Raw genomic sequence first — 57,671 nt, 5'->3', positions numbered from 1 at the left:
CAGCAGTCCGATGCGATCCGGGTCGACGCCGAAGCGTCGAACCGGCCCGAGTGCCCTGGTGACGGTATCGAGCATGTCGGTCACCCGGGTGGTGAGGGTGACGAGAGCTGCCAGAGCCACGGAGATCACCAGCACCCCGCAGACCACCACGGCGCGCTGCCAGGTGGTGATGATCACCTGGAACACGCCGATGATCAGCAACATCCACAGCACCGGACGCAGTTGCGCCAGTGCAACTTTCGCCGGGATGCGGGCCACCGCGAACAATGCTGCCACGAGCAGCGCAACCAGGGCGACCTCGATGGGAGTACGCGCAAAGATGACCGTCGCCAGGATCGCAACGATAAGCGACAGCAATTTCGACCCCGGGCTCATCCGGTGGAGCAGCGACGTACCGGGGCGGTAGAGACCGATCACCCGATCAGCTCCCGATACGCCGGAACCGCTGCGGCGGGGGTGCCGTCGAACGCGACGCGGCCGTCGTCGATGACGATGACGCGCTCGAAGCTGTCCAGCAATGCGAGTTGGTGAGTCACGACGATGACCTGCTGGTCCATGGAATCCAGGGCCTGTGCGACGACGCGTCCGTTGCGCAGATCGAGCAACGTGGTCGGTTCGTCGGCGACTACCACCTCCGGTCGCCTGATCAACACGGCACCGATCGCCAGCAGTTGCTTCTGCCCACCGGAGAGCAGGTGCGCCGGATGGTCGCGATGCTGATCGAGACGGAAGCGCACCAAGATCTCGTCGACGCGGGCTGCCACCTGCTGCTTGCTCAACCCGGACCTGCGCAGGGAGAACGCGAGGTCCTCTGCCACCGTGGGCATCACGATCTGCGAATCGGGATCGGTGAACACGAAGCCGACCTTCTTGCGAACCTGCGCCCCCTTCTTCGCGGCGTCGACGCCGTCGACCGTGACGCGCCCGGTATCGGGCTTGATCAATCCGTTGATCATCCTGGCCAGCGTCGACTTGCCCGAGCCGTTGGATCCGATGATGCCGATCCGGCGCTCGTCGAATTCGAGGTCGATGCTGCGCAGCACCTGCCGTTCCCCGAACGAGTGCGAGATGTTCTCGAACCTGATGCTGCTCATGTCACCCTGCTCATGTCACTCGTTCCACCAACATCGCTATTCCCTGCCCGCCGCCGATGGCGCAGGCCGCCAGTCCCAGTGCCGGTCCACTCGGCTCTAGCATTCGAGACATCAACCGTACCAATAGAATTGCGCCCGACGCGCCCCACGGATGGCCCATTGCGATGGCACCGCCGTCCGGGCAGATGCGGTCTTCGTTCATCCCCACCGCATCCGAGACCGCGAGCACCACCGACGCGAACGCCTCGGTGATCTCGATGACGCCGACGTCGTCGAGTGAGACGCCGGTGCGGGCCAGTAGCTTCTCGATCGCCGGTACCGGACCCAGGCCCGGAAGGGCCGGATCGGATCCGGCCACCGCACTGCCGACAATGCGCAGAGCCGGCATCCCGGCTGCCCGATCGGCTGTGGTGATCGCGAGAACCGCTGCGCCGTCGGATATTCCACACGAGTTGCCCGCGGTGACCGTGCCGTCGGTGGTGAACGTGGGACGCAGCCTGCCGAGCCGCTGGGCGGTCATGTTGGGGCGGATGCGTTCATCGGTTGCGACGTCGTTCACAGTGACGATCTCGGCCGAGAAGTCGTGTGCAGCTGCTCGCGCGAACGAGCGTGCTGCGTACTCGTCCTGTCTCTGCCGGTCGATTCCACGGCTGCGCGCGAGGTCATCCGCGGCAACGCCCATGTCCGGGTCTTCGAAACCGTTGGGCGCGAACGGAGCTCGGGTGTAGCGGACGGGTTCTGCCCCCTCGACCGGCGGCCAGAATCGCCACGGGCTGGTGCTGGCCGATTCGACGCCACCGGCCAGAATCAGCACCTCCTCGCCGCTGCGGATGCGCGACGCGGCCTGCATGACGGCGTCGAGCCCGGATCCGCACTGCCGATCGACGGTGACTCCGGGAACGCCGACGCCGAGGCCGGCCAGCAGCGCCGAGACACGCGCGACGTCGCCGCCGGGACCGAGGCAGTTGCCGAGGATCACGTCGTCGATCGGGATATCGAGTGAGCTGACCTCTGCTGCAACGGCTTTCAGTACCGAAGCAGCCAGCTCGGGGGCGGTGACATCGGCGAAGCCATGCCCGGCGATACCGATTGCGGTACGTTTTGCCGCAACGATGACGGGGACGTTCACCGCAGGAGAGTTCACTGCAGGGCCTTCCGAGCGATCTTGCCGCTCGCGGTGCGGGGCAACTGCGGCACGACCGTCCAGCGTCGCGGCAGCGCCTCCTTGGCCATGATTGCGCGGGCGTCGGCGCGGACCAGGTCGAGATCGCGAGATCCATCGAGTTCGACGACGGCAGAGACTGTTTCACCCAGCACTGCATGGGGAGTGCCGATGGCAGCCGCAGCTCGGACGCCGTCTAGTGTGGTCAGGATGCGCTCGACGTCCTCGGCGATGACGGTGGTGCCGCCCACGTTGATCGCTGCATCCCCGCGGCCGTGGACGAGGAGTTCGCGGCCTTTCAGTTCTGCCAGATCGCCGACACCGAACCAGCCGGTGACACCGAGTGCGGAGTACGGCGAGCGAACTTCCAGATAGCCGTCCTCGATGCGCGCCTCGACATCACGGAGTAGCCGCAACGACGTGTGCTCACCCGTCACCCTCGCCGCAACCAACGACATTTCCGCCGAGCCGTAGTACTCGACCAGCCTGATCTTCTGCGCCGAGATCGTCTGCGCAGCAGCGTCATCGAGCCCTGCCCCGGCCGCGACGGCAATCCGCGCACGAGGCATTCGGTGCAGGACGTCCCGAAGTACTGCCGGAACCGCGTGAACAGCAGTGGCCTGCGAGGGGTCGTCCGTGATGCATGCCCCGAGCCACAGCGCATGAAGTGCGGCGAACAAATGCATCGTGGCGTGCAGTGGTCCGGTGATCAGCACGGTGTCGGTCGGTCGGATACCGGTGATCTCGGTGAACTCGGGGAAGCTGTCTATCCAGGATGCGGCAGTGCGCTCGAGCGGTTTGGGGCGTCCGGTGGAGCCGGAGGTCGCCACCAACAAGAACGCGTCGGGACTGGGCTCGTCCGTGCGATCGGGCCTGATGGCCGGGTCTTCCACTCGCACCGCGCTCCCCTGCCGCGCCGCGGCGAAAACGCAGATCAGCGCCTCGGGTAAATCGAGAGCTGAGGCGTCGTGGGATCGAACGCCGTGCGCCGGGAGGTGAGGCCATTGCTCGACAGCGGCGTCGAGGTCGGCATAGGTGAGTGTGCGACCACGCCAGATGATGGCGGTGCTGCCGTCGCCGCTGCCTCGACCTCCCAGCTCGAGAGTCACGCCTTGATCAGGCCCGGGTATGCGCGGTGCACGCTCTTGGCGACGACCGTGGCGACGACAACTTTCGCGATGTCGCCCGGAAGGAACGGTCCGTTGGACGTGATCGCGGCCCAGAATCCCACGTCGGTGCGCAGGATCAGACCGGCTATGCCGAAAACGTAGATCACCACGATGCCGCCGACTGCGTTGATCAGCAGGCCGAGTGCGATCGAGTACTTGGGCAGAATTCGCGCGGTGAGCCAGCCGATGAGCAGAGCAGCCGGTATCCAGCCGATCAAGTAGCCGACGGTGGGGCCGGCCATCGCTGCCAGACCGGTACGCCCACCCGCGAGCAGCGGCAGGCCGATCATCGTCAGGGCGAGGAACACCAGGACCGCGGCCGTACCTTTTCGGGCACCGAGGATCGCTCCGGACATGATGATGCCAAGGGTTTGCAGGGTGATGGGAACACCGGAGAAGCCGACCGTGATCGATCCCGGCAGGCCGAGCGCGGCGATGAGCGCTGCGAACACCGCGATCTGCGCTATGTCGCGGGCAGAGACGTTCATTCGGCTGACCTTACGGCTCGGCTGGCGAGTGTTGCTGTCGACATCTGACACGGGTGGCTCCTCGAGGAGTGGGGCAGTGAACTGCCCCAAAGACTTGAACGGCGTTCAAGGTAGCAGGCCGCCGGCCTGTGCCACACCGTTGAGGGTGTTCGTTCAGAAGGGAGGAGGGTCGTATCTGGTGCGGTCGTATCGGACGCGTGCATGAACGACCCGACAGTGTTCGAGGTAAGCCCGCCGCTTTTCCGCCAACTTCCGTCGGGCACTATCCGTTGCTGCAGCGCGAAAGTCATCGAGAGTCGGCGGTGCACCTCCGCTGTATTCGAGCTCCCAGCGGGTCGGTTCGAGCGGCGATGGCACCACCCCCGACGATCGCTTTCGCCGTCGTCGGGATGCGCGCGGGGTCACGATCGAGAACTCCGGCAACGTGACCGCGCGCAGACCGAGCGAGTTCGACCACAAGATCGGCCCGCCGGCGAGAAACACTGCCGACCACGCCTTCGAGGTCTTGGCCTGATGATGAAATAGGCACACCGGCTGAAGATTGGTCACAATCGTCCAACCGCCTCGCCTCGGGTCGTCCTGATCGAACGGCACAAGATGGTCGATCTGGCACCGGGCGGACGGCACGTCGCAGTTCGGGAACGTACACGTGCGATACGCAGCCCGAACGAAGGCAGCGACGCGGGCACTCGGCCGATACGTCACCGCCGACTGCGACGGAGTGGACTCGCCGCCATGACCGTCGGGGAAAATGCCGAGAGCACGTTCGGGCCGCTCGGCAACCCATGCAAGCCACCGCGCGACGAGCCCGTCGCGGACAGACTCCTCCCCCAGCATCGGGAACACCGGCGGAGGACTGTCGACGCAGCTACCGCGAATCGACGGCAGCACGGCGGCACCACGAACCCGGCCTATACCCACCACCCGGCGTAGCAACAGCCCTGATGGAGACGGGCCGACTCGCGCAGAATCACCGTGGACTGAGCCGTCGAAACCGCCGTGATCGGTCGGACCATCATCGGGAACATCGCGATCCTTGCTGTCCGGACCCTTGCTGCCGGAATATTTGCCGTCGGGGTCTCTGGCCTTCGACCCGCCCTCATTCGTCTGGCCGCAAGCACCCACCCCGATTGGACCGTCGTCGTTATCCGGGCCGCCGTCGTCGGATGGGCCGCCGCCGACCGGACCCTTATCGTCGGGACCCTTATCGTCAGGACCCTTGCCGTCGGGGCCGCCGTCGTCCGGATCGTCATCGTCCGGATCGTCATCGTCCGGATCGTCATCGTCCGGATCGTCATCGTCCGGATCGTCATCGTCCGGACCCTCGTCATCGGAGTGACTGCCGTCATTGTTGTCCGGGCCAGCGGAGGCCATATCTCCGCGATTCGCACCATCGTCCGGGTCACCCTCGTGCGGACCGTTCTGCTCCGGTTTGAGCATGTCGACCAACTCGGTCAGCATTGCCTGCCACTTCGCATCCGTGGCAACGATGCGCGCCACTTCGGGATCGATGGGCGTGCCGTCGGCGAGGGTCGCAGGCTCCGAGGACAGTCCCAGCAGAGTCTCCACCGCCACCACGATCTGCAGGAGATGACCACGCCTCGGCGGAATATCGTCGACAGCGCCGGCAACCGGGCATTCGTCGCCGAGGTCGCACTGACACGCCAATGAATGCTCGCCGTGCATCAACGCCATCAGTCCCGCCGCCCGCAGCATTCCCGTCGACCGCGGGTCGTCCTTGCACACCGTTCCGACCATCTCGACTATCAGCGCATCCGCCTCTGCCGCTTCCAGATCGGTGATCTTCGCGATGAGCGACGAGATACCCCCAGGGCCGCCGCGGTCGATACGCACGCCGACTTCCTCGGACTTCGCAGTCTCACGGGCCGCCGAAGCACCCTCCGGATCGGCCTTCATCCACAACCGCCAGATGCGGTTTCGCAATGCCTGCGGGCGCATTCGACTACCTGCCGAGCAAACCTCGTATTCGATGGTCGAGATCGTCTCGTCGCTGGCTCGGTGCAGCACCGAGGTAATGGTCACCACCGTCGACCAGTCGAAGCTGCCGGTCACGAATCGCAATGCTGTCAACGGCATTCGATGCAGACGCTCCGCGACATCGTGCATCACCGATGCGTCGCGACGCGTCCCGGTCATCGTCACGGCCAAGTCGCACAATGCGCCGCGGACGGTTTCTCCCGGATCCCCGTCCGCAGCCTCCGCGGCCTCCAGCCGCATTTCGAGCACGTCGCAGTACGCGAGCAAGGTTGCCGCCCGAGCCAGATTCTCATCGACACGGCTGAGCGCGATGACGTCGAGAAATCCCGCAATACAGTCATCGACCGGCGGCGTCTCCGCCGCTCCCCACCCCCCGGTATCGAACATGTATTCGATACTACGAGAGGGGTACGACAAGAAAAATCCCACGCGTTTTCGCCGTCAGGATTGGTACAACTACAACGTGAGCAACTACTCGATCCGCGACGTCCGACCGGGTGATGCGGAACAGCTCGGCGCAGCTCACGTGGCCATCTGGAAGTCGACGTACGCGGGAATGATCGACGGTGCCAAGTTGGACGGGTTAAGACCTGCGCACCGCATCGGGCGGTGGGAGCAGATCATCGCGGGTATCGACGACGCGTCCGCGCGGGGCGTGAGAACCCGATGTGCCGTCTACGTTCCCGACTCACCAATCGCCGACTCACCAGTCGCCGACTCACACATGGCCGACTCACACATTGTCGGCTTCGCCACCGGCGGCTCACCGCGGGACGAGGACCCTCCCGCGAGAACCGAGCTGTGGTCGCTGAACGTTCTGCCCGAACATCACGGCACCGGGGTCGCGAACGACCTCATGGTCGATGTCATCGGCCACCGAGACGCTTCTGCGTATCTGTGGGTGGCAGCAGCCAATGATCGCGCGATCGCGTTCTACCGGAAGCATCGGTTCGAGCTGGACGGCACCGAGAAGTTCGACTCGGAATGGGAGTGCCTCGAGGCCCGCATGGTCAGGGCTTGACCGGCGGCTCGCGTCTGGACTCGTCGGGATCGAGCTTCCCGGGATCGAGTTTCTCGGGGTTCAGTACGACTTCGGCCACCATCGGAGTCGTCTCGACGGTCGCATCGCCGTACCGAACGGCCACCGTATTCGGCAGAAATGCCTCCAGGGCACGCGGGGTGAGCCACCACAGCAATGCCGAGAACAGGATCAGAATGTTGACCCACTGCAGAACGGTCGCAGCATTCTCGGACGGAATGACGCGATCGAACACCTGGATGTTCATCACCAATCCGTGGATGGCGATCAACACCCAGAGCCGCCGGTAACGGTAGAACACCCAGACCGCCGCGGCGCCCCAGCACAGCGCCCAGAGAAAACCGCCGCCGCCGAAATACAGATACAGAAGGCCTCGCATCGTCGCCGACAACGCCATGATGGCCCAGATCGGCAACCTACCCACGAGCAGCAATACCGGCAGCGCCACCAGGATCGGCTCCTCGCGTAGACCCACGGCCAGCGCAGAAACCACTGCAAGCCAACCGGATTCGACCGAAGCGGGAACCGAGAAGCTGAAGCGCAGCACATCCATCCGAGACAGCACGAGCAGGAAGGCCGACGCGGCACCGATGGCTGCGCACCAGGTGATCCCCGCCTCGAGTGCTGTGCCGCGGCGTACCGGCCACACCGCCGGGAACGTGCGGCGCCGAGCGAAGTACACCGCGGCGATTGCCGCGGCCCCCACCACCACCTGCCCCAGACCGACCGCAAGGTCCAGCCATTGATCGGACAGCGTGAGTACGGGCGCAGGCGCATTCGGCTCGCGGAAACGCCACAGAGCACCAACCAGACCGATGAAGTACACGACGCCCCACGCGGCCACCAGACCCAGGACCATCACGGCGGTACCGGCAGCGGTCAGACCACCCTGCGTCGAGCGAGCAGTGGGCTCCGCGTGGATACCGCTCGTCACCAGGTCACCACCAATCACGTACAGTACCGCATCGCCTGTTACGAACAGCTGTCGACCCCCGGACTTGTCTATCACGCGCGGACCGAGAATTCAGGACTGTCGCGGCGATGTGAGTCACGGCCGACTATTGCGATCCGGTCTGTCGGGGTGATCCTGGAAGCCTGCGTGGCTACCTGGAGACGCAGCTGTAGGCCGTTGTCGCAGCGACGACCGGACCGGCCGCATCCGTTACTCGAGGTAACGTCGATGGGATGCATGTGTCCGACCGCCTCACCGACCACGTTCCCCAGCGCTGGCTCGAGCCTCTCGTCAAGCACGCCGAGGCCCTCAAGTTCCTCATCGTCGGAGCAATCACCTTCGTCGTCACCGTCGTCCTGTTCTTCGGCCTGAAGTGGACGATCCTGCAGGACAAGCCGGTTACCGCGAACGTTTTGGCGGTACTGATCGCAACCATCGTGTCCTACATCCTCAACCGCGAATGGTCGTTCACAGCGCGCGGCGGACGACGTCGCCACCACGAGGCAGCACTGTTCTTCGCCGTCGCCGGAACCGGCCTGGCAATCAACCAGCTACCCCTGTGGGTGTCGAGTTACATGCTGGATCTGCGCTCGCCGAACGTGTCGTTCCTCACCGAGAACATCGCCGACTTCGTCAGCGGCTCCATCATCGGCACCTTGCTCGCAACGGCCTTCCGATGGTGGGCGATGCGCAAGTTCGTCTTCCCCGAGGCCGCAGACGTCATACCCGACCCCGTCGCCCTCACCGTTTACGGTGGACGGCATGGCGACCACTAGGACCCTCGTGCTCATGCGGCACGGCAAATCCGGCTACCCCGAGGGCACACCGGATCACGAACGACCATTGGCCGCACGGGGCCAACGCGAGGCCGGCCTCGCCGGAGCCTGGATCGCTGAGCACGTCGGCCGTGTCGATGCAGTTCTGTGCTCGACGGCTCTGCGCACCCGCGAAACCCTGGCCGCTACCGGCCTGGGCGACACTCCAACCCGCTTCGAGCGGGACATCTACGGCGGATCCGCCGACGAGATCATCGACGAAATCCGACTGGCCGACACCTACTTCGACGACGTGAACGTATCCACCCTGCTGGTCGTCGGACATGAGCCCGGAATCCCTTGGACCGCACTCGAACTGGCGGCCGACGACGACACCGACATCGCACGCGAGGTGCGACACCGCTTCCCCACCTCGGCAATAGCAGTGCTGACCACCCACAAGTCATGGGCAGACGTGACGGCAAGCTCGGCAACCATCACCGAGTTCTGCATCCCGCGCGCCGATCAGTGATCAGCGGTTATCAGTAATCAGCGGTTATCGGTAATCAGCGATTCTTGAGGTACAGGTAGCCGGCACCGCCTGCTGCGATCAGCAGGATCAGCGCTGCGGGGAATCCGAGCAGCCACCACACCACCGCCAGCACCACCAAAGCGGGTGCCGCGGCGATCAATGCGATACCGGGGTTCTCACGAACCGTCTCCAGCGCGGACTGTGCGTGGACTCTGTCGATCTTCTTGCCTGCCATGGCGGACTCCCGGGTTCGTATGTCCTGAATGCGTACTTCCACTGTAGGTGCACAGGCTCGGAGCTACTACCGGTCAACCACGGCAATCGTGGCTCGGGACGTATACACCAGCCCATCGCCGGCCTGCTCCACCCGCGAACCGAGGTACGGATCGGTTCCGAAAGGGTCGGGCGTCGGCTCGATCTTCACCTGCCGACGCGTCGAACCGTCCTCCAACGCAATCGATTCCACGGTGCCGCCCGCAGTGGAGTACGCGAGACCGTCGGCGTATGCGGTGATCGGATAGTAATCCCCTGGGTCGTTCTCCCACCGAACCGAACCGGTTCGCAGATCCAGTGCCGTCACATGGGCGGTTCCGGGAGCACGCGCGATCACCAGATCCCCGACGACGGCCACACCGTTGGTCGACGCCAACACGGGATTCGACCAGGCAAGCGCTCCGGTCGAACGATCGAACGCGGTATCGCCGACGATCATCGGCAGCGATAGGTCAGCAGGAGCGTCGATCTCGGGATAGGGATAGATCGGCGTCGATGACCTGGCCAGAACTCGACCATCGGAAGTGACAGCGGCGGTGCCGGTGAATGCCTCCGACCACGAGCACACCAACTCGGTCATGATCACCAGCGCCGGTTTCACCCGGTACGGCTGCTGGACGCAACTGTCGGGATAGCCCCGATACCACGTGATCGCTCCGGTGACCGAGTCGAATCCTATTGCTGTCGAACCGAATCGACCCAGGCCGTATGTACCGTCGAAGGTGATCGCCGAGCTCGGCGAACCTGCGTAGATGGCCACGCCGGGAAACTCGCTGACCCAATCGCGGCCGACATCGTCGAGGGTGCCCTTCTTGATCTGCGGAGTTCCCTCGTAGCCCTGCGGTGTCGCGGTCGAATTGACCGTATACAGCGAGGATCCGTCGGTGCCGACCGCAAGGATTCGCTGCGGTGCAGCAACAGAGCGCTCTTCACCTGTCATGGCGTTCACCAGGACGATCGTCGAATCCGGGTTCTCCGATTCACTGGTGGACACGCACACGAGATTTCCGGACAGAAGCTGGTCCGCGCAGGAGTCGACCCGGAAGTCGTCACGCCGCCACACAGTGGATCCATCCGTCGCATCGAGTCCCACCAGCGCGGGGGCGTCGAAGTTGCCGGTAGAGGGATCGGGTAGGCCGACGGAGGCGACATACACCTCGCCTGCATCGATGAACGACGCTGCGCTGGGAGAGTCCTGGCTTCCCGCGCCCGGATCACTGAACTGCGGGAATTCGCGGCCGTAGACATCTTCTGCAGATCTAGACCACTGGACCTCCGGCGCACGCGGAACCGTCGGCGGGGCTGCGGTCGTCGGCGGGGCTGCGGTCGTCGCTGCGGGTGCGGTCGCGACCACCGGAGGGTCATCCTCGGCGACGACGATCACCGCAGCAACCACAGTCACCAGTGCCGCGGCCCCCGCCACCCACACCGGCCACCGGTCGGTCACAGATCCAACCCTGGTGCTGTCGCGATGGACTCGAGATTGCCGACGGTGACGAGCTCGCCCGCCGACGTCGACGAGACACGGATACGGGTTCCGGACGGCCGAGTGACGGTCACGGTGCGGGCCCCGAACCTCGAGCGTTCGGAGATGGATCCGTCGGGCAAACGAACTGTATCGACCGAGCGTTCAGCGGCCGGATCGTACTTGTCGGGAATCTCGGGGAGCGGCTGTCCACCCGTGATCGATACCGTCACAACACCTTCCGAACCCGGCGTCACGATCCGTCCGGCTGTGCACAACGCGTCGTCGGCAAACGCGACCCGCTGCATCGGTGCCAGAGGCTGCGCGAAAGCAATCACGGCCCGAAGCGATCGGATGCGAGCGTGCTCCAGCGCGTGACCGATACGGTCTGCGTCGGCGTGAGTCACCGCGGGTCCATCCTGCGATCCACCGCGCGCGTCACACGGTAGAGGCGAGGGCCGGGTGCCCTCGGGGATCGGTGCGCCGATTCGCACATCGCTCGACTTCACCAGGGAGATCAGCTCGTCCATGGCCATCACTTCATCCGGAGACTCGAACTGAGTTGTGCTGGCCTGCAGGGTCGTTCCATCGGACGCGTACGCAGTCGCGGTCCTCGACACCACCGTTCTGTCACCGTCTTCGCTGGTGGAGTCCTTGATGTCCACGACCGTACCGTCGGCCGATACCTCCCTGCGATCGAGACTGCCGGCGAAACAGGGCGGTACACCCCCAGTCGACTTCGAAATCGTCACGGTCAGGTCGGCGCCCCGTCCGCCCCTGATCAGCAATCCGGCTGCAGTGGAACCAGCGAAGAGTGACGGGTCGTCCAACGAACTGTCGGACGAAGGCCCCTGAACGGGACCGAACCGAAGCGCCGACTCCGTGCCGAACGCAGACGTACCTGGCGTTGCGAACTCGATGGCGGTGTCTGCAGGCAAGGCCGATACAAGCGCGTCGGACAGCGCTGTCGCCTTCCGCCCGGAGAACCACGGATAGCGAGGATCGTCGTAGCTACCTCCGTCGAGCTGAAAGATCACTCCGACGGAATCCCCGGAGCCTGGAAGGACGACGGAATCACACCCCGGAATCGTTGTCGACGTATCACCCGGGTCGTAGTTCAACGAGCTGAACCCGCTCGACGCGGGCGTTTCCGGCAACGCGAGGTCCGCGGGGCCGGATCCACGCGACTCCACGACGATCACTCCCGCGGCAACGGCCGTAACAGCAACGAAGACCCACAAGATCTTCGGTTGACGCCCGAGCGCCCCGAGGTCGATCACGGCGACGAGCCTAGTCTGCTGATCGCGTGGCTCTACGACATTCGGTGGAGCTACGACTTTCGGTGGAGCTACGACTTTCGGTGGAGCTCAGCGTCGTACCTTTGGCCGAACCACCAGGTACGACGCCTCCGCGGGGGTATCGCGCGCAGGTCGGCGGCGGTGAGAATCGGGCCCATGGACAATCCAATTCTGCTCACCATCGCGATCTGTGAGGTCGGCTTCTGGGTACTGGTGATCGGTGGCCTGTGCCTGCGTTACCTTGCACGCCTGCGACGAGCGAGCACCATCGTGCTCGCCCTGCTCCCGGTTCTCGATCTCGTCCTCGTCGCCGCGGTGGCTGTGGATCTACACCGAGGCGGAGAGGTCGAATTCGCGCACCGGCTCGCCGGCATCTACCTCGGCTGGACCGTCGTGTTCGCGCACTCGACGGTGGCCTGGCTCGACGTGCGCTTCGCCCATCGCTTCGCCGGCGGCCCCGCACCGGTGAAGCCTCCCAGGACCGGACCGCAGGCCTACCGCAACGAGATCCGAGGGTTCGTCAAGTGGCTGTGCGCCGCAGCGATCGCTCTGGTGATCACCTACGGACTCGCCTACACCGTGGCAGACTCGGCGCAGGCAGCAGCGTTGAAGACCGTGATCCAGCCACTCGGCATCATCACGTTCTTCTGGTTCGTCACCGGACCGCTGTGGGTAGCCGGCAAGAGGAAATCGAGCTCGAAAGCTGCGGCAGGAGAACGGAGTCGACTCTGATGCTGGGTTTGCACCGACTGCCGCGTACGTTTCGCCCCGCGTGGCGGCCGCGAAATCCCGTCGTTCTGCCGATCGAAATGCTGATTGCCACCATCGTCTACGCCGGGTTCCAGCTCTCGACGGGCATGGTCGGCGACACCAGAGACGAACTCGTCGGCAGCCCGGCACTGATCGCAGTGAGTGTTCTTGCCCTGATCGCGATGACTGCGGCGACTTGCGTACGCCGGCCGTATCCCGTCGCGTCGTATCTGACCGTGGTGGCGATCAGTGTCGCACTGATTCTGGTGCTGCCCGAGCGAACCCTCGGGTTCACCCCGCTGTACTGGTTCGCCATCGCGGCGTTGGCGATTCGGGTAACCGGACCACGCCTGTTCATACCCCTCGCGCTCGGGTTGATCCTCGAAATCCTGGTCAGCGTCGATACCCGCCTGTCGTTCCCCGATGCCGCAGCAGGCCCCGGCGGCACGATCGGTGTCGTCGCCGAACAGGTGGCGAACCTGGCGATCAACTACACGGTGCTCGTCGCTCTCGGGAAGTACATCGCACGCGGCCGAGCCCAGGAACTGGAAAGCGAAGCGGCACTGGAACGTGCCGAGCACGAACACCGACAGCGCCTGAACGAGGCCCTGGACAGCGAGAGACGCACCATGGCGCGAGAGTTGCACGACGTCGCGGCGCACCACCTGACCGGGATGCTCATCCAAGCCAAAGCGTCGAAGACACTCATCACGAGCAACCCCGACCAGTCGCGCGAACTACTCACCGGCGCAATCGGACACGGTCAGCGCACACTCGACAGCCTCCGCCAGATCGTCGGGATCCTACGCCCGAGTACACCCAACCAGAACGCTCCGCAGCCGACGATCGCAGACCTTCCCGAACTGATCGAGCAATCACGAACGTCGTTCGGGCACATCGAGACGAACATTGCTGCAGACAGCAACAACACCGACAGCAACACCACCGACAGCAACAACACAGACAGCGCCGTGCAGTTGACGTGCTACCGCATAGTGCAGGAAGCGTTGTCCAATGCCCGACGTCACGCGCCGAACTGCGATGTCTGCGTCGAGGTATCCGATCGTTCGTCGACCATCGAGGTGACCGTCACCAACACGACCACCTCTGCACCTTCCGACCCGCGAGCGTCCGCCGGCCAGGGATTCGGCATACCCGGAATGAGGGAGCGAGCGGAGCTGCTCGGAGGAACCTTCGACGCCGGATCGTCCTCCGACGGCGCGACATGGTCGGTACATGCTCGGCTGCCCGTCGACGGGCACATCTCTCGACCACTGGAGGTACCGACATGATCACCGTTCTGATCGTGGACGACCAGCCCGTCGTTCGGCAGGGATTCGAGCTGTTCCTGGCCGGCCATCCAGACATCGAGGTGGTCGGGCACGCCCGCTCGGGAAAGCATGCCGTGCAACAAGTCTCGATGCTTTAACCCGACGTCGTACTGATGGACATCAGGATGCCCGACGGCGACGGCCTGACGGCCACGCGGGAAATTCTGGCGCAATTCCAGAACGTACGCGTGATCGTCGTGACCACGTTCGACCTGGACGAGTACGTCTTCGCGGCGCTGGACAGCGGTGCATCCGGCTTCCTGCTCAAGGACACCGATCCCGACGAACTCGCCGATGCGGTGGTCACCGTCGCGGGCGGCGGAGCGGCGCTCTCACCCAGCCTGACCCCACGCTTGATGGCGGAGTTCGCGCGACGAGGGGCACCGCAGCGATCGGCGAGAAGCGCTGCACCGCAACACGACCTGAGTCTGCGTGAGATGGAAGTTGTGCAACTGTTGGCGCAGGGCCTGGGCAACAACGGCATCGCCCGGGCACTGCACCTCGAACAGAGCACGGTCAAGACCCACATCGGCAACATCTGCCGCAAACTCGACGTGGACACCAGAGTGCACGTGGTGATCTGGGCCTACCGCAACGGGTTGGTGACCAGCTAGGCGGCCTTACGCTCGTCCTCGTCCGACGTCTTGCTGGTAAGCGTGTCCATCGACGCAGAGTGGTCGGTGTACTGGAAGTGCGGTCGCTTGTCGCCGATGTACGACGTCATCCACGACACCACCGCGACATAGCGGTTCCGGAACCCGGCCAGGTACAGCAGGTGCACCGCGAGCCACATGAGCCAGGCGATCGGCCCCGACATGTCGACCTTTCCGAACAGCCGTGCCACAGCACTGAATCGGCCGACGATAGACATGCTGCCCTTGTCGGTGTACTCGAAAGCCGTCCCGGCGTCGACCTTCCCGATGATCATCTTGGCAACGTGCCTGCCCTGCTGCATCGCCACCGGAGACTGGCCGGGGAGCTTGTTCAACGACGTCACGTCGCCGATCGCGTAGATGTCCTTCGCCGTACCGACCGTCAGGTCGTCGTGCACGAGAAGGCGTCCGGCACGGTCGGTTTCGCAGCCGGTGCGCTCGGCTACGGTCGACGCCAGATCACTGGCCTGCACCCCCGCCGACCAGATGACCGTCTTGGCGGGATACGTCCGTGAGGTCTTGGTATCGACGTCCTGCACGGTGACAACGTCGTCGGCGATATCGGTGACCATGGCTCCGGTGACGACGTCGACGCCCGACTTCTCGAGCTTCGTACGGGCGTACGCGCTGAGCTTGCCACCGAATGCCGGCAGTACTTCCTTGACTCCGTCGACGAGGGTCACCGTGACGTCGTCGGGCTCGATGTCCGGGAACGATCCGGCGAAGTAGCGGTGCGCGAGATCCCTGATCTGACCGGCCAGCTCGACACCCGTCGCACCGGCACCGACGACGACGAAACTCAGCAATTCCTTGCGAGCATCGGGATCGGTTGTCAGGTGCGCAGTCTCGTAGCAGCTCAGAATCTGCTCACGCAGCGCGATCGCGTCGTCCACCGTCTTGAGCGCGAACGTACGGTCCTTGAACTCGTCGCGGCCGAAGTAGGCCTGGGTGGCACCCGTCGCGACGATGAGGCGACCGAATCCGATGGTGTGGCTCTGCCCGGCACCGATGTAGGTGACCTGGTGAGCCTCGGGGTCGACATCGACGACGCGTCCCAGACGGACGTCGGCGGAGTCGTACTGCGCGAGGATGCGCCGGATCGGCGGGGCGATCTCACCCGTCGATAACATTCCGGTGGCAGCCTGGTACAGCAATGGCTGGAAGAGGTGCTCGGTGGTGCTGGAGATGAGCGAGAACGTCACACCGGCCTTGCCCAGAGACTTGGCGGCTGCCAATGCTCCGAATCCCGATCCCACGATGACGACGTCGTACGTTCGCACAGCACTTTCCTTTTCGGCTAGAAGTCTTTCCCTCTACGAAGAACTACCTCCATGAAACTCCGACCTCGGTGGTCTATCAACGCGGAAGTTGAAATAGCATCCATGAGTAGAACTCATGATTGGACGTCGATATGGAACTGCGTCAGCTCAAGTACTTTCTCGCGGTCGGGGAAGAGCTGAACTTCTCTCGCGCTGCCGAGCGCTGCTACGTCTCGCAATCGGCGATCAGCCTGCAGATCTCGAAGCTGGAGCGTGAGATCGGTGAGCCCCTGTTCGAGAGGACCTCGCGTACCGTCCGATTGACCGTTGTCGGAGCACAATTGGTCTCCATCGCCCGGCACATGGTGGAACTCGAGCAGGCCGCCCTGGCACTGACCACGCGCAGGCGGAATCAACTGCGCCTTACCGGGAACATGACCTTTGCCGCCAACGCCATCTCCGCCATCGTCGCGGTCCGCGAACGCCATCCCGACGCCGAGATCGACTTCGTCCTGAAACGATTCGCAGAACAAATCGAAGCGGTGACGTCGGGCGACTGCCAGGTGGCGCTGATCCGCGGCAGCGTCGAACGCTCCGGTCTGCACGTGACCGAGCTGTGGACCGAGGACCTCGTCGTCGTCTTCGCCGAGGGCCATCCACTGGCCGGGGAGGACAACCCGAGCCTGAGCCAACTGGCCGACTACCCGCTGCTCCTGCCCAAACGCAGCGAACAAATTTTGCTGCATCGCGTCATCGAGCGCGAGATGAAGCGCAGCGGGCTACCGCTGACGTTCGGTCCGCCCGTGGCGTCCGATCACACCGCCAGTGCCGAACTCCTCAAGAACCCCCAGTGCTGGTCCATCCTGTACGCCAGCACCGCCGACAGCACCCCCAAGACCGGCCTGGTCTTCCGCACCGAGGCCGACCGCAGGCTGCGACTACCGGTATCGGCCGTCGTCGACGCGACCGTGCCCGCCACCGACATCCAGCGCGACCTCGTGGCGGCCCTGGCAGCAACGGCACCGATTCAGCCTGCTACTGCTGTTCGACCAACTACACCGGCGAGCTGAGCGAACGCGGCATCCGCGTCGAACAATTCGGCGCGATCGTACGTGGACGTGGAGGCCATGATCTCGTTCGCGCCGGTGCGCTCGACCAGCTCCTCCAGCCTCGCGCGCACCTGCTCGGCGGTACCGAGAATGCTCGACGCCAGCGACGCCTCGATTCGATCCCTCGTCCGCGGCGTCCACCGAGATTCATCGATCGCAGCGGCTGGCTCCAGGGCCGGGAACTCGCCCTCGCGACGCGACCTGGCCGTCGCCCACGCCTCCGGCAGCGCGAGCCTGCGGGCATCGGCGGAGTCCGCTGCAATCGTCACATCGAGCGAGACGATCACATACAATTCGGGATTCGATGACGTAGCCCGAAAGTGCTTGCGATACAGAGCTAATGGATCAATGTTCTGCAGAACCGGTCCGCCCACGACCACCGGAAGCCCGGCGCGAGCGGCGACCTCGAGGCCGGCACCGGTTGCGAGGACGAACATCGGCGGAGGCGGGGTTGCGGGCCGCGCCGTCACCGACCCCGAACCGTCGAGATACGAACGCAATTCGGCAATATCGGCATCGAACGTGTCGGCGTGCTCACTGCGCAATGCTGCCCGGACCGGTTCGGTGAACCCGAGCGAACGGCCGACACCCAGGTCGATCCGGCGGGGAAACAGCGACTCCAACATCAGGAATTGTTCGGCCACGATCAGCGGCTGGTGGTTGGGTAACATCACCCCGCCCGATCCGACGCGAATACGCGAGGTTCGCGACGCCACCGCCGCCGCGAGAACAGCAGGCGCGCCCGACGCGATGCCAGGGACGGCGTGATGCTCGGCCACCCAGAACCGGTGCAGCCCGATCTTCTCCGCGTGGATCGCCCGTTCGACGGTATGACGAAGCGCCGAGGCGTCGTCCATTCCGGATCGAGTGCGGGATCTATCGAGAAGAGAAAGCAACACAGTCAGGACAACCGCCGGGGCGTCGGGCATATTTCTGGTCATGAGTTGGTGGGTGTTGACGCACGTCGAATCCGAGGGTCCTGCGCTGATCGGGACGATCATGACCGAGCGCGGAATCGACTACACGGTGGCCGCGATGGGGAGTGGGGATCCGTTGCCCACAGCCGATGCGATCTCGGGGTTGGTCGTATTGGGCGGGCCGATGGACGCGTGGGGCGACGTCGCACCCTGGTATTCGGGCCGAACGTGAATTGATTGCCGAGTGTCTCGCGCGTGGAATTCCTGTGCTCGGGGTGTGTCTCGGTGCTCAATTGCTCGCGGCCTCGCAGGGATGTGCGGTGTATCGCGGTCCGATTGCCGAATTGGGCTCCGGCGAGGTGACTGCGACCGACGCCGGCGCGTCAGTGTTCGGAACGGATCGAATCCAGGTCGTGCACTGGCACACCGATACGTTCGACCTGCCCGTCGACGCGGTGGTCCTGGCCAGCTCGAATCTCTACCGGAATCAGGCGTTCCGCTTCGGCAGCGGTCTCGGTCTGCAGTTCCACGTCGAGCTCACACCTGCGCAGAAACCGATGCTCGACGCGCATATGCCTGCGGGAACAGCGCCGAGCACCCAGGTACTGACTCGAGTCGCCGAGGACGGGCGAAGAATTATCGAAACGTTCTTCGACGAGGCTTCATAGCGGACCAAATGTGTCCGCATTGACGCTCATCATTGGTGCATCAACCTCACCATAAGGATCGAACTCGTCACCCTGGCCGTCACCGATGTGGACCGCGCCAAGGACTTCTACACCTCGATCGGATTCAACGCCGATCACGACGCCCGCCCCTGGGACGGGATCCGGTACGTGCAGCTCACTCCCCCGGGCTCGGCATGCTCCATAGCCATCGGCGAGGGCATCACCGACGCCGAACCCGGCAAGGGAGCCGGAATTCTGATGGTCGTGGACGACGTCCAGGCAGCATATGAGCACCTCACCGCAGCCGGTCTGACCATCGAGACACCCAAGGACGAGGGCTGGGGCACGTTCGTGTACTTCGCCGACCCCGACGGCAACAAGTGGTCGGTGCAGCAGCTGCCCGCACAGTCCTGACAACCGCTAACTGGGATCGAAAGCCAATCGAGCCAGGATGCCACGGTGGTCGGAGCCGGGAATCGTCACGGCTTCGACCGAACGCACCGCCATGCCGGCCACCAGCACGTGGTCGATGGCTATGACCGGCGGATGCCAGGTGTGCGCCGGGTACGTCCTGAGCATGCCGGCACCGGTGGCCACGGCAGCATCGACGAACCGGCCGTCCTGCATATCTCGGTACCGCCGATGGTCCTGCGTCGCATTGAAATCGCCCGCCACCACCACGGGACCGTCCTCGACGGGGATCTTGGCCAGTAGTTGACGCAGCAGCCCCAGCTCACGAACCCAACCGGACGGCTCCCGCGGCCAGGGCGGCACGGGATGCACCGCGAACACCAGCGGTCGGCCCGGCATCTCCACCCGCGCCGAGAGCAATTCCGTCACGAAGCCGTCGTGCCGCTGCTCGTCGACGAGCGGGAAGCGGCTGTAGATCCCGGTCCCCGCTCCGCCTGCGGCAGCACTGACGTACGCATACGGCAGCAGCTCGGAGAGTCCAGGGCGAAGACCCGCGTCGGCCTCGGGCGTCAACTCGACGAGGGTGAGCGCGTCGGGACGGTGTTTTTCGACGAGGGCGATCACTGCATCCTGATCGGCGAGCCCCAGCCAAATATTGGCATGCAACACCGTCAGAGTCGGACCGTCGGTGGTATCTCGGGAGTTGCTCTTCCGGGGGCCATTCTTGCGGGGGCCGTTCTTGCGGGGGCCGTGTATCCCAGAGACGTGTAGAGAAATTTGCGTTGCTGCGGCACTCGCCAGCACAGCTGCTCCGGCCGCCAGCCCCCACCACCCGAACGCCGCGGTCGCGAGAACAGTGCCGGGCACGGCGGCGAGCATGAGGACATGTGCCAATGCAGCGGCCACGAGCATTCCCTGTCCCCGCGAGTCGAGCAGGTGCGCCGCAATGCCCACCACCGCCACGACAAGCAGAAACAGAGCCACCGCAGCCGAAACCATGACCGGGAGTCTGACAGGCAAACCTGAGGCCGAGCTGGGAGGCGTCCTCGAGACCGACCGAACTGTTCGCTTTCTTGCCGCAAACACGACACAATCGACGATGCTGTCCGTGTAGCAAGTAGGGGGACCCGTGAACCGAAGGCAACTGCTGCGGTTGGCCGCTGCCGGAATGCTCGGCGCTGCCGCCGCTCCGGTCCTGAACTCCGCCGGCATGCCGGGTGCTGCCCCCGCAGGCGCGCTGCCGATCGGCGCGGACCGCATCCGGTCCCTGGTACCCGAGCTGTTCGCTGACCCTCCCCGCCCACCGGACCACTCGTCCGTCATCGTGGTCGGCTCCGGATTCGGTGCCAGTGCTGCGGCTCTGCGCATGGCACAGGCGGGCACTCAGGTCACCGTGCTCGAGCGCGGACTGCGATGGCCACGAGACCCCTGGCGCGAGATCTTCACCGCCGACATGACCGCCGACGGCCGTGGACTGTGGCAGCAGAGCTCGTTCACCAACATCACCGGACTCCCGGTGGGACCGGTCGATCTCTTCGGCGGCGTCCTCGACACCACCCGCTACGAGAACCTCTCGGTGTGGCGCGGCGCGGCCGTGGGCGGCGGCTCGATCGTCTACACCGGCGTGACCATCGCACCGGACAAGAAGTTCTTCGACCTCTCGTTGGGCGGACGCCTGAACTACGACGAGATGGCCGCCACCTGGTACCCCAAGGCCCGCTCGATGCTCCGGCCGTCGGCGATGCCCGAGGACGTGTACAACAGCCCGAACTTCGCGCACTCGCGTACCTGGGACGACCATGCCCGGCGGGCAGGCTTCACCCCTCAGGCAGTGGATGGCAACTGGAACTGGAACGTCGTGCGAGACGAGATCGGCGGCCGGTCCCGCCCGTCCGCGACCGTCGGGGCAAGCACGTTCGGCAACTCCAACGGTGCCAAGCACGACCTGACCCAGAACTACATCCCCCAAGCCGAGGCGACGGGCCGCGCAGCCGTGTGCCACAGCCACCGCGTCGCGGCGATAGGCAGTGAATCCGGCGGCCGCTACCGCGTAGAGATCGAACGCCTCGACCCGTTCGGCAACGTCGTCGAGACTCGCACCATCACTTGCGACACCCTCGTCCTCGGAGCCGGATCCATCGGAACCACCGAACTGCTGATGCGCGCCCGCACCACCGGAGCGCTGGCGAACCTCAACGAATTCGTCGGCACCGGCTGGGGAACCAACGGCGATGCCTCGATGACGCGGTCGCTCGGCCCGATGTCCGCCGGACCGCAGGGAGCACCCTGCGCATCCCGCATCGTCGACGACTCGGGCCTGCCGCTGACCGTCGAGAACTGGTACGTGCCAGGCGTTCCGATGAACCTGGGCTTCATCGGCTCACTCGGTATGACCATCGACCCACTACGCGGAAACTTCGGATTCGATTCGGCCACGAACAGATTGACGCTGAACTGGCCCAAGGGCGGCAGCCGCGACACCGTCGAAGCCCTCCGCGCAGTACAGAATCGGATGGCCCAGGCCGGCGGAACCGTCGTCGCGGCCGAGCCGTTCACCCGCGACGTCGACGACACCTTCACCGCCCACCCCCTCGGCGGCGCGGTACTGGGCGACGCCACCGACGGCTACGGCCGCGTGAAGGGCCACCCCGGGCTCTACGTCGTCGACGGTGCGCTGATCCCGGGCAGCACCGGTGCCGCCAACCCGTCGCTGACCATCACCGCGCTCGCCGAGCGCAACGTCGCACAGATCATCGCCGACGGGCGCTGACCGCTCGACGTGGGTAGACCCGACTCGAACGGGTAGTCGACAGGCATGCCCACCGACGAATCGAGAGAACCCGACGAACGGACCATCGCCGACCGCGACGTGGAGAAACGCTGGAGAGACCCCGCTGCCTTTCGCCGAGCGGCGATCTACTGCGCCGGCGTGGTGGCGTTGGCCGCGGCACTGACCGCAGTGTTCCTCCTCGTCGACCGCACGAATCCACTACTGGCTGCTTCGGTGCCCGCGGTGTGCTTCCTCGGCGGCATCGGAGCTCTGACGTTGGGTTACAAGTCCTACCGCTCCGGTGGTACCTGGCCGATCTGGCAGGGCGCGGCATGGTTCCTGTTCACCGTCATGCTGCTCGGATTGGCGATGCCGATGTTCGCAATTCGCCAGTGAGTGTCGTCAGCCGAGCTGTATCTCGGGGCGGCCTTCGGGGACGGTGACGGTTGCTGCGGTGCGCACCGAGGCCCCACGCGTCGAGACCCGATCGAGAACTCTTACCTCCGAACGCCATTCGGTGTTCGTCAGCGTGCTGCGAAGATAGCCGCGACGAGCGTTGCCGTACTTCACATGCGGAGAACCGTCGGCGATGGCGGCTCCGGTGGAATCGACATCGGCACCGTCCTTGCCCGACGCGATGGACGTGGTCGCAATCTCGACTCCCTGGATCGGCGACACCTGATCCTGGTAGTCCCGTCGCAACTCCGAGACGATCGTGCGGTGAATGTCGCCGACGATCGACGCCACGTTCTTCGTGCCGCGATCCCTCGCCCCGTCCAGAATTCTGTGCCGAGACGCCTCGTACCCGCTCCACGGATCCATCCCGACCTTGCGATCGCTGCCCTGGCCGCGTGCGAGATCGGCGATCACCGTCTGGTGCGCCAGGAAATTCCACCTCGACGGTGACGCGAAACCGTCGAGGATCCACTGTTCCTGTGCCGCACCGGTGATGGTGCGTGACGGATCGGCCGTCTCGGCGTCCTGCGCATGCTCGCCGTCCCCGTGTGCCTGATCGCTGCGGTACTGCCGGGTATCGAGCACCGAGAAGTCCACCAGATCACCGAACGAGAACCAGCGATACACCTTCATATCCGGACCGACGGGCTTCAGATTTGCACGAACCGGAGTGTTCTCCCACCATGCCTTGAACGCATCGGCCCTACGCAACAGGAACTCTCGCGGATCGTCGTCATCTTGGCTGATCTGCGAAGCCCAGTTGTTGTCCACCTCGTGATCGTCGAACGTCGAGACGAACGGCGCGGATGCATGTGCGGCGGCCAGGTTCTCGTCTGCCTTGTACAGTGCGTATCGATCGCGATAGTCGCTGAGCACCATAGTTTCTCGGGTTGCCGACTCAGTACGCGGCTCACCTTTCCTGGCACCCTCGTCCTTGATCGCGTACTCGTAGATGTAATCGCCCAGGAAGAACACCACATCCAGATTCGACGCCGCCAGGTCCTGGTACGCGCCGAAGTAACCGTCCTCCCACTTCTGACACGACGCCCACGCGAAATCGAGCTTGCTCAGCGACTGACCCACTGCGGGTGCGGTTTTGGTGCGGCCCACCGGACTGGCATGCGGCCCCACGAGGAACCGATAGAAGTATTCGCGAGCGGGCTCGAGGCCTCGGACATCGACGTGGATCGACCAGCCGTCGAACTCGGTGGCGAGCTCGATGCCTTCGCGACTGATCCGCCCGAAGTTCTCGTCGGCCGCAATCTGCCACCGCACCGGCACCACGCCGGGATTCATACTGCCCAGCGGAGCGAACGGATCGGTAGCGAGCCTGGTCCACAACACCACCGAATCGGGCAGTGGGTCGCCGGAGGCCACGCCGAGACGGAAGGGGTAGTCGGGTGTCACCACCGACTGTGCGTGCGCGGCAGTTCCCGCCAGTTCTGGAGTGAACGCAAGCGCCCCCACCAACGCACTCCACGTCAGGAACTGTCGACGCGTGGGCCCCGCCCGCAGGGACATGTCCCGCCCGATCCGAATCTCATTACCCCGTCTCACCATCATTCGAGGCTGTCGTGCCGGGACGAACTCTGCCCGTCATCGACTCGACGAAAAGATGAACTCCACGGGTCCTTTCGATTCGGTCAGCTGCTGCCGAACATCGGAGGTAGAGCGGGAATCACCGGGACAGGATAGGCGGCTACATTCATGATGACGGTGCCGTCGCAGTAGCCGCCGTAGATCGTGGTCTCCCAGACGCCCTCGAAGCTACCGTCGGGCTGCGGGGTGTAATACGCCACCGAGCGGGCATCGTTGTAGTCCTTGGGAACGCCTTCGCCCCGGTAGCAATCCCACACCCAGTCGTAGGTATGCACCCAACTCGTGCCGTCCCAGATGTAGTCGATCGGACGGTTCTGGAGAGACTCGTTCGCCGGCGGTGGACCGGCAACAACAGAAGCGACGCACTCTCCGTCGGCGCAGCCGGAGGCGAAGGTGTAGACGTTGGAGAAGTCCGGTTCGCGCTGTGACGCCGCTGCGCTCGTGCCGGTCTTGCTCGCCGCGAACCGCATCAAGGAGTAATCCCCGGACCACGACGGCTCAGCACCGGGTGCAGCACCGGCCGGGAGGGCACCCGCGAGAATCCACGCCATGACCATCGCAACAACGAGCACAGTCTTTCGCATCGGCCAACGATAGCGGGCGATCCACCCCACCGAGCCCGGACGACGAAATTGGTAGACCGGTTGGTTCTTTCGGATGAGCCGTACTGGTCTTGCTGCGGGTACGAGTTCGAGGAATGCATTCCATTCAGGACCGAACGCGTCCGCAATGTGGGGAATGGTCGAAGGCATGACGAACATCGACCGCACAGGATCCCAGATCGACCATCTCAAGATCGGCGTCGGCGACCTCGCCGCCAGCGCCGAATTCTACGGCGCTGCTTTGGCACCGCTCGGTATCACCGAGATCATGCGGGTGCCGCACACGCCCGAGGCACACCAGCTCGCCATGATCGCCTTCGGTTGGGCGGAGACGAAGCCCTACTTCTGGATCGTCGACGCACCGGGTTCGGCCATCGGCCCCCATACACATCTCGCCTTCAGTGCCCCGGACCGCGCCGCGGTCGACGCCTTCCACGCCGCAGCACTGTCGGCAGGAGCTGTCGAACTCCGGGCACCGGGACTACAGCCGGAATACCACTCGACGTACTACGGATCTTTCGTGCGGGACCTGAACGGCATCGACCTCGAGGCCGTTTGTCACCACGGTTGAACCACCTCGAGTGATCCGAGGGGGAGGTAGGTCACTGCGGCCTCGGCAGAGTTCCGTTCGCTCTCACATGGTCACGCAGCCGAGTGAGAATGGATTCGAGAGCGGAGATATCCTCGGGGACAAGCCCATCGAAGAACAATCGGCGCACCACGTCGACGTGACCTGCCGCCGACTCCTCCAGTGCCGCCCGGCCCGCGTCGGTGAGTACAGCATCCGTGGCGCGCCCGTCGCTGGTCGAGACCGCGCGATCGGTGAGGCCACGAGCGCACATCCGAGCAAGGTGGTGAGATGCCCTGCTCCGCTCCCATCCGATCTCGGCTGCCAGGTCGGTCACCCGGCGACGCCCGTCGGGACTGTCCGCCAACGCGACGAGCACCGAGTAGTCGGCCAGGGAAAGACCATGATCCTCGGTCAACTGCCGATTCATCTCGAACGTCATCTGCAGTGACAAACCCATGTAGGCCCGCCAGGCCGATTCCTGGGCGGGCGTCAACCACGGGCCGCCTTCGGGCTTATTAGGTGACATGTCACGTACTTTCTGCGATGATCGGCGTCGGGCGTGTGCGCACCGAGCCCCGCCCACCAACCTTAGGGGCACACCATGGAACGCATCTCTCACGCAGAGTTGGTACGTCGCAACGTCGTCGAGGTCTTCAATGCCACCGACGCCGATCGACGACGCGAACTCATCGAAGCCATGTATCACCCGGACGCGGTGTTCTACGACGCCGAAAACACCGCGACCGGCCGCGAAGCCGTGATAAACGCAATCGCCGCCCTCCTTGCGGACTCTGCCGGACTCACCTTCTCGGTCTCCGTCGAACCCGCCGTGCTGGGGGACGTCGCGCGCATCTCCTGGGCACTCTCACCGCCCGACGCCCCAGCCGTCGTCACCGGTCAGGACTTCGCCGTCGTCAAGGACGGCACGATCGCCGAGCTGTACACGTTCGTCGATCGGAAATAGCCCGGCCGATCCGTCAGGCTTGCACCACCCATACCGAATTTCCGTCGGGATCACGCAGCGCGAACATGGGCGGCGCACCGTCCTCCGTCCCGGAAATTGCGTCCATGTCGACACCGCCGATGGCGGCCAATCGCGCATGTTCTGCTGCAACGTCGGCCGTCTCGACGCCGATGGAGCCCCCGCCGGGAGCACCACCCATCGGTGGATTGAGGGCGAGCCGCGCCGTCGAACCGGGCGGTGCCACCTCGACCCACCGATACTCGCCCTCGGGGCCGAAACGAGTGTCGTCTCGTACCTCGAAGCCGAGTACACGCGAATAGAACTCGACAGCCGCGTCCTGGTCCGCGACGGAGAACATGGCCACGCCGATGTTCACGATGGTGCTGGGTGTTTGGTTGCTCATACCGGTAGGACTCGGGCGACGCGGGAAACTCACCGCGCCTCTGCAGAGACGGACAAAGCCCCGCACCGACCGAAGTCGATGCGGGGCTTTGTTGGTCACGCCCTGTCGTCGTGCGCGGAAATTCGTAGTGGACTACGAGTTTCTGTGCACGTGCGACGAAGTCGCTCTAGCGGTATTCGTTGGAGAAACCGTAGTCGTCGAGCGGCACTGCAGCGCCGGTTCCCTGGCCGAAGCCGTCCGGGCTGTAGTACTGATCGTCGTAGGACGGCACCGCGTATGCCGCGGCGCGCGCCTCCTCGGTCGGCTGCACCGTGATGTTCCGGTACCGGTTGATGCCGGTACCAGCCGGGATGAGCTTACCGATGATGACGTTCTCCTTGAGACCTATGAGCTTGTCCGAGCGGCAGTTGATCGCCGCGTCGGTGAGCACACGAGTGGTCTCCTGGAAGGACGCTGCCGACAGCCACGAGTCGGTGGCCAGCGACGCCTTCGTGATACCCATCAGGACCGGACGTCCGGCTGCGGGCTCGCCGCCCTCGGAGACGACGCGACGGTTGCTCGACTCGAATTCGCTGCGCTCGGTGAGTGAACCGGGCAGGAATTCGGTGGAGCCGCTGTCGATGATCGTCACGCGACGGAGCATCTGGCGCACGATCGTCTCGATGTGCTTGTCGTGAATCGACACACCCTGCGACCGGTACACCTCCTGGACCTCGTTGACCAAGTGAATCTGCACCTGGCGAGGACCCATCACGCGCAGCACCTCGTGCGGATCGGCAGCACCTTCCATGAGCTGCTGGCCGACCTCGACGTGGTCACCGTCCGCCAACAGGCGCTCGGTGCCGTCGTCGTGCTTGAAGACGCGCAGACGCTGACGCTTGGAGAGCTTGTCGTAGACAACCTCTTCGCCGCCGTCGTCCGGGACGATGGTGATCTTGTAGAAACGATCGCCGTCCTCGAGCTGGATGCGTCCCGACACGTCCGCGATCGGAGCCTTGCCCTTCGGCACACGTGCCTCGAACAGCTCCTGCACGCGAGGCAGACCACCGGTGATGTCATCTCCGGCGACACCACCCTGGTGGAAGGTACGCATGGTCAACTGGGTACCGGGCTCACCGATGGACTGTGCGGCAACGATACCGACGGCCTCACCGATGTCGACCAGCTTGCCGGTGGCCATCGAGCGGCCGTAGCAGGTGGCGCAGACGCCGGTGCCGGTGGTGCAGGTGAGCACCGAGCGAACCTTGACCGACGTGATGCCCGCAGCGAGCAGCGCGTCGATGGCCGGGTCACCGAGATCGTGTCCGCGAGCGACGATGACCGTGCCGTTCTCGTCGACAGCGTCGTTCGCCAACGTGCGGGCGTACGTGCTGGTCTCGACGTGAGCGTCGCGGATCATCTTGCCGTCGGCGGTCTTCTCGGCGATCGTCGTGACGATGCCGCGCTCGGTGCCACAGTCGGTTTCCCGAACGATGACATCCTGCGAGACGTCGACCAGACGACGCGTCAGGTAGCCCGAGTCGGCGGTACGAAGCGCCGTGTCGGCCAGACCCTTACGAGCACCGTGCGTGTTGATGAAGTACTCGAGGACCGTCAGGCCTTCCTTGAAGGAAGACTTGATCGGACGCGGGATGAACTCACCCTTCGGGTTCGTCACCAAGCCCTTCATGCCGGCGAGCGAGCGAACCTGAGTCATGTTTCCGGCTGCGCCGGACTTCACGATCATCGGGATCGGGTTGTCGTCGGGGAAGTGGGCCTCCATGGCCTTACCGACCTGCTCGGTCGCGTCCTGCCAGATCTTGACCAGTGCGGAGTTGCGCTCGACCTTGTCGAGTGCGCCACGCTGGTACTTCTTCTCGATCTGATCGGCCTGAGCCTCGAAGGTCTCCATGATCTGCGGCTTCTCCGGCGGCACGAGGACGTCGGAGATCGAGATCGTGACACCCGAACGCGTGGCCCAGTAAAAGCCTGCGTCCTTGAGCTTGTCGACGGTCTGCGCGACGACGATCATCGGGTAACGCTCGGCGAGATCGTTGATGATGGTCGACTGACGCTTCTTCGGCATCTGCTCGTTGACGAACGGGTAGTCCGCCGGGAGCAGCTCGTTGAAGAGCACGCGTCCCAGAGTGGTCTCCGCGGTCCATGCATCGCCGCGGTTCCAGCCCTCGGGGAACAGCTCGTTCTCGATGTCACGCGGCGGGCGCTGCGTGGTGAGACGAACCCGAATCTGCGACTGCACGGTGAGCGATCCACGATCGACGGCCATCTGAGCCTCGGCCGGGGAGGAGTACGCCCCGAACTCGGCCTGATCGGTCGATGCGTCGACGCGCTCGCCGACAGCACCGGCATCGAGACGTGTCAGGTGGTACAGACCCGTCACCATGTCCAGACGCGGCATGGCGAGCGGACGGCCCGATGCCGGCGAGAGGATGTTGTTCGAGGACAGCATCAGCACGCGTGCCTCGGCCTGAGCCTCGGCGGACAGCGGGAGGTGGACAGCCATCTGGTCACCGTCGAAGTCGGCGTTGAACGCCTCACACACGAGCGGGTGCAGCTGGATGGCCTTGCCCTCGACGAGCTGAGGCTCGAACGCCTGGATGCCCAACCGGTGCAGGGTGGGTGCACGGTTCAGCAGCACGGGGTGCTCGGCGATGACCTCTTCGAGAACGTCCCACACCTGCGGACGCTGACGCTCGACCATGCGCTTGGCCGACTTGATGTTCTGCGCGTGGTTCAGATCCACCAGGCGCTTCATCACGAACGGCTTGAACAGCTCGAGAGCCATCAGCTTGGGCAGACCACACTGGTGCAGCTTGAGCTGCGGGCCGACGACGATGACCGAACGGCCCGAGTAGTCGACGCGCTTGCCGAGGAGGTTCTGACGGAATCGTCCCTGCTTGCCCTTGAGCAAGTCGGACAGCGACTTCAGCGGGCGATTACCCGGTCCGGTGACCGGACGTCCACGACGGCCGTTGTCGAACAGGGCGTCGACCGACTCCTGCAGCATCCGCTTCTCGTTGTTGACGATGATCTCGGGAGCACCGAGATCGATCAGACGCTTGAGGCGGTTGTTGCGGTTGATGACGCGGCGGTACAGGTCGTTGAGGTCGGACGTCGCGAAACGGCCACCGTCGAGCTGCACCATCGGACGAAGCTCCGGTGGGATGACCGGGACAGCGTCCAGGACCATGCCCATCGGCGAGTTACGGCCGGCCTGGAATGCAGCGACGACCTTCAGACGCTTGAGCGCGCGCAGCTTCTTCTGACCCTTGCCACTGCGGATGGTCTCGCGAAGAGACTCCGCCTCGGCATCGATGTCGAAGGTCTGCATGAGCTTCTGGATCGACTCGGCACCCATGGCACCGGTGAAGTACTCGCCGTACCGGTCGATGAGCTCGCGGTAGATGAGCTCGTCGACGATGAGCTGCTTGGGAGCAAGCTTGGTGAACGTGGTCCAGATCTCTTCGAGACGATCGAGCTCACGCTGCGCGCGGTCACGGAGCTGACGCATCTCGCGCTCGCCGCCGTCCTTGACCTTGCGGCGCACGTCGGACTTGGCACCCTCGGCTTCGAGCTCGGCGATATCCGCTTCGAGCTTCTGCGCACGAGCCTCGAGATCGGCGTCGCGCTGATCTGCGACGGCCTTCTTCTCGACCTCCATCTCGGCCTCGAGCGTCGAGAGCTCGTTGTGACGAAGCTCGTCGTCGACCGTGGTGATGACGTAGGCGGCGAAGTAGATGATCTTCTCGAGATCCTTCGGAGCCAGGTCGAGCAGGTAGCCCAGACGTGACGGCACACCCTTGAAGTACCAGATGTGCGTGACCGGAGCGGCCAGTTCGATGTGACCCATGCGCTCACGACGCACCTTGGCGCGAGTGACCTCGACGCCACAACGCTCACAGATGATGCCCTTGAAGCGGACGCGCTTGTACTTGCCGCAGTAGCACTCCCAGTCCCGAGTGGGGCCGAAGATCTTCTCGCAGAAGAGGCCGTCCTTCTCGGGCTTGAGCGTGCGGTAGTTGATGGTCTCCGGCTTCTTGACCTCGCCGTAGGACCACTGACGGATGTCGTCTGCAGTGGCAAGGCCAATGCGGAGTTCATCGAAGAAGTTGACGTCGAGCACGTAACTTCCTTTCCCCGTTATGGGTGTTGTGCTGGAAGAGCAAATGAGAAGAACGCCTCCGGGCCTGCAATGACACAGGCCCGGAGACCACTGAACTACTGAGCTAGGTCGTCGACCGTTGCAGCTTCGTTGCGGGAGAGGTTGATTCCCAGGTTGGCTGCGGCACGCTCGAGGTCTTCGTCGTCACCGTCGGCCATCGTGATGGCTGCGCCGTCCGAGGACAGCACCTCCACGTTGAGGCACAGCGACTGGAGCTCCTTGAGGAGCACCTTGAAGGACTCGGGGATACCGGGCTCGGGAATGTTCTCGCCCTTGACGATCGCCTCGTACACCTTCACGCGGCCGACAACGTCGTCCGACTTGATGGTGAGAAGCTCCTGCAGCGTGTACGCCGCACCGTAGGCCTGCATGGCCCAGCACTCCATTTCACCGAAGCGCTGTCCACCGAACTGGGCCTTACCACCGAGGGGCTGCTGCGTGATCATCGAGTACGGCCCGGTCGAACGAGCGTGGATCTTGTCGTCGACCAAGTGGTGCAGCTTGATGATGTACATGTAGCCCACCGACACCGGGTACGGGAACGGCTCGCCGGAGCGGCCGTCGAACAACGTGGCCTTTCCGTCGGAGCCGACCATCTGCTCGCCGTCGCGGTTGGGAATCGTGCTCTCCAGCAGGCCGGCGAGCTGATTCTCCTTGGCACCGTCGAACACCGGGGTGGCGATGTTGCTGTCGGCCGGAGCCGCCAGCATCTCCTCGGGCAGGCGTTCGGCCCAATCGGGCTTGCTGCCGTCCGCGGCGATCTGCACGTTCCAACCGGTCTTGCCGATCCAACCCAGGTGGGTTTCGAGGACCTGACCGATGTTCATACGACGCGGAACACCGTGGGTGTTGAGGATGATGTCGATCGGGGTGCCGTCGGGCAGGAACGGCATGTCCTCCTGCGGGAGGATCTTGCCGATGACGCCCTTGTTGCCGTGACGGCCGGCGAGCTTGTCGCCGTCCTGGATCTTGCGCTTCTGTGCCACGTACACGCGGACCAGCTCGTTGACGCCGGGAGGCAGATCGTCGTCGTCGTCGCGCGAGAAGACGCGGATGCCGATGACCTTTCCGTTCTCGCCGTGCGGAACCTTGAGCGAGGTGTCGCGAACTTCGCGAGCCTTCTCACCGAAGATGGCGCGCAGCAGGCGCTCCTCGGGGGTCAGCTCGGTCTCGCCCTTCGGCGTGACCTTTCCGACCAGCACGTCGCCGTCACGAACCTCGGCACCGATACGGATGATGCCGCGCTCGTCGAGGTCTGCGAGGACCTCGTCGGAGACGTTCGGGATGTCGCGAGTGATCTCTTCGGCACCGAGCTTGGTGTCGCGAGCATCGATCTCGTGCTCCTCGATGTGGATCGAGGTGAGAACGTCCTCTTCCACGAGGCGCTGCGACAGGATGATCGCGTCCTCGTAGTTGTGGCCCTCCCACGGCATGATCGCCAGCAGCAGGTTCTTGCCGAGTGCCATCTCACCGTTCTCGGTACAGGGGCCGTCGGCGAGGACCTGGCCGGACTCCACGCGCTGACCCTCGTCCACGATCGGACGCTGGTTGGCGCAGGTGCCCTGGTTGGAACGCGCGAACTTGCGCATCCGGTAGGTCTTGCGCGATCCGTCGTCGGCCATGACCGTGACGTAATCGGCGGAGACCTCTTCGACGACACCGGTCTTCTCGGTGATGACGACGTCACCGGCATCAACAGCTGCACGCAGTTCCATGCCGGTACCGACGATCGGAGCCTCGCTGCGGACCAGCGGCACAGCCTGACGCTGCATGTTCGCGCCCATCAGGGCACGGTTGGCATCGTCGTGCTCGAGGAACGGAATCATCGCGGTGGCGACGGACACCATCTGACGAGGCGAGACGTCCATGTAGTCGATGTCGTCGGACGAGACGAACTCGACCTCTCCACCCTTACGACGGACGAGAATCTTGTCCTCGATGAAGTGACCCGAATCGTCGACCGGAGAGTTCGCCTGCGCGAGCGTGTGGCGATCCTCCTCGTCGGCGGTCAGGTAATCGACATCGTCGGTGACCTTGCCGTCGACGACCTTGCGGTACGGGGTCTCGATGAAGCCGAACGGATTGACGCGTGCGTACACCGAGAGCGATCCGATCAGGCCGATGTTCGGGCCTTCCGGGGTCTCGATGGGGCACATGCGGCCGTAGTGCGAGGGGTGCACGTCGCGGACCTCGAGGCCGGCGCGCTCACGAGAGAGACCGCCGGGTCCCAGTGCCGACAGGCGACGCTTGTGCGTCAGACCCGACAGCGGGTTGTTCTGGTCCATGAACTGCGAGAGCTGGGAAGTTCCGAAGAACTCCTTGATCGCAGCGACGACGGGACGGATGTTGATCAGGGTCTGCGGCGTGATCGCCTCGACGTCCTGAGTCGTCATACGTTCGCGCACGACGCGCTCCATGCGGGACAGGCCCACGCGGATCTGGTTCTGGATGAGCTCGCCGACGGTACGCAGACGACGGTTGCCGAAGTGGTCGATGTCATCGACCTCGACGGGAACCTCGACGCCGTCGGGTGCGGTCATCGAGGTCTCACCTGCGTGCAGACGCACCAGGTACTCGATGGTCGCGACGATGTCTTCCTCGGTGAGGGTCGACGCCACGATCGGCTGACCCGAGTTGAGGCCGAGCTTCTTGTTGATCTTGTAGCGACCCACGCGAGCGAGGTCGTAGCGCTTGTCCTTGAAGAACAGGTTCTCCAACAGGGTCTGCGCCGACTCCTTGGTCGGCGGCTCGCCCGGACGCAGCTTGCGGTAGATGTCGAGGAGCGCCTCGTCGGTACCGGCGGTGTTGTCCTTCTCCAGCGTGGCCATGAGGATCTCGGAGAAGCCGAAGCGCTCCGTGATCTGCTCGGTGGACCAGCCGAGAGCCTTCAGCAGCACAGTGACGGGCTGGCGACGCTTGCGGTCGATGCGGACACCGACGGTGTCGCGCTTGTCGACGTCGAACTCGAGCCAAGCGCCGCGGCCGGGGATGACCTTGACGCTGTGCAGGTCCTTCTCGGTGGCCTTGTCGATCGAGTGATCGAAGTAGACGCCCGGAGAACGCACCAGCTGCGAGACGACGACACGCTCGGTGCCGTTGATGATGAAGGTGCCCTTGTCGGTCATCATCGGGAAATCACCCATGAAGACCGTCTGGCTCTTGATCTCGCCGGTGTTGTTGTTGATGAACTCGGCGGTGACGAACAGCGGAGCCGCGTACGTCATGTCCTTGTCCTTGCACTCATCGGTCGAGGCCTTGACCTCGTCGAAGCGTGGGTCGGAGAAGGAGAGCGACATCGAGCCCGAGAAGTCCTCGATCGGAGAGAGCTCGGTCAGGATGTCCTCGAGTCCGCCGGAGACACCGCTGTCTCCACGGGCGGCGGCACGGTCGCGCCAACTCTGCGCACCTACCAGCCACTCGAACGAATCCGTCTGTACATCGAGGAGACCGGGTACCTCCAACGGCTCGCGAATATTCGCGAACGAAACCCTCCTCGGGGCTCCCGGTGTTCCGACAACTGCCTTGGTCTGGCTAGAGACTGCCAAGATGCGTCCTTCCAGCACCTCACGCGGGTCGCGCCGTTCCGCCGACTGACAGGACCTGTCAGCTGACACGACATGGCGACCGCCGCTGTATCTGTTTGCTATATGTGGGGCGAATTTCGGCTGGTCGCAACCAGACCGAATCCCCATTACAGAGGCCCGAAAACGAGTTTTCGAGCTACAGCAATCGAGAGGTGGACAGGAGGCAGCCAGCGCAACGTCCAAAGGTACCCCAAATGTGCGCACAGCGCAACGGGGGCATCAAAAGTAGCACCCGAGATCGGTTCTCGCACCGAGTCCGGGAATGCGTGTCGCCACGCTGCCTCGAACAGGTGTGCGCCCGTACCGCGTGGGGGTGCTCCTGACGACAAGAGTGACTCGTGCCGCCCCCTTCGTCAAGGGGTTACGCCCGATGGGTTGAGCCGAGCGGTTGAGCCGAGCGGTTGGGCCGAGCGGGGACGGACGGCAGTTGCGCGCGCCCGTCCCCGCTCCACGCCCTACCGACCGCCGGCCCACCGGGTGGCCTCGGCGAGGCCGAAGCCGTGCTCGTCGGCCAACCCACCGAGCCGCTCGACACTGTCGCCGTCCAGAGTGGTTCCGATACTGCGAAGGTTCGTTTGACCCGACAACGCGAGCAGCATCGTCTCGGCCATGCAGGCATACGTCAGGCCCGGAGCCAATCCGTAGGTCAACCCGAAATCCGAACCCGACGGCACCCTGACGATGCCGCCGTCGAACACCGTCACGTCGGGCCGCTCACCGCGCACGTCTCGGCCGATGTTCGGTGGCTGCGCAACATCGCAGACGATGGCACCTTCCATCAGATCCGTCGGATCGATCAACGCGTGCGGTGCCGATGTGGCTGCGATGTCGATCAACGAATCCTGCACCGCAGAAACGGGATCGGCGAAGAACTCGATGTGCCGCGACCTGATCAGATCATCCATGTCGCCGTCGACCTCGACTGCAGCAGCCGCAAGATTCCCCGAGCCGCACCCGGCCGCCACACTCGCCACCATCTCCTGCGCGGCCGCCCACAACTTCGGCGCGACGACCGTGCTCTCACCCCGCCGACCGACCAGAGCGATACTGCCGACCTCGCCGGCCAATTGCTTGCCGATGGTCCGCCCGATGGCCCCGGCAGCCCCGAGAATCGTCACTCGGGCCTGCGCTACGTCGATTCCACGTTCGCGGCAGACGCGTCGAACAGCCCGCAGACTTGCCGCGGCGGTGAACGCGTTGCCGGTGGTGATCGGACGCGACGTCGCGCCGAGGCCCAGCCCGTTCCCGGTGATGACCGACGAATAGCCGCCCAAACCGACGATCGTTGCACCGCGCGAGATCGCGAGTTCGACGGCACCGCCCACCACGCGCAGCGCCTGCTCGGTCGGCAAATGCAGCAATTGCGCCGAGGTGTACGGCAACCCGATCAGGTCGCCGTGCGCCGTTGCGTCCCCTCCCCCGACGACCCGGCCACTGCCGATGACGAACGAGGCGGGGTCGAGCTCGGATGTCGACGCCGCGAACCGCTCGAGCAGGTCCTGTCGCTCCCCGTGATCGAAGACGTCGAGGGCCGGGTCGAAGGCGGCGAAGAACCCCAGATCCAAGGGGTGCGCGATGAACGCAAAACGCCGATCGGTGCGACGGACTGCGATATCGGGGATGCGGCCCGGACGTAGCGCCGCGAGCGACGGTGGGGTGCCGACTGTCGGACGACCCAGCAGATGGCCGAACAACCCGTCCATGTCCCCCACCGCCGCGTAACCCAGCGCCCGATCCAGAGCTGCCACCAGACGCGAGCACTGCACCGCCGACACCGTCAAGGGCGGTTCGATCCGAATCACTCTGTTACCGAACAGAGTTGGAGCCACCCGAATGCCCTCGACATTGAGCAGGTACGAGCAGATCACCGCCGTCAAATTATGTTGCTGAGCAATGGAACCCAGTAGCGATTGACGTCCCACGAAGTTCACGTCGGCGGTGAGTTCGAGGCCGAGCAGGAGCCCGCGACCGCGAACACCGGTGACCACGGACGGATACTTCTCGGCCAACGCACTCAGATCCGTCGACAATTGCCGGCCGAGCACGGCAGCGTTCGTCACCACTGCGCCGTCGTCCCGGGTCAACTCGTCGATCACTGCGATGCCCACCCGCGCCGCCAACGCGTTGCCCGCAAACGTGGACGTGTGGCGCAACGCGAAGCTCTCGTCGACCAACTTCGGTGCACACAACACCGCACCCACCGGAACGATCCCGCCACCGAGCGCTTTCGCGACGGTCAGAATGTCGGGCACCACCCCCTCGTGTTCCGACGCGAACATCCGTCCGGTCCTACCGAGGCCCGTCTGCACCTCGTCGAGCGCGAGAAGTACCCCGTGCCGATCACAGATCTCCCGCACTCGCCGCAGATAGCCGTCGGGCGGGCACACCACTCCGCCTTCGCCCTGGATCGGCTCCACCAAGAACACCGCGTAATGGCCCGGCGCTGCCGACAGGGCCGCGTCGAGCGCGCTCGAATCGCCGAACTCGATGTGATCGAAACCCTCGACCGGCGCCCCGAACCCGGCCTGATACTTGACGTTTCCGGTCGCGGACAGCGCTCCGAGTGTCTTGCCATGGAAACCGTTGCCGGTGGTCAACACACCCAACCGACCGGTATGTAATCGCGCGATCTTGAGCGCCACCTCCGTCGCCTCGGTACCACTGTTGACGAACGTCGTAAGCGTCAACCCGTGAGGTGCGATGCGCCTTAAACGATCCGCCAGTTCCCCCGCTGCCGTCAGTACCGACGGCTGCACGAAAATCGCTTCCCCGCTGCACCGAACATCGTTGATCGCCTGCCAGATCGACGTGGGGCCATGGCCGAAAGGCAGAGCGCCGTACGCCCCCGCGAAATCGAGATAGCGCCGACCGGAGGCGTCGAACAACACCGTCCCGTCGCCGCGCACGTACTCGCGATCCAGATTCAGGGCCGACAACAATCGGTACAGTTCGGGATTGACGTTCTCGGCGAAGCCCGATCGACCGGACCTCGATTCCAGCACGGACAATTCGATAGTTGTGTCAGTCATGACCAGCATGCTCCGTATTCGTCGGATCATCCCTGGCCGTCGAGCTGTGAATGGTTGTCCCGAACAACCAGGGCTCGTCCCAAGCCAGGACGCAATCGCGAGGGTAGCTCGGTGTCACGCTTGGGGCAGACCGATGAAAAGCACACGAAAAGCCCCGTCCGAGCAGTAATTCTGCGTCGAACGGGGCTTGATCGAGCTGTTGGTCGAGCTGCTACTGATCGTCGATGGCCGACAATTTCCACGTGCCGTCGACCTTCTCCATGTTCACCGTCAACGGGCCCTCGGCACTGCCCGAGGCAACGCCGTTCTGTGTGGCACTGATGTTCACGTTGGCAATCAACTCGGCCATACCGTCCTCGAGCCGCACGACGCCGATATCGGTGACCATCGCCTCAGTTCCGGTATCGGTCTGCACCACGGCAGATTTGGTGGTGTCGGCGGTGGAATTGAACTCTTCGAGCATCGACTGATTGAGCACCGCACGAGCGGCATCGAAGTCGGCATCGATCGTGGCGGCCTTATACGTGTACAGGGTCTGAAGCGCATCGGTCGCGGCCGACGTGACTTCCTGCGTGGCCGCGGAATCCACCCACGCCGCATTGTCGATCGTGGCGAACGGCTTGAACGCGGCAACGGCAGCGAACGCCCCGAGCACAACGGCAATGACGGCCACCACGATCACGTGCTTGTAGCCGATTCCCGACGCCGAGGACGAGCCGGTCGACGCCGCATCGGCGGCGGGCTTGTCAGAGGCTGACTTGTCGGTGGCGGGCTTGTCTGTAACTGACTTGTCGGTGGCTGACTTGTCGAGATCGGGCTTCGCAGCAGCCGACTTGCCGAGAGCCGGCTTCGCGGCAGCTGCCGCGGAGGGCCCGGACTTGTCGAGTGCAGGCTTGTCGAGTGCAGGCTTGTCCGACTCAGGCTTGTCTGACTCAGGCTTTGTCGGCTGCGGCGTCGTCGTGGTGCTCGCCGCTGTGTCGGTGGCAGCGGTGTCGTCGGTTCCGGTCACGTCGGTGTCTGTCACGTCGCTGTCGGAGCTGGTAGCAGACGGCTTCCCGGTACCGGCCACCTTGCGGCGAACTTTGCTGGTGGTGGTGGGTGGAACGATCTTGCGACGCTGGAGAGGCACTACAGAACTCCTTCGAAACTCACTTCGGTACAGACGGAAATCACCATTGGCGGATCGGTCAGTTGCCGCCGGTGTCCGGCTGGGGAGCCGGAGTCGCTTCTGTACCGGGGTCGGCCGCATTCGGGTCGGCCGCGTTCGGGTCGGCGGGGCCGCCAGGTTCGGTCGGGATCACGGGGTTGGTGCTGGGGTTGTCGAGCGAGATGCGTGAACCGATGGGATCGACCTTGCTGGTCTTCCACACCCCGTCGACCTCCTCCATGGCCAGCCGCATCGTCAGCTTGCTTCGCTCGCTTCGATCGGGCCAGGTGGTGGTGGTCGCGATGACCACCAGCGCGGTGGCGGTGTTCTCGTCCGTGCTCAGCTCCGTCAGCGTGCCGTGCAGCACCTCTGCCTCGCTCTTGGCACCGGACTGACGCACCTGATCGGTGATACCCGACCGCGTCTGCTCGAGGTCGTTGAGCATCAGGTCGCCGGTGATGGACGACTTCATGTTGTCGAACGACTGGTCGATGGCGGCCGCGTCGACCGTGTTCAGGTTGACGGCCGCTTGCTGGGCACCGGTGAGAGCCGCATCGCGGGTGTCCGCGGTGGGCTTCTGGCTCAGCAATGCGTTACCCCACCCGTATCCGAAGAACACGGCCGCGGCGAGAGCCACCACGGCAACGACTGTGACGACGGCAAACAGGATCTTCGCGGTTTTGTTGCGCCCTGGAGTCGCTGAGGACTCCAGGGCTTCGGTGCTCGAGTTCACACTTTTCACCCTACTACTCGGTAATATCCGGCCGAACCACTCTCGGCCCGACGACAGTGCTGAGCAGCAGTTCCACCGAATCCACTACCTCGGCGTGACGCCGATGAGCGGTGCCAACTGGGTGGCGATGGGGTTGAGGTTGAGCTTTTCCGGATCGACCTTGGGCTTGAGGTCCCACGGCTGCGGCACGTCCGGGTCGGCGAACACGATGCGGTTCGCGCTACGGACGCCCGTCACGCTGCCCTGCGGCGTCGCGCAGTTCGCGTCGAGGTTGAGAGGGTAGTTCTCCCGAGTCGGATCGAAGTTCGGGTTCTTCCGCTTCTCCTCGTCGAGAATTGCCTGGCTGCCCTCGTAACCGACCGTGCAGGGCGGCGGGTTGTTCACTTCGAGCAGCAGACCCTGACGGATCGTGCCGTCGTCCGGGACGATCGTCGAGATACCGGCACCGAGTGCAGGCAGGAACGTCAGGAACGGACGAAGCGCCACATAGCGAGGTTGGGCCTGAGCGGCAACGAGCGCAAGGTTGTTGATATCGGTCGTCAGCGCGGGGCCGGCCTCGGTGATCAAGCCACCGAGCTGGTCGCCGGCCGCAGTACCGGTGTCGATGAGCCGGCGAATGTCGGGATCGCTCGACTTCAGCTGCGCCGTCACCTCGTCCAGACTGGTACTGAACTGACGAATCAAATCCGACTGTTCGGACTGCGTGTTCAGCACCGGAACGGAGTCGCGAACGAGTGCAAGGGTCTGCGGCAACGCCTCGTTGCCTGCTTCGGAGATGCTTCCGAGCGAGTCGACCAACGACGCGAGGTCTGTGCCCTTACCGTTGAACGCCACGCCGAGTTCGTTGACAACCTTCGTCAAGTTCTCCAGCGGCACCGATCGAACCAACGTGTTCGTGTTGGCGAGGACGTCCTCCACCGGCACGGGCGTGGCGGTGTCGGCCACCGCGATCTGCGACCCGTCGACCAGGAACGGGCCCTGATCGGTCTCGGGCTGGAGGTCGACGTACTGCTCACCGATGGCGGACCTGTTGGCCACCACGGCCTTCGTACCGGCCGGGATGTCAGGCCCATCGTTGTCGAGCATGAGCGCGCCTCGGACACCGTCCTGCGTCAGTTCCAGATCTCCGACGGTTCCCACCGGAACACCTCGGTAGGTGACCTCGGCGTTGGAGAAGATGCCACCGGAATCGGCGAGGTTCACATCGACCTGGTACTGGCCGAACCCGAGCATGTTGTCCAAGCGCACGTACTTGCCGCCGACATAGATCAACCCGAGCACGGCGACCACGACGAACGCGACCAACTGAAAGCGAACCAGTTTCGATCTCACTGTCCAACTCCGAACTGCTCGAGCAAATCGTTCAACGGTGCCAGCGGATCGAACGGCGCGGGGGCTTCGGCCACTGCCAGCTCGTTCGCAGGCGCACCCGGGCCGGGAACCGGCGACGGGATGATCGGCGGCAACGGCAGCAACGAGATCGTCGGCCAACCCGGACGAGGTCCGTTTCCGTTGTAGTACGGATTGCTCGGATCGACCACCGGGAGCGTGTTGCCGTACTTCGGCTGGATGTAGACCGGATCTCCTTCACCGACACCGAAGTTGCGCAGCGCGGTGCCGATCGACAGGTCGAGTGAGAGGAACAGGTTGGCGGAGTTGCCCTCGATGATCTTCTCGGTGCCGTCCGCGAACGGCAGGGTCGGAAGCACCGCGAGCGACGTCACCACGTCGTCCGCCGAATCGGCCAGAGCCTGGAGCGTCGGGCGCAGAGCCCGTAGGTCCGCGATCAGATCATCCTTGGACCGATTGATCACGTCGGTACCGACGGCTCCGAGGCGATCGAGCGCACCGAGCATCTCGGTGAGCTGCGGCCGCTGCTGCTCGAGTACCTCGGTGGCGATCGGCAGATCCTTGAGCACGCCGTCGATCTGGTCGGTTTGAGAGTTGACGCGCCCACTGAGCGTGTCGAGACCATCGATGGCGCGGGTGATGTCGTCACGCTGCTGGTTGAGGCCGTCGATCAGCGTGTTCGCCTGCTGCAGAAGCTCCTTCGTCCGGCCTTCGCGACCGTCGAAGGCCGTGCTCAGTTCCTTGACGATCGGCTGGAGCTGCCCGACGCCGCCACCGTTGAGCAGCAGCGAGAGGGCACCGAGCACCTGCTCGATATCGGTGGCATGGCGGGTGCGATCGAGCGGGATCGTGTCGCCGTCCTCCAGCCGCGCCGCTGCCTCGTCGCCCGGAGGTGCCGAGAGCTGCACGAACTTCTCACCGAGCAGGTTCGTCTGTTGCACCGATGCGATCGCATTGGCCGGCAGATCGACGTCGGAGTTCAGGATGACGTTGACGTCGGCGGTCCAGCCGTCGTTCGGGACCGTGATCGAGTCGACTCGGCCTACTGCGACGCCGTCGACCTTGACGGTCGACTGCGGGACGAGGTCCAGTACGTCGTCGAACTGCACCGTCAGGTTCAACGGGTTGTCGCCGACGTCGGCACCGCCCGGAAGCGGTATGGCGTAGATGCCGGCCGACGAGCAGGCTCCGGCCGACAGCGCGACGACACAGACGCCGGCTCCGACGACCAAGGAACGCTTCACACGAGCTCGATTCCGTTTCACAGAGGTTCTCACTGTCCCCCACCTCCGATGTACGACTGCTCCAGTCCGGGCATCGAGCTGTTTCCGAGCCTCGGCGAGACGACGCCCGGAACCGTGCCCGGCACGGACTCGTTCTGCTGAACGTCGTTGGTGAGAACACCGAACGGCAGCACGATCCGGTTCTGGTCGGCGATCGGGGCCTGAATCATGGTGGTGATGTTGGCGCACTGATCGATGATCGGCTGAATCTGCGCACCGAGGGCCTCGAAGCGCGGGTCACCCGGTACCAGCTTGCCCAGGTCGATCAAGCGGCAGACGGTGCCGAGCGGATCCTGCGTCTCGTTCTGCAGATTGGCACGAGTAGCGAGCGTGCCCGACTCTGCGTCGTAGGCGTTGACCAGGTTGCTGATGGCCAGCGGCAGCAACGTCAGGGTCTGCACCAGCTGCTCACGGTTGTCGGCGAGCGTCTGAGTCGGGACCACGAGTCCGTTGGCAGCATCGGTGAGTTCGGTCCGGTTGTCCGCGACGAAGGTCGCGACGTCACCGAGCGAGATCGACAGCTGTTGGAGCGCCGCTCCCAGATCCTCGCGCTGACCCGACAGGAACCCGGTCAGGTCGGCCAACTGAGTGTTGAAGTTGCGGACCTGCTGATCGTTGACGGCCAGCGCACTGACGAACGTCTGCAGATTTTTGATCGTGTCGAACACGTCGGTGCGTGAATCGCTCAACGTCCGACCGGCGGCCGAGAGCTGAGTGATGCTGTTGCCCAACGCTTCACCGTTGCCGTCGAGGTTTGCAGCACCGGTGTTGACGAGGTCGGTCAGCGCACCGTCCTTGTTCGCGCCGTCCGGACCGAGGGCGGTGGACAGGTCGTTGATGGACTTGTACAGCTCGTCGACCTCGACAGGGGTCGCGGTGCGATCCCGACCGATCGTCGTGCCACTGGCCATGGTGTCGCCGCCGGAGTAGGCGGGCGAGAGCTGGACGTAGCGATCGGCGACGAGTGACGGGGTGACCTGCACTGCCTTGGCGTCGGCTGGAATGTCGACACCACGGTCGACGCGAAGGACGACCTCGACGTCCTCACCGAGCGGGGTGACGGAGTCGACCGTGCCCACCTTGACGCCGAGCACACGCACCTCCGAGCCGGAATAGATGCCGACCGACTTGTCGAAGTACGCGGTGATCTTGGTCGTTCCGGCCCGGGTGAACAGCCACCAGCCGGCGACCGCCAACACCAGCGCCACGATCACGACGACCGCGATCAGTGCCAGTTTGTTCTTGTTTTTCGGTGCTGCCTGAGTCTCTGTCATCAGTTCCCCGCCAACGTGTCGAGCGAGGGCTGGCGGTAACCAGGTATCAACGGAACTCCGGGTGGTGTGAGGTTGGCCAGCACGATATCGAGCCATCGACCGTTGCCGGTCACGTTCGTGTACAGCCGAATGAACGGTTCGTACAGCTTCAGCGCGCGGTCGAGGTTGTCGTTGTTGCGCTGCAGGATATCGATGACGCCGTTGAGCTGCTGCAACATCGGGTTGATGGTCGCCTCGTTGTCGCGAACCAGACCGGTCAGCTCCTGTGACACTCGCTGAGTGCCGGTGAGCAGCTGGGAGATGGCCTGCTGCCGGTTGTTGAGTTCCTCCAGAAGCGGGCCCGCGTCGGTGATCAGCTTGTTGAACTGCTCGTTACGGTCGGCCAGCACCTTCGACGTCTCCCCGGTGGCCTCGAACAGCTTCTTGAGCTCCTCGTCGCGGCTGGCCACGGTCTGCGACAACCGAGTCACGCCGTCGAGCGAGGCACGGATGTTCGCAGGCGTCTCGGAGAACGCCTCGGACAGGGTCCGCATACTCGTCGCGAGCTGATCGGTATCGATGTCGTTGATGGTCGACGCCGCATCGGAGAACGCGTCGATGACGTCGTACGGGGACGTGGTGCGCTCGAGCGGAATCCGGTCCTTGGGGCTCAACGTCTCCGGGCCGCTCGGGTCGAGTGCCAGGTATTTCTGTCCCAGCAGGGTCTTGATCGCGATCGCGGCCCTCGACTCGTTGCCGACCCAGGCGTCCTGAACGGTGAAGTCCACGACGACCCGGTCGCCTTCGAGACTCACGTCGGTCACCTTGCCGACCCTGACGCCTGCGATGCGCACCTCGTTGGAGGGCTTGAGGCCTGCGGCCTCGCTGAACTCGGCGGTGTACACCGAACCGGCCCCGATGATCGGGAGACGGTCGAGAAAGAACACCGACATGGTTGCCAGCAAGATGATGGCGATTCCCAGTGCGCCGATCGTTGCCGGACTACGACGAGATGTCATTGCTTGATTCCCCCAGCTTTGCAGCGCTCTGCCGAGTTCGTGTACAGCGGCTGGTTGACGGTCGGAAGCCCGGTCGGCAGATTCAGATTCGGCGAGCTACCCGGTCCGGCGACGATGTCGATACCGCACAGGTAGAACGTGAACCAGGATCCTTGCTGGGCCGTACGAATGAGCTTGTCGAGTTTGACGGGCAGAATTCCGAGGACCGTGTCCACGTCGTCGCTTCGGCGGTTGATCGTCTCGGACAACGTGTTCAACGCAGTGACCGATCCCTGGATCGACGGCCTCGTCGGTTCGAGCAGGTCGGCAGTCGCGTTGGTCAGACCGGCCAGCGAGGTGACGGCGGACCCGACCACGCCGCGATCGGCCGACAGACCCGAGACGAGCTGCTGAGTGTTGACGATCAGGCTGTCGAGCTGCCCGTCGTTCTGGTTCACCGTCGCCAGCACATTGTTCAGATTGTTGATGACCTGGCCGATGACCTGGTCCTTGTCGGCGACGGTGTTGGTCAGGGTCGCTGTGTTGGTGACCAGCTCGTTGATGGTGCCCGACTCCCCCTGGAACACCTGGATGATCTGGTACGACAGCTTGTTCACGTCGTCGGAGCTGAGCGTGGTGAACAGCGGACGGAAGCCGTCGAACAGCGTGGTCAGATTCACCGCAGGCTTGGTCCGCTCCAACGGAATGGTGGCACCCTCGGTGATCTTCCGGCCCTGGTCTCCCGAGCCCTGTTCGATGGCGATGTAGCGCTGACCGACCAGGTTCCGGAACCGGATGGTGGCCGTCGAGCTGGCCGGGAGCCAGTCACGACTGCTCAGCGTGAAGTCCACTTTCGCTTCACGCTCGTTGGCGATCTCGATCTTGTCGACCTGGCCTACGCGAACGCCCGCGATGCGAATCTCGTCGCCCTCGTTGAGCGAGGTGACGTCGGTGAACATGGCCGAGAACTTGGTGCCGCCGCCGCCACTGGAATTGGCGATGGTGAAGGCAAGGGTGGCCGTAGCAAGGATCGTGATCACGGCGAACACGACCAACTTGATGATCGGCGCGAGAAGGCCTCTCATGGCACGGTCACCTCCACTCCTCTCATTGCCGGTGCGCCGATAGCGGCCGCCCACGACGGAATACTGTCCGGTGCGACACCACTCGCCTGCCCGTAGATTACGGCGAGAGTGTCACGCTCGAAGTCCGAGCCCTCGTAGCTCGCCGGCTGCGCGGCTGCGGAGACGGCAGGAACGATGGAACTCTGAGCCGACTTCGGTGGCCCCTGTCCTTCGATGACCTGCGGCCCCGGGTTGCGGGTCGGCACCTGGTAGGAACCGTCGTTGATCGAGCCTCCCGGATACTGCGGGAAGAACTCACCCGGCGCGGCAGGCTCGAAGCAGGTGGCTCCGCGGTCGTCGAACAAGCGCGGCTCGTCCTGGTTCGGCAAGTAACGGCCCTTCGGGTTGACGAACGATGCGGACACGTTGACGCCGGGGTACTCGTCGCCCTCGCCGAGCACGATCTTGCCGCGCCTGGCACCTTCGGCGAACTGGCTGAACGTGCAGCCGAACGTCGGGGAGAACTCGGCCAGCAGCTCGAGCGCTTCCCGAGAGTTGGCAGCCAATCCGATCAGGTTCTCGGAGTTGGTCTGCAGGAAATCCGCGGTCGTGTACGACGCAGAGGTCAGCGATCCGTACAGCGTGTCGAGGCTGGACTGCCGCTCGACGACGGTGTTGCCCGTCGTCCGCAGGTTGTCCAGCGCCGAGATCAGCTCGGGTGCCGCGTCTGCGTAGGTCTGCGAGAAGTCGGCGAGACCGACCAGCGTCTGCTGGATGTTCGGCAACTCCGTGTTCAGACCCGACACGACGTTCGTCAGATCGTCGATGGTCTGTCCCAACCGCTCGCCGCGGCCGCTGAGGCCTTGCGCCAACGACCCGAGGGTGTTGGCCAGATCCTGCGGCGGAATCGCCTGCAGCAGTGGAAGCAAGCCGTCGAGCAATTGACCGACCTCGATGGCATTGCCGCTGGTGTCCTGTTTGAGGACAGTGCCCTCGGTGATCGGCGACGCCGCATCGTTCTCGGGCAGGATCAGCGCGACGTAGCGCTCACCGAACAGTGTCTTGGGGAGCAACCGCGCCGTTGCGTTGGACGGAATCAGTGGAGCCTTGTCCGGGTCGATGGTCAGCTCCGAGGTGACGATGCCGTCGACGGTGGACGCCGAGCGCACCTCGCCGACGATCATTCCGCGCACCTTGACATCGGCGTTCATCGGTAGAGCGTTGCCGACCGAATCGGTTTCGAGGCTGACCTTCACCACGTCCTTGAAGGTCTTGTTGTACGACGTAATGCTCCATCCCAAGAACAGGATGAGCACCAGGAAAAACGCCAAACCGAGCAGTACTCGCTTCAGTCGCGACGGCGAGTCGATCATCCCGCAACCCTCACTGTGGTGGTCGTGCCCCAAATGGCGAGGCTCAAGAAGAAGTCCAGTACTGCGATCGTGACGATCGCAGTACGAACGGCACGGCCTACTGCGACGCCGACACCGGCAGGTCCGCCGGAAGCGTGGTAGCCGTAATAGCAATGGATCATGATCAGAACGAAGGCGAATATCAGCACCTTCAAGAACGAATACAACACGTCTTCCGGAGGTAGGAAGAGGTTGAAGTAGTGGTCGTAGGACCCCGTCGACTGCCCGTTGAAGATCGTGCTGATCCCACGCGATGCCACGTACGACGCCAACAGTCCGACGATGTAGAGCGGGATGACGGCAACGAAGCCTGCGATCATGCGCGTCGTCACCAGGAACGGCACGCTGGGTACGGCCATCACCTCGAGCGCGTCGATCTCCTCGGAGATCCGCATGGCACCGAGCTGAGCGGTGAAACCACAGCCGACGGTGGCCGAAAGCGCCAATCCGGCGACGATCGGTGCGATCTCACGGGTATTGACGTACGCCGACAGGAAGCCGGTGAGCACGGAGCTTCCGAGCTGCTCGAGTGCGGCATAGCCCTGCAGGCCGACGACGATGCCGGTGAAGCCGGACATCATCACGATCACGCCGATGGTTCCACCGATGACGGCGAGCGCACCGCTACCGAAGGTGACCTCCGCCAGCAGGCGGAGCACCTCTTTCTTGTAATGCACTGCGGTCTTGGGAATCCACCCGATTGCTCGCAGATAGAACGACATCTGCTCGCCTGCGCGGTCGAGCACGTTGAGCGGGGCATTGCCGACGCGCTTGACGCGCATCAGCGTGCGGTCACCGCGACCTCTTGCGATAGTCATCGCGGTTACGCTCCCTTCGCTGGAACGACCTGGAGGTACACCAGGGTCAGGATGAGGTTGGCGAAGAAGAGCAGCAGGAACGTGATGACCACGGTCTGATTCACTGCCTCGCCGACGCCCTTGGGTCCGGGGTTGGGGTTGAGCCCCTTGTAGGAGGCGATGATGCCCGCGATCAGTCCGAAAATTGCCGCCTTGGCTTCGGCGACATAGAGATCCGGCAGCTGCGCCAGCGCACCGAACGACGCCAGGTACGCGCCGGGAGTACCGCCCTGCAGGATCACGTTGAAGAAGTAGCCACCCGCGATACCGACCACCGATACCAGGCCGTTGAGCAAGAGCGCGATGAGGATCATGGCCAGCACGCGCGGAACGATCAAGCGATGCACCGGGTCGATCCCCAGCACGCGCATCGCGTCGATCTCCTCACGGATGGTGCGCGATCCCAGGTCGGCGGTGACGGCCGATCCTGCGGCACCGGCAACCAGCAGCGCTGTGACCAACGGCGAACCCTGCTGAATGACCGCGAGCACGCTGGCCGCACCGGTGAACGATTCGGCACCGAGCTGCTTGATCAGCGAACCGGTCTGCAGCGAGACGACAGCGCCGAAAGGAATGGCGACGAGTGCCGTCGGCAGAATTGTCACGCTGGCGATGAACCACGCCTGCTCGATGAACTCGCGGAACTGGAACGGCCTACGAAAGGTGTTCCGAACGACGTCCACGAGTAGTTCGACGATATTGCCGGCTTGTGTCAGAGCGGCGTTCGCTGGAGCGAACGCGGACTTCTTCGATCCCGCCATGTCTGCTATTGACCCCGACCTTGCGTAGGAGCTTGGTAGCCCTGTTGATCATGACTCTGGCCGTAGCCTTGCTGGTCATAACCCTGCTGGCCGTATCCCTGCTGGCCGTATCCCTGCTGGTCGTATCCCTGCTGGTCGAAACCCTGCTCGTCGTAGCCCTGCTGGCCGGCGTAGGCGGGATACTGCTGACCGGGATCGGTGGTATCGAGGCTTTCCTGGATGGCGACCTGTGCGTTCTGCGGCAGCGTGTGCATGATCTGGCGCACCCGCTCCTGCCTACGACCGACGGCTTGGCGCACCGGAGTTCCGGGGGTCGCCTTCATCTGCGGCACGATGCCTTCCACGTCATCGACGCCACCGGCGTGGTGCCCGGCGTCGACGAGCGCCTGCTCGTGCGCCATCTGCGCCTCGTCCTTCTCCTCCGACATGCCGATCGGGCCGATCATCGTTCCGTTGAGGAACTGCTTGACCACCGGCTCATCGCTGGTGAGGAGCACCTCGCGTGGGCCGAACATGACCAGCTGGCGACGGAAGAGCATGCCGATGTTGTCGGGCACCGTACGAGCGAGGTTGATGTTGTGCGAGACGATCAGGATCGTGGCATCGATGTTGGCGTTGATGTCGATCAGAGTCTGCGAAATGTACGTGGTACGAACGGGATCGAGGCCGGAGTCGGGCTCGTCGACGAGAATGATCTCGGGATCGAGCACCAAGGCGCGGGCGAGACCGGCGCGCTTGCGCATACCACCGGAAATTTCGCCGGGCAGCTTGTCTTCGGCACCGAGCAGACCCGTCAGTTCGAGCTTCTCCATGACGATCTTGCGGATGTCGGACTCGGACTTCTTCGTGTGCTCGCGAAGCGGGAACGCGACGTTGTCGTAGAGGTTCATCGAACCGAACAGCGCGCCGTCCTGGAACAGCACCCCGAACAACTTCCGGATCTCGTAGAGCTCACGGGAGGAGCACTGCAAGATATCGGTTCCGTCGATGAAGATCTTGCCCTCTTCGGGACGCAACAGGCCGATCAGAGACTTCAGGAAGACCGACTTACCGGTACCGGAAGGACCGAGGAGCGCACTGACTTCACCCTTCGGCAGCGTCAACGTCACGTCCTGCCAAATCTTCTGAACACCGAACGACTTGGTCAATCCTTCGACCGAAACCTCGACTCCCACGCTGACCTCCACAATTCGTACACATCGACCCGGATGTGGGTTGCGTCACTGTATCCCATGCAGGTGTCCGCACCGACACGGGAGCTTACCGCCCAGTAAGAACTTCCCCGAGTCAGGCTGTAGAGCTTGCATCAGTGTGGCTCATCTCACGCGACACGGTCGGCGACTCGCCAGAACTGTGACAAGTACCAGTCGCGAAGCGCTGTGAGAGACCACAAGTGAACCCAACCGAAACCTTTCGACATGCTTCAGACTTCGGCGAAGTCGAGTAAACAGGGACGGGAAGCTGGTGTCACGCGATCTCACAGAGTCAGTGATCGATCACAACGACACACTCGATGCCGGGCCTTCGAACACAGAAAGGGGCCGTTCCCACCGAGGTGGGAACGGCCCCTTCTGCACTCGTTTTCAGAGCGCGAAGTGCGACTGCAACGAGGCGGTCTTACTTGACGGAGATCTTTGCGCCGGCAGCTTCCAGCTTCTCCTTGGCAGCCTCGGCTGCGTCCTTGGCGACCTTCTCCAGGATTGCCTTCGGAGCGCTCTCGACGAGGTCCTTGGCTTCCTTCAGGCCGAGGCCGGAGACGACCTCACGGACAACCTTGATGACCTGGATCTTCTTGTCGCCGGCCGACTCGAGAACGACGTCGAACTCGTCCTGCTCTTCAGCAGCCTCGGCGGGGGCAGCGCCGCCGCCTGCAGCAGCAACGGCGACGGGGGCAGCTGCGGTGACCTCGAAGGTCTCCTCGAATGCCTTCACGAACTCGCTGAGCTCGAGGAGGGTGAGCTCCTTGAACTGGTCGAGCAATTCTTCGGTGCTGAGCTTCGCCATGGTGGCGGGTCCTTCCTGTAAGTACCTGGCCGCTGATCCGCGGCATGGTGTGGGATTGAGCTGTTCGCTAATGCCAGCGGATCAGCTTTCGGCGGGAGCTTCCGCCGGTGCTTCTGCTTCTGCAGGTGCCTCGGCTGCGGCGGGTGCGCCGGCAGCCTTCTTCTCCTGCAACGCGAACGCCAGACGCGCGAACTGCGATGCGGGAGCGTTGAACAGGCCTGCAGCCTTCGACAAGTTGCCCTTCATGGCGCCGGCGAGCTTGGCCAACAGGATTTCGCGCGACTCGAGGTCCGCGATCTTGTTGATCTCGTCCACGGACAGCGTTGCGCCGTCCATGTAGCCGCCCTTGACGATCAAGGCCTTGTTGTCCTTCGCGAAGGCCTTGATGGCCTTCGCAGCGTCGACCGGCTCGCCCTTGATGAATGCAATGGCGGTCGGTCCGACGAACAAATCGTCGAGGCCGGTGATACCGGCCTCGGCAGCTGCGCGCTTGACCAGGGTGTTCTTGGCGACGGAGTACGTGGCACCTTCGCCGAGCGCACGCCGGAGCTGAGTCAGACCGGACACCGACAGACCACGGTATTCCGTGACGACGGCAGCCGTCGAACCCTTGAACTGTTCGGTGATCTCCGATACTGCTGAGACCTTTTCGGGCTTTGCCATACTTCGCCTCCTCTCGTGGGAAGTTGCGTCGATCGCGAGAGGGCCGGAAAACGACGAACGCCCCGGCGCAAGAAGCACACGGGGCGTGAACGAGCAGACAGCCACGAGGACTGCAGACAGGTTCCCTACCTCGTTCTCCTGCGTGGGCCGTCCGACATGATCTCGGACCTTCAACCGCGCAACTCCCGGAAGTGAATCCTTCGAGAAGGCGGTGACCAACGGTCTTGGGTAGAACTTGATTGGGCGGTCTGGACCGAAGTGCGAGCACTCGTGATCCGAACCGTCGACCAGGTTACAACATCCTCCGCGTCAACTCCAAAACGCTGGGCTATTGCCGCACTCCGTAGACGACGAGGTTGCGCTCGTAGCTGCCCACGGAGGCGTCGAAGTCGCCCGAGCACGTGATCAGCCTGAGCTCGTCGGTGGGCACCGCCCCGAAGACCTGCACCGTCGGAAACTCCGCTTTGCCGTAGTCGCCGATCCGATCGACGCGGTAGTCGACTCGACCACCCGTCCCGTCCCCGACCGTCACCAGATCTCCCGGTCGAAGCTCGGACAACCGATCGAACACCGCCGGACCGGTCGTGGAATCCACGTGCCCGGCCAGCACGGTAGGACTACCGATCACGCCCGGTCTGCCGCCGCCGGTGAACCACCCGACGTCGTCGTAGTCGCTCGGCACCTCCATCTCGCCGTTCTCGGTGAGACCCAGGCCGATCAACGGCTCGTCGAGGTCGATGGCCTCGACGGTGAGCCGGGTCGGTGCCTGCGCCGCGGAATCCGCCGTCGGACCAGGTCCCGGCGAATCTCCCGCGGTCGAGGACTCGGTCGGTGGTGCGGCGGGTGTTGGTGCGGCGGGTGTTGGTGCGGCGGGTGTTGGTGCGGCAGATGGTGGCGGTGCGGACGTACAGCCCGTCACCACCACCACTGCCGTCACAGCAACCAGGAGCCGAGATCTCAGCTGCGTGCCGTTCCGCTGCGGCGAGCAACCAACGTCACTCCCGCGATCGCCATCGCGCCGAGCGCCGCTGCGCCGATTACGGGCACTGCATTACCGGAGGCCGAATCGGACGCCGCGGCCAGAGCCGAGCCTCCGCCTCCGGTGGCGACGGAGCCGACCGGAATCTGCGTCAGCTGTCCGCGCACTGCTCCGGCCGAGAAGTCGACGGTGTGGGTGTCGGCCGCGAAGCCCGCTGGATTCGCTTCGATCTGGTCCAGCGTGAATCCGGTTCCACTGTCCGCGTCGGCACCGGCCGGCGTCAGGCCGGTGGTGAACGGTCCCTGCATGCAGCCGGTGCTCGAACGTGGGCCGTCACCGATCGGCGTCGGGTTCGGGAACGCCAGACGCGGAGGTCCCGCAGCACCGGCCGCCGCCTGGTGGATGTGCGTGGCGGTCTTGGCCGGGCTCATGTAGTCACCGGTGACTCCGTCGAGCGCGATGTCGTAGCAGATGATGTCGAGGTCGGAATTGATACGGAGAGTGAACGTGCCCGTCGCGCCCGGCTGGCCCGGAGTGGCAACGCCATCGCCGTTGAGCACCTGATCGGGAGTTGCCATCGCGGTGAAAGCACTGGTGAACGAATCCGGTTCGGCAACGGGGGTATCGGCACCGGCCGGGGCCGCCGTGAACAGCATCAGTGCTGCGGCTGTGCCGCCGACGACTGCGGTGGCGGTGCCGCGGGCGGACAGTGCCGGGCGATTGATCGAGCGTCTGGTCATCTCGTGGGCCTTCCGTGGGAGTATCGGGCAGGCGAGCCCGTGCAGAGGTGTACGACGGTCGATGCCACGATGTTCAAAATTCGGTAAAGAAATACTCCAGTCTCGGATATGAACGTCCGGGCGTCCGTCGACGTAGTCACTGTCATGAGCATCGGGAGCGTGATCGAACTGCACTTCGACGTCGCTGCCGCGTACGACGAGCACGCGTCGGCCATGCTCGGGTTCGCCGTCAACGCTCTCCGCGACAGAACTCTCGCCGAGGATTGCGTCCAGGAGACCTTTTTTCGGGCATGGCGAGCGCGGTCCCGGTTCGAGCCGAATCGCGGGTCGCTGCGAACGTGGCTGTTCGCCATCGAACGCAACGTGATCATCGATGTTCAGCGGTCGTTGACAAGGATGCCGATGCCGGCCTCGGACCGGATCGAGGACATCGATCGGGAGCCGGCCGGGGTCACGCGCGACACCAGCCCCGACGTCGACGAGCGACTGCGCATCATCGCCGCGCTCGCCCTTCTCTCTCCCGATCACCGGCAGGTCGTCGTCGCGGTGCACCTGGCGGGAACCACCTATGCGGAACTGTCCGAGTCGACGGGCGTTGCCGTACGAACATTGCGCACTCGCGCCTTCTACGCACTGAGGGCGCTGCGAGACCATCTCGACGGACAGGAGGAAGCATGAACGCCCGAGACGATCGCCGAGCCGAACTCATCGCCGCTGCCGTCGGCGACGACCTCGACGCCACCGAGGCCGCAGAACTTCGCGAACTCGCATCGTCCGATCCCACCGTCGACACCGACATCGCCGAACTGCGCGCGCTGACCGGGACTCTCGGTCGTCGCGGTCCGACCGAACCGTGGCTCGAACTTTCGACGTCACCCGAACTCCGCGCACGGGTTCTGGGTGCCTCACCCGACTCTGCGTGGCCACCCCAGCGAACACGTGGACCGCGCAGGTCGGCCGGCCTGGCGGCCGCCGCCGCGATCGTGGGGCTGGTCGTCGGCAGCGGCGTCGTGCTCGGTATCGATGCCTCTCGACCGCAACCCGAGGATCCACCGGCCGCGATCACCGGACCTCCGGGAACCCTGGGTGCCTACGAACAGGTGGCGTTCACCACGAGCATGCCGAGCGTGGACATCGAGGGCGGCCTCGTTGCGCACACGTGGGGCACCGAGACGTTCCTCGACATGGACGGCGTGACCGATCGAGGCCCGTACGAGGTCGTCCTCGTCGATCGGTGGGGCACCGAACTCCCGTCCGGCACGTTTCTCGGTAGCGACGTCACCATCGAATGCCGCATGAACGCGGCAGTACTTCGCGGCGACGTCACCGAGATCGAGATCCGCGGCGCGGACGGCTCGCTGCTGGCGTCGGCTCAGTTGCCGACCACCTGACGATTCCGCGTACCGGGCCACCAGTTGCGCTCGCCGAAGAGCTTCATCATCGCCGGCACCAGCATCATGCGTACCAGCACCGCGTCGAACAACACCGCGATGGCAAGAGCGAAGCCGAACTGTTTGAGTTCGAGCACGTCTGCGGTGAGGAAGCTGGCGAACACGGCGATCATGATCGCGGCGGCGGCGGTGATCGGCCTGGCGGTGTGTTCGATGCCGTCGACGACGGCCACGTCGTTGCTCGCTCCCCGCACGAACACTTCTCGCATGCGGCCGATGAGGAACACCTCGTAATCCATCGACAGACCGAAGACCACGGCGAACACCGTCACGGGTAGATACACCTGGATGTACCCCGGGCTCTCGAAACCGAGAATGCTCGAACCCCAACCCCATTGGAAGACGGCGACGGTGGCACCCAGAGCTGCCCCGGTGACCAGCAGGTTCATGGCGACTGCCTTGAGCGGGATCACCACACTGCGAAACACGACGGCCAAGTAACAGAGGGAGAAGGCCAGTACCGCGGCGACGACCCAGACGAACTTGCCGGAGATCTCCTCGGAGGCGTCGACCACCAGCGCGGTGGTACCGCCCACGGACACGCTGGTGCCGTCTGCTTCACCGGCGAGAACTGCCTGAGAACGCAGGGTTCCGACGAGATCGGCGGCCTCCGTCGAGTCGATCGGGACCGACGGGACCACGATCAGCAACGACCGGCCGCCCTCGGGCTGCGCCAACGCGTAGGCGACGCGATCGTCTCCGCGCACGGAGTTCGCGAACGCGTCGACCGTGGCGATCTGCTGCGGTCTCAATGGACTGTCGTCCTCGCCCGTGAACACGATGGTGATGGGCGAGATGGTACCGGGCGCGAACTTCTCGGTCAGGACCGTGTTGGCTCGTCCGGACGGTTCCGCGCTGAGCGCCTCGGCACCGAGGTCGACTCCGTACGAGATCGAACCGATGGGAACCAGGCAGACGATGAGGACGGCGGCGGATGCGACCGTGTAACGCCAGGGGCGCTCGATGACGTGCTGCGCCCACCGTGACCACCACGTGGGTACTGCGGCGTCGTGCTCGTCGACCGAGGGAGGTTGGAATCGTCGCGGCAGTGACCATGCCCCGATACGCGTTCCCAGTACTGCGAGGATCGCAGGCAACAGGGTCCACGCGACCACGACGACGGTGGCGATGGTGAGCGCGACGACCAACGAAATGCTCTGCACCGCGGGGACATCGACGATCGCGAGGGCTCCGAGTGCGATCAACACGACCAGACCCGAGATGACGATGATGTGTCCGGCGGTGCCCATGGCCGCCCCCACCGCGCGCTCGGTCCGGTCCGGATGGTCACCGGGTCCGGCCCGCCCGATCTCCTCCCGGAATCGACTGACGATGAAGAGCGCGTAGTCGATTCCCAGACCCAGACCGAACATCGCCGCCACCGTGGTGACGAGAACATCGAAGGTCATCACGTTGGACAGCAACGCGAACATGCCGAACGCCGCCAGCACTCCGATCCCGGTGGTGACCAGCGGCACGATGCCTGCGACCACGGAACCCAGCGCCAGAACCAGCACCACGAAAGCGATGGGCAGACCGATGCTCTCGGCCCGCACGGCGTCCTCGGATTCGACGCGGGTGAGATCGACGGTCATCGGCGAGTAGCCCGTCACCGCCACCTCGACGCCGTCGCCGGACGCCCCGCCGATCATCTCCTGCACGCGTTCGGCCACTGCGATCCGATCGCTGGCCTCTCCGCCGATGCCGACGAATGCGAGCGCCGAGGTCCCGTCGGCGGAGATCGTCGGGACGAATCCTGCGCTCTCGTAGGGGTCGACGACACGCAGTACGTCCGGTGACTGCCTCAGTGACGAGACGACCTCGGCCACCCGTGCGCGAAAGGCCGGGTTCCGGCTGTCCACCGAATCCGAGGTGAACGTGACGACGAGCTGTTCCGAGCCGAAGGACTCGAAATGCCGCTCGACCAGTTGGTCGGCACGGCTGGATTCGGTTCCGGGAACGGAGAAGTTGGCTCCCACCAGGGAATTCTGCAGCGCTGGGTACAGAATCGCGGATCCCACCGCCAGCAGCGTCCAGATCGCCAGCACCACCCAGCGCCGCCGAGCGACCAGTCGGCCCCACCGGTCGCCGATGTTTCCCCTGCTCACCTGCGGGTCGATTCGCGAGATCGTATCGGTCATCTACGTCAACTCCCGGCTGAAGATGCGGTACGTGCGGTGCGGAGCGAGCTTCGTCCGGGACAGGACCGAGCCCTTCATCCACGGACTGTCGTCGAGCACGGGAGCCGCTTCCACACGAGTGAACCCGAGGTCACGCATGCGCACCGACATCTCCATGATCAGCAGAGAGGACACGGCTCGATCGGGGCAATCGGGATCGACGAAGAGCATGTCCACCCGTACGCCGTCGATGACCTCGGTGCGCCCCGGACGCTTGACGTGCCACAGCGTCACCAGGTCTCGCGCCCAGCGCGACTTCAGGTGCGACGCCTTCGCGGCGGCCTGATTGACGTCCGGGATTCCCATCAGAAAGCCGACGGGCTTACCGTCGAGTTCGGCCAGCAGGGTGAGCCGACGGTCGATGACCGGAAGCATCATCTTCAGCAACTCGAACAGCTCCGTGTAGGACAGCGGCGAAAAGCCCCAGAAGTTCACGAACGTCTTGTTGTACAGATCCCGCACGATGCGCGCGTCGCGTCGCAGCGTCCGGTATTTCATCGACCGGAACGTCACCTCGGATCGCGCCTTGATCTTCTCGAAGATCTGCATGTGCCGCGCGTATTTGGGGTCGTTGTAGATGATGCACGGGTCGTCGAAAAGGTAACTGTAGAAGTCCTTGACCGCCATCAGCCCCCACTTCTCGAAGTGGGCCGCGTAGTAGAGCGGATTGTGCGGCATCCCCACCAGGGGCAGCGCCGGGACCTCGTCGACGACGATGCCTGCGCTGTAGAACATCGACGGACCGAACGGCCCGGATATCGTCTCGAGTCCGCGCGCCGAAAGCCATTGCGCCGCAGCGTCGAGCAGCGCTTCGGCGACGTCGTGATCGTCGACCGCCTCGTAGAAGCCGAAGAACCCGATCGGCTCCCCCGTGTACTCGGTGAACGACAGATCGTGGATGGCCACGACGCGCCCGACGGCAATCCCGTTCTCGCGGGCCAGGAATGCCTTCGTGACGCGGGTTGCGGCGACCGAGGGCGGCGGTGCGATGAGAATTCGGCCCAGATCCATCGGCTCGTCGGGTAGGCGGTACGGATCGCCCTGGTAGACCAGGTCCGAGACGGACTCGAATTCACGCCAACCGGCTTTGCCGTCGACCTCTTCGATGGTGATCATCGTTCCTCCTCGCTCGGTTGACTGCCGTCGACGAGGATCGGTGAACGCGCCACCGTCGTCTCGCCGGCGAACACGTAATTGCCTGGCCGGACAGTGATCTCGTCGACGAGTGCGTCGGGCACGAACACGTCGCACTGAGAACCGAAGCGGATCATCCCGTACTGCTCGCCGCGCTCGACGGTGTCACCGACGGCGACGTGCGCAACGATGCGGTCGA

General features: G+C 64.4%; 53 protein-coding genes and 1 pseudogene (2 of these 54 only partly in view). 16 read left to right on the top strand and 38 right to left on the bottom strand.

The window, feature by feature from the left end; all coding sequences use genetic code 11:
* From ACIGGF_RS09215 to ACIGGF_RS09190, 6 genes are all read right to left on the bottom strand, one after another.
* Positions 1–417 carry the 5' portion of an energy-coupling factor transporter transmembrane component T family protein gene (locus ACIGGF_RS09215; protein ID WP_397521058.1) on the bottom strand. It extends 219 nt beyond the left edge of the window, so 417 of the gene's 636 nt are visible here — the first part of the coding sequence; its start codon is at positions 415–417; its stop codon lies beyond the left edge, outside the window.
* Positions 414–1,094 carry an energy-coupling factor ABC transporter ATP-binding protein gene (locus ACIGGF_RS09210; protein WP_397521057.1) on the bottom strand — a complete coding sequence of 227 codons (681 nt, stop codon included), beginning with the start codon at positions 1,092–1,094 and terminating at the stop codon, positions 414–416. Before ACIGGF_RS09210 ends, ACIGGF_RS09215 begins: the two co-directional genes overlap by 4 nt.
* A gap of 10 nt (positions 1,095–1,104) precedes the next feature.
* Entirely contained in the window at positions 1,105–2,238 is a 1,134-nt protein-coding gene (locus ACIGGF_RS09205) for a thiolase family protein (RefSeq protein WP_397521056.1), read from the bottom strand.
* Positions 2,235–3,365: a class I adenylate-forming enzyme family protein gene (locus ACIGGF_RS09200; protein WP_397521055.1), complete on the bottom strand. Its 1,131-nt coding sequence runs from the start codon at positions 3,363–3,365 to the stop codon at positions 2,235–2,237. Before ACIGGF_RS09200 ends, ACIGGF_RS09205 begins: the two co-directional genes overlap by 4 nt.
* Positions 3,362–3,913, bottom strand: a complete 552-nt coding sequence (locus ACIGGF_RS09195; RefSeq protein ID WP_397521054.1) for a biotin transporter BioY — start codon at positions 3,911–3,913, stop codon at positions 3,362–3,364. Before ACIGGF_RS09195 ends, ACIGGF_RS09200 begins: the two co-directional genes overlap by 4 nt.
* A 153-nt stretch (positions 3,914–4,066) precedes the next feature.
* Entirely contained in the window at positions 4,067–6,298 is a 2,232-nt protein-coding gene (locus ACIGGF_RS09190; RefSeq protein WP_397521053.1) for a DUF222 domain-containing protein, read from the bottom strand.
* Positions 6,299–6,374: 76 nt separating this feature from the next.
* On the opposite strand from ACIGGF_RS09190, the gene ACIGGF_RS09185 reads away from it, so the two are divergent.
* On the top strand, positions 6,375–6,932 hold the full coding sequence (locus ACIGGF_RS09185; RefSeq protein WP_397521052.1) for a GNAT family N-acetyltransferase: 558 nt from the start codon (positions 6,375–6,377) through the stop codon (positions 6,930–6,932).
* Here ACIGGF_RS09185 and ACIGGF_RS09180 read toward each other — a convergent pair.
* Entirely contained in the window at positions 6,922–7,902 is a 981-nt protein-coding gene (locus ACIGGF_RS09180; protein ID WP_397521051.1) for a CPBP family intramembrane glutamic endopeptidase, read from the bottom strand. The two genes, ACIGGF_RS09185 and ACIGGF_RS09180, sit on opposite strands and share 11 nt — an antisense overlap.
* Positions 7,903–8,135: 233 nt before the next feature.
* Between ACIGGF_RS09180 and ACIGGF_RS09175 the strand changes: the two genes are divergently transcribed.
* Both ACIGGF_RS09175 and ACIGGF_RS09170 read left to right on the top strand, forming a co-directional pair.
* On the top strand, positions 8,136–8,678 hold the full coding sequence (locus ACIGGF_RS09175; RefSeq protein ID WP_397521050.1) for a GtrA family protein: 543 nt from the start codon (positions 8,136–8,138) through the stop codon (positions 8,676–8,678).
* On the top strand, positions 8,665–9,189 hold the full coding sequence (locus tag ACIGGF_RS09170; RefSeq protein ID WP_397521049.1) for a SixA phosphatase family protein: 525 nt from the start codon (positions 8,665–8,667) through the stop codon (positions 9,187–9,189). Before ACIGGF_RS09175 ends, ACIGGF_RS09170 begins: the two co-directional genes overlap by 14 nt.
* Positions 9,190–9,223: 34 nt before the next feature.
* On the opposite strand, the gene ACIGGF_RS09165 is transcribed toward ACIGGF_RS09170, so the two are convergent.
* The 3 genes from ACIGGF_RS09165 to ACIGGF_RS09155 all read right to left on the bottom strand — a co-directional run bounded on the left by ACIGGF_RS09165 (position 9,224) and on the right by ACIGGF_RS09155 (position 12,207).
* Entirely contained in the window at positions 9,224–9,424 is a 201-nt protein-coding gene (locus ACIGGF_RS09165) for a hypothetical protein (protein ID WP_008713921.1), read from the bottom strand.
* A 66-nt stretch (positions 9,425–9,490) separates the two neighbouring features.
* A complete protein-coding gene (locus ACIGGF_RS09160; protein ID WP_397521048.1) occupies positions 9,491–10,909 on the bottom strand; it encodes a PQQ-binding-like beta-propeller repeat protein in 1,419 nt (472 codons plus the stop codon).
* On the bottom strand, positions 10,906–12,207 hold the full coding sequence (locus ACIGGF_RS09155) for a hypothetical protein (RefSeq protein WP_397521047.1): 1,302 nt from the start codon (positions 12,205–12,207) through the stop codon (positions 10,906–10,908). Before ACIGGF_RS09155 ends, ACIGGF_RS09160 begins: the two co-directional genes overlap by 4 nt.
* Before the next feature lie 174 nt (positions 12,208–12,381).
* Here ACIGGF_RS09155 and ACIGGF_RS09150 point away from each other — a divergent pair, with 174 nt between their 5' ends.
* From ACIGGF_RS09150 to ACIGGF_RS09140, 3 genes and pseudogenes are all read left to right on the top strand, one after another.
* On the top strand, positions 12,382–12,957 hold the full coding sequence (locus tag ACIGGF_RS09150) for a hypothetical protein (protein ID WP_397521046.1): 576 nt from the start codon (positions 12,382–12,384) through the stop codon (positions 12,955–12,957).
* Positions 12,957–14,267, top strand: a complete 1,311-nt coding sequence (locus ACIGGF_RS09145; RefSeq protein WP_397521045.1) for a sensor histidine kinase — start codon at positions 12,957–12,959, stop codon at positions 14,265–14,267. Before ACIGGF_RS09150 ends, ACIGGF_RS09145 begins: the two co-directional genes overlap by 1 nt.
* Positions 14,264–14,920 (top strand): annotated as a pseudogene (locus ACIGGF_RS09140) (response regulator). Before ACIGGF_RS09145 ends, ACIGGF_RS09140 begins: the two are co-directional and overlap by 4 nt.
* On the opposite strand, the gene ACIGGF_RS09135 reads toward ACIGGF_RS09140, so the two are convergent.
* On the bottom strand, positions 14,917–16,239 hold the full coding sequence (locus tag ACIGGF_RS09135; protein WP_397521044.1) for an NAD(P)/FAD-dependent oxidoreductase: 1,323 nt from the start codon (positions 16,237–16,239) through the stop codon (positions 14,917–14,919). The pseudogene ACIGGF_RS09140 and the gene ACIGGF_RS09135 sit on opposite strands and share 4 nt — an antisense overlap.
* Positions 16,240–16,358: 119 nt before the next feature.
* Here ACIGGF_RS09135 and ACIGGF_RS09130 point away from each other — a divergent pair, with 119 nt between their 5' ends.
* Positions 16,359–17,288, top strand: coding sequence for a LysR family transcriptional regulator (locus ACIGGF_RS09130; protein ID WP_397521043.1), 930 nt, complete (start codon positions 16,359–16,361; stop codon positions 17,286–17,288).
* Here the strand turns inward: ACIGGF_RS09130 and ACIGGF_RS09125 are convergent.
* Positions 17,246–18,268 carry an MsnO8 family LLM class oxidoreductase gene (locus ACIGGF_RS09125; RefSeq protein WP_397521042.1) on the bottom strand — a complete coding sequence of 341 codons (1,023 nt, stop codon included), beginning with the start codon at positions 18,266–18,268 and terminating at the stop codon, positions 17,246–17,248. The two genes, ACIGGF_RS09130 and ACIGGF_RS09125, sit on opposite strands and share 43 nt — an antisense overlap.
* Between ACIGGF_RS09125 and ACIGGF_RS09120 the strand changes: the two genes are divergently transcribed.
* The 3 genes from ACIGGF_RS09120 to ACIGGF_RS09110 are packed head-to-tail and all read left to right on the top strand — an operon-like array spanning position 18,267 to position 19,326.
* Positions 18,267–18,476, top strand: a complete 210-nt coding sequence (locus tag ACIGGF_RS09120; protein ID WP_397521041.1) for a hypothetical protein — start codon at positions 18,267–18,269, stop codon at positions 18,474–18,476. The genes ACIGGF_RS09125 and ACIGGF_RS09120 overlap by 2 nt on opposite strands.
* 34 nt (positions 18,477–18,510) lie before the next feature.
* Entirely contained in the window at positions 18,511–18,912 is a 402-nt protein-coding gene (locus ACIGGF_RS09115; protein WP_397521040.1) for a type 1 glutamine amidotransferase, read from the top strand.
* A 39-nt stretch (positions 18,913–18,951) separates the two neighbouring features.
* The gene (locus ACIGGF_RS09110; protein ID WP_397521105.1) at positions 18,952–19,326 is read left to right on the top strand and encodes a VOC family protein; all 375 of its coding nucleotides are present in this window, start codon (positions 18,952–18,954) and stop codon (positions 19,324–19,326) included.
* 6 nt (positions 19,327–19,332) lie between these two features.
* Here ACIGGF_RS09110 and ACIGGF_RS09105 read toward each other — a convergent pair whose 3' ends face one another.
* Positions 19,333–20,322, bottom strand: coding sequence for an endonuclease/exonuclease/phosphatase family protein (locus ACIGGF_RS09105; protein WP_397521039.1), 990 nt, complete (start codon positions 20,320–20,322; stop codon positions 19,333–19,335).
* 130 nt (positions 20,323–20,452) lie between these two features.
* Between ACIGGF_RS09105 and ACIGGF_RS09100 the strand changes: the two genes are divergently transcribed.
* Together ACIGGF_RS09100 and ACIGGF_RS09095 are read left to right on the top strand one after the other, a co-directional pair.
* The gene (locus ACIGGF_RS09100) at positions 20,453–22,093 is read left to right on the top strand and encodes a GMC oxidoreductase (protein WP_397521038.1); all 1,641 of its coding nucleotides are present in this window, start codon (positions 20,453–20,455) and stop codon (positions 22,091–22,093) included.
* A gap of 45 nt (positions 22,094–22,138) precedes the next feature.
* Positions 22,139–22,489 carry a hypothetical protein gene (locus ACIGGF_RS09095; RefSeq protein ID WP_397521037.1) on the top strand — a complete coding sequence of 117 codons (351 nt, stop codon included), beginning with the start codon at positions 22,139–22,141 and terminating at the stop codon, positions 22,487–22,489.
* Between the two features lie 6 nt (positions 22,490–22,495).
* Here ACIGGF_RS09095 and ACIGGF_RS09090 read toward each other — a convergent pair whose 3' ends face one another.
* Positions 22,496–24,070 (bottom strand): alkaline phosphatase D family protein, encoded by a 1,575-nt coding sequence (locus tag ACIGGF_RS09090; protein ID WP_397521036.1) that lies wholly within the window; start codon positions 24,068–24,070, stop codon positions 22,496–22,498.
* Between the two features lie 122 nt (positions 24,071–24,192).
* Positions 24,193–24,732 (bottom strand): hypothetical protein, encoded by a 540-nt coding sequence (locus ACIGGF_RS09085; RefSeq protein WP_397521035.1) that lies wholly within the window; start codon positions 24,730–24,732, stop codon positions 24,193–24,195.
* Positions 24,733–24,898: 166 nt separating this feature from the next.
* Here ACIGGF_RS09085 and ACIGGF_RS09080 point away from each other — a divergent pair, with 166 nt between their 5' ends.
* Positions 24,899–25,321 carry a VOC family protein gene (locus tag ACIGGF_RS09080; RefSeq protein WP_397521034.1) on the top strand — a complete coding sequence of 141 codons (423 nt, stop codon included), beginning with the start codon at positions 24,899–24,901 and terminating at the stop codon, positions 25,319–25,321.
* 31 nt (positions 25,322–25,352) lie between these two features.
* On the opposite strand, the gene ACIGGF_RS09075 is transcribed toward ACIGGF_RS09080, so the two are convergent.
* Positions 25,353–25,847, bottom strand: coding sequence for a MarR family winged helix-turn-helix transcriptional regulator (locus ACIGGF_RS09075; RefSeq protein WP_397521033.1), 495 nt, complete (start codon positions 25,845–25,847; stop codon positions 25,353–25,355).
* Positions 25,848–25,922: 75 nt separating this feature from the next.
* Between ACIGGF_RS09075 and ACIGGF_RS09070 the strand changes: the two genes are divergently transcribed.
* A complete protein-coding gene (locus tag ACIGGF_RS09070) occupies positions 25,923–26,285 on the top strand; it encodes a nuclear transport factor 2 family protein (protein ID WP_397521032.1) in 363 nt (120 codons plus the stop codon).
* A gap of 13 nt (positions 26,286–26,298) precedes the next feature.
* On the opposite strand, the gene ACIGGF_RS09065 is transcribed toward ACIGGF_RS09070, so the two are convergent.
* From ACIGGF_RS09065 to ACIGGF_RS08975, 19 genes are all read right to left on the bottom strand, one after another.
* Complete coding sequence (locus tag ACIGGF_RS09065; protein ID WP_397521031.1) at positions 26,299–26,688, bottom strand: VOC family protein; 390 nt, start codon at positions 26,686–26,688, stop codon at positions 26,299–26,301.
* Positions 26,689–26,854: 166 nt separating this feature from the next.
* Positions 26,855–30,811, bottom strand: a complete 3,957-nt coding sequence (locus ACIGGF_RS09060) for a DNA-directed RNA polymerase subunit beta' (protein WP_027498213.1) — start codon at positions 30,809–30,811, stop codon at positions 26,855–26,857.
* A gap of 95 nt (positions 30,812–30,906) precedes the next feature.
* A complete protein-coding gene (rpoB, locus tag ACIGGF_RS09055) occupies positions 30,907–34,413 on the bottom strand; it encodes a DNA-directed RNA polymerase subunit beta (protein WP_397521030.1) in 3,507 nt (1,168 codons plus the stop codon).
* A 476-nt stretch (positions 34,414–34,889) separates the two neighbouring features.
* Positions 34,890–37,463 (bottom strand): aminotransferase class III-fold pyridoxal phosphate-dependent enzyme, encoded by a 2,574-nt coding sequence (locus ACIGGF_RS09050; protein ID WP_397521029.1) that lies wholly within the window; start codon positions 37,461–37,463, stop codon positions 34,890–34,892.
* A 211-nt stretch (positions 37,464–37,674) separates the two neighbouring features.
* Entirely contained in the window at positions 37,675–38,592 is a 918-nt protein-coding gene (locus tag ACIGGF_RS09045) for a hypothetical protein (protein WP_397521028.1), read from the bottom strand.
* A gap of 58 nt (positions 38,593–38,650) precedes the next feature.
* Positions 38,651–39,343 (bottom strand): hypothetical protein, encoded by a 693-nt coding sequence (locus ACIGGF_RS09040; protein ID WP_397521027.1) that lies wholly within the window; start codon positions 39,341–39,343, stop codon positions 38,651–38,653.
* Between the two features lie 84 nt (positions 39,344–39,427).
* Positions 39,428–40,675, bottom strand: coding sequence for an MCE family protein (locus ACIGGF_RS09035; RefSeq protein WP_397521026.1), 1,248 nt, complete (start codon positions 40,673–40,675; stop codon positions 39,428–39,430).
* Positions 40,672–41,937, bottom strand: a complete 1,266-nt coding sequence (locus ACIGGF_RS09030; protein ID WP_397521025.1) for an MCE family protein — start codon at positions 41,935–41,937, stop codon at positions 40,672–40,674. The genes ACIGGF_RS09035 and ACIGGF_RS09030 overlap by 4 nt, the downstream gene beginning before the upstream one ends.
* 29 nt (positions 41,938–41,966) lie before the next feature.
* Positions 41,967–43,250: an MCE family protein gene (locus tag ACIGGF_RS09025; protein ID WP_397521024.1), complete on the bottom strand. Its 1,284-nt coding sequence runs from the start codon at positions 43,248–43,250 to the stop codon at positions 41,967–41,969.
* On the bottom strand, positions 43,250–44,248 hold the full coding sequence (locus ACIGGF_RS09020) for an MCE family protein (protein ID WP_397521023.1): 999 nt from the start codon (positions 44,246–44,248) through the stop codon (positions 43,250–43,252). The genes ACIGGF_RS09025 and ACIGGF_RS09020 overlap by 1 nt, the downstream gene beginning before the upstream one ends.
* On the bottom strand, positions 44,245–45,312 hold the full coding sequence (locus tag ACIGGF_RS09015) for an MCE family protein (protein ID WP_397521022.1): 1,068 nt from the start codon (positions 45,310–45,312) through the stop codon (positions 44,245–44,247). The genes ACIGGF_RS09020 and ACIGGF_RS09015 overlap by 4 nt, the downstream gene beginning before the upstream one ends.
* Positions 45,309–46,664, bottom strand: coding sequence for an MCE family protein (locus ACIGGF_RS09010; protein WP_397521021.1), 1,356 nt, complete (start codon positions 46,662–46,664; stop codon positions 45,309–45,311). Before ACIGGF_RS09010 ends, ACIGGF_RS09015 begins: the two co-directional genes overlap by 4 nt.
* Entirely contained in the window at positions 46,661–47,521 is an 861-nt protein-coding gene (locus ACIGGF_RS09005; protein WP_027498223.1) for an ABC transporter permease, read from the bottom strand. The genes ACIGGF_RS09010 and ACIGGF_RS09005 overlap by 4 nt, the downstream gene beginning before the upstream one ends.
* 5 nt (positions 47,522–47,526) lie before the next feature.
* Positions 47,527–48,321, bottom strand: a complete 795-nt coding sequence (locus ACIGGF_RS09000) for an MlaE family ABC transporter permease (RefSeq protein WP_397521020.1) — start codon at positions 48,319–48,321, stop codon at positions 47,527–47,529.
* A gap of 5 nt (positions 48,322–48,326) precedes the next feature.
* Entirely contained in the window at positions 48,327–49,496 is a 1,170-nt protein-coding gene (locus ACIGGF_RS08995) for an ABC transporter ATP-binding protein (protein WP_397521019.1), read from the bottom strand.
* A gap of 442 nt (positions 49,497–49,938) precedes the next feature.
* A complete protein-coding gene (rplL, locus tag ACIGGF_RS08990) occupies positions 49,939–50,325 on the bottom strand; it encodes a 50S ribosomal protein L7/L12 (protein ID WP_057475236.1) in 387 nt (128 codons plus the stop codon).
* An 81-nt stretch (positions 50,326–50,406) separates the two neighbouring features.
* Positions 50,407–50,988: a 50S ribosomal protein L10 gene (rplJ, locus tag ACIGGF_RS08985; RefSeq protein ID WP_032380459.1), complete on the bottom strand. Its 582-nt coding sequence runs from the start codon at positions 50,986–50,988 to the stop codon at positions 50,407–50,409.
* A 328-nt stretch (positions 50,989–51,316) separates the two neighbouring features.
* On the bottom strand, positions 51,317–51,925 hold the full coding sequence (locus ACIGGF_RS08980) for a class F sortase (RefSeq protein WP_397521018.1): 609 nt from the start codon (positions 51,923–51,925) through the stop codon (positions 51,317–51,319).
* A gap of 20 nt (positions 51,926–51,945) precedes the next feature.
* Complete coding sequence (locus tag ACIGGF_RS08975; protein WP_397521017.1) at positions 51,946–52,707, bottom strand: CHRD domain-containing protein; 762 nt, start codon at positions 52,705–52,707, stop codon at positions 51,946–51,948.
* 144 nt (positions 52,708–52,851) lie between these two features.
* Here ACIGGF_RS08975 and ACIGGF_RS08970 point away from each other — a divergent pair, with 144 nt between their 5' ends.
* Both ACIGGF_RS08970 and ACIGGF_RS08965 read left to right on the top strand, forming a co-directional pair.
* Positions 52,852–53,385 (top strand): RNA polymerase sigma factor, encoded by a 534-nt coding sequence (locus ACIGGF_RS08970; protein ID WP_397521016.1) that lies wholly within the window; start codon positions 52,852–52,854, stop codon positions 53,383–53,385.
* On the top strand, positions 53,382–54,098 hold the full coding sequence (locus ACIGGF_RS08965; RefSeq protein ID WP_397521015.1) for a hypothetical protein: 717 nt from the start codon (positions 53,382–53,384) through the stop codon (positions 54,096–54,098). Before ACIGGF_RS08970 ends, ACIGGF_RS08965 begins: the two co-directional genes overlap by 4 nt.
* On the opposite strand, the gene ACIGGF_RS08960 is transcribed toward ACIGGF_RS08965, so the two are convergent.
* The 3 genes in view from ACIGGF_RS08960 to ACIGGF_RS08950 are tightly spaced (each overlapping or abutting the next) and all read right to left on the bottom strand, a layout consistent with a single transcriptional unit that may run on beyond the window.
* Positions 54,080–56,299, bottom strand: coding sequence for an MMPL family transporter (locus tag ACIGGF_RS08960; protein WP_397521014.1), 2,220 nt, complete (start codon positions 56,297–56,299; stop codon positions 54,080–54,082). The two genes, ACIGGF_RS08965 and ACIGGF_RS08960, sit on opposite strands and share 19 nt — an antisense overlap.
* On the bottom strand, positions 56,300–57,454 hold the full coding sequence (locus ACIGGF_RS08955) for a hypothetical protein (RefSeq protein ID WP_397521013.1): 1,155 nt from the start codon (positions 57,452–57,454) through the stop codon (positions 56,300–56,302).
* Positions 57,451–57,671: the end of a phosphatidylserine decarboxylase gene (locus ACIGGF_RS08950; protein ID WP_397521012.1), read on the bottom strand. It continues 484 nt past the right edge of the window; only the last 221 of its 705 coding nucleotides appear in the window; the start codon falls outside the window, past its right edge — the gene reads right to left on this strand; it ends in the stop codon at positions 57,451–57,453. Before ACIGGF_RS08950 ends, ACIGGF_RS08955 begins: the two co-directional genes overlap by 4 nt.

The sequence above is a fragment of the Rhodococcus sp. NPDC078407 genome (assembly GCF_044542515.1).
Lineage (GTDB): Bacteria > Actinomycetota > Actinomycetes > Mycobacteriales > Mycobacteriaceae > Rhodococcoides.
This window is presented reverse-complemented; position numbering and strand designations above follow the sequence as displayed.

What these genes read in the sequence shown, in the direction of transcription:
- ACIGGF_RS09165 (WP_008713921.1), bottom strand. Translation starts at nt 9,424, where the DNA reads ATGGCAGGCAAGAAGATCGACAGAGTCCACGCACAGTCCGCGCTGGAG.
- ACIGGF_RS09010 (WP_397521021.1), bottom strand. Translation starts at nt 46,664, where the DNA reads ATGATCGACTCGCCGTCGCGACTGAAGCGAGTACTGCTCGGTTTGGCG.
- ACIGGF_RS09195 (WP_397521054.1), bottom strand. Translation starts at nt 3,913, where the DNA reads ATGAACGTCTCTGCCCGCGACATAGCGCAGATCGCGGTGTTCGCAGCG.
- ACIGGF_RS09080 (WP_397521034.1), top strand. Translation starts at nt 24,899, where the DNA reads ATGACGAACATCGACCGCACAGGATCCCAGATCGACCATCTCAAGATC.
- ACIGGF_RS09050 (WP_397521029.1), bottom strand. Translation starts at nt 37,463, where the DNA reads ATGACTGACACAACTATCGAATTGTCCGTGCTGGAATCGAGGTCCGGT.
- ACIGGF_RS09170 (WP_397521049.1), top strand. Translation starts at nt 8,665, where the DNA reads ATGGCGACCACTAGGACCCTCGTGCTCATGCGGCACGGCAAATCCGGC.
- ACIGGF_RS08965 (WP_397521015.1), top strand. Translation starts at nt 53,382, where the DNA reads ATGAACGCCCGAGACGATCGCCGAGCCGAACTCATCGCCGCTGCCGTC.
- rplJ (WP_032380459.1), bottom strand. Translation starts at nt 50,988, where the DNA reads ATGGCAAAGCCCGAAAAGGTCTCAGCAGTATCGGAGATCACCGAACAG.
- ACIGGF_RS09125 (WP_397521042.1), bottom strand. Translation starts at nt 18,268, where the DNA reads ATGACCAGAAATATGCCCGACGCCCCGGCGGTTGTCCTGACTGTGTTG.
- ACIGGF_RS09145 (WP_397521045.1), top strand. Translation starts at nt 12,957, where the DNA reads ATGCTGGGTTTGCACCGACTGCCGCGTACGTTTCGCCCCGCGTGGCGG.
- ACIGGF_RS09070 (WP_397521032.1), top strand. Translation starts at nt 25,923, where the DNA reads ATGGAACGCATCTCTCACGCAGAGTTGGTACGTCGCAACGTCGTCGAG.
- ACIGGF_RS09015 (WP_397521022.1), bottom strand. Translation starts at nt 45,312, where the DNA reads ATGAGAGGCCTTCTCGCGCCGATCATCAAGTTGGTCGTGTTCGCCGTG.
- ACIGGF_RS09210 (WP_397521057.1), bottom strand. Translation starts at nt 1,094, where the DNA reads ATGAGCAGCATCAGGTTCGAGAACATCTCGCACTCGTTCGGGGAACGG.
- ACIGGF_RS09065 (WP_397521031.1), bottom strand. Translation starts at nt 26,688, where the DNA reads ATGAGCAACCAAACACCCAGCACCATCGTGAACATCGGCGTGGCCATG.
- ACIGGF_RS09085 (WP_397521035.1), bottom strand. Translation starts at nt 24,732, where the DNA reads ATGCGAAAGACTGTGCTCGTTGTTGCGATGGTCATGGCGTGGATTCTC.
- ACIGGF_RS08955 (WP_397521013.1), bottom strand. Translation starts at nt 57,454, where the DNA reads ATGATCACCATCGAAGAGGTCGACGGCAAAGCCGGTTGGCGTGAATTC.
- ACIGGF_RS08960 (WP_397521014.1), bottom strand. Translation starts at nt 56,299, where the DNA reads ATGACCGATACGATCTCGCGAATCGACCCGCAGGTGAGCAGGGGAAAC.
- ACIGGF_RS09095 (WP_397521037.1), top strand. Translation starts at nt 22,139, where the DNA reads ATGCCCACCGACGAATCGAGAGAACCCGACGAACGGACCATCGCCGAC.
- ACIGGF_RS09150 (WP_397521046.1), top strand. Translation starts at nt 12,382, where the DNA reads ATGGACAATCCAATTCTGCTCACCATCGCGATCTGTGAGGTCGGCTTC.
- ACIGGF_RS08975 (WP_397521017.1), bottom strand. Translation starts at nt 52,707, where the DNA reads ATGACCAGACGCTCGATCAATCGCCCGGCACTGTCCGCCCGCGGCACC.
- ACIGGF_RS09075 (WP_397521033.1), bottom strand. Translation starts at nt 25,847, where the DNA reads ATGTCACCTAATAAGCCCGAAGGCGGCCCGTGGTTGACGCCCGCCCAG.
- ACIGGF_RS09190 (WP_397521053.1), bottom strand. Translation starts at nt 6,298, where the DNA reads ATGTTCGATACCGGGGGGTGGGGAGCGGCGGAGACGCCGCCGGTCGAT.
- ACIGGF_RS09020 (WP_397521023.1), bottom strand. Translation starts at nt 44,248, where the DNA reads ATGACATCTCGTCGTAGTCCGGCAACGATCGGCGCACTGGGAATCGCC.
- ACIGGF_RS09175 (WP_397521050.1), top strand. Translation starts at nt 8,136, where the DNA reads ATGCATGTGTCCGACCGCCTCACCGACCACGTTCCCCAGCGCTGGCTC.
- ACIGGF_RS09120 (WP_397521041.1), top strand. Translation starts at nt 18,267, where the DNA reads ATGAGTTGGTGGGTGTTGACGCACGTCGAATCCGAGGGTCCTGCGCTG.
- ACIGGF_RS09000 (WP_397521020.1), bottom strand. Translation starts at nt 48,321, where the DNA reads ATGGCGGGATCGAAGAAGTCCGCGTTCGCTCCAGCGAACGCCGCTCTG.
- ACIGGF_RS09105 (WP_397521039.1), bottom strand. Translation starts at nt 20,322, where the DNA reads ATGGTTTCGGCTGCGGTGGCTCTGTTTCTGCTTGTCGTGGCGGTGGTG.
- ACIGGF_RS09005 (WP_027498223.1), bottom strand. Translation starts at nt 47,521, where the DNA reads ATGACTATCGCAAGAGGTCGCGGTGACCGCACGCTGATGCGCGTCAAG.
- ACIGGF_RS09090 (WP_397521036.1), bottom strand. Translation starts at nt 24,070, where the DNA reads ATGTCCCTGCGGGCGGGGCCCACGCGTCGACAGTTCCTGACGTGGAGT.
- ACIGGF_RS09025 (WP_397521024.1), bottom strand. Translation starts at nt 43,250, where the DNA reads ATGACAGAGACTCAGGCAGCACCGAAAAACAAGAACAAACTGGCACTG.
- ACIGGF_RS08970 (WP_397521016.1), top strand. Translation starts at nt 52,852, where the DNA reads ATGAGCATCGGGAGCGTGATCGAACTGCACTTCGACGTCGCTGCCGCG.
- rplL (WP_057475236.1), bottom strand. Translation starts at nt 50,325, where the DNA reads ATGGCGAAGCTCAGCACCGAAGAATTGCTCGACCAGTTCAAGGAGCTC.